Origin of the sequence: Mesorhizobium sp. M1406 (genome assembly GCF_040317555.1) — a bacterium.
Lineage (GTDB): Bacteria > Pseudomonadota > Alphaproteobacteria > Rhizobiales > Rhizobiaceae > Mesorhizobium.
On record NZ_JAMYKW010000032.1, the window covers coordinates 1 to 57,671 of the forward strand.

Annotated in this window: 46 protein-coding genes and 4 pseudogenes (1 of these 50 running past the window's edge); 22 read left to right on the top strand and 28 right to left on the bottom strand. The window is 61.6% G+C overall.

Features of this window, described 5'->3' with window-relative positions; translation table 11 throughout:
- Both NKH03_RS22820 and NKH03_RS22825 read left to right on the top strand, forming a co-directional pair.
- Positions 1–229 (top strand): beta-barrel domain-containing protein (locus NKH03_RS22820; protein WP_502913545.1); only part of this gene is annotated, 229 nt, incomplete at its 5' end.
- A 637-nt stretch (positions 230–866) separates the two neighbouring features.
- Positions 867–1,346 carry a hypothetical protein gene (locus tag NKH03_RS22825; protein ID WP_352970641.1) on the top strand — a complete coding sequence of 160 codons (480 nt, stop codon included), beginning with the start codon at positions 867–869 and terminating at the stop codon, positions 1,344–1,346.
- 164 nt (positions 1,347–1,510) lie between these two features.
- On the opposite strand, the gene NKH03_RS22830 is transcribed toward NKH03_RS22825, so the two are convergent.
- The 8 genes and pseudogenes from NKH03_RS22830 to soxR form a co-directional block, all read right to left on the bottom strand.
- Positions 1,511–2,725: an NAD-dependent formate dehydrogenase gene (locus NKH03_RS22830; protein WP_352970642.1), complete on the bottom strand. Its 1,215-nt coding sequence runs from the start codon at positions 2,723–2,725 to the stop codon at positions 1,511–1,513.
- Between the two features lie 746 nt (positions 2,726–3,471).
- The gene (locus tag NKH03_RS22835) at positions 3,472–4,392 is read right to left on the bottom strand and encodes a complex I NDUFA9 subunit family protein (RefSeq protein ID WP_352970644.1); all 921 of its coding nucleotides are present in this window, start codon (positions 4,390–4,392) and stop codon (positions 3,472–3,474) included.
- A gap of 67 nt (positions 4,393–4,459) precedes the next feature.
- Positions 4,460–4,786 (bottom strand): antibiotic biosynthesis monooxygenase family protein, encoded by a 327-nt coding sequence (locus tag NKH03_RS22840; protein WP_352970646.1) that lies wholly within the window; start codon positions 4,784–4,786, stop codon positions 4,460–4,462.
- Positions 4,787–4,794: 8 nt separating this feature from the next.
- Positions 4,795–5,184, bottom strand: a complete 390-nt coding sequence (locus NKH03_RS22845) for a 4a-hydroxytetrahydrobiopterin dehydratase (RefSeq protein ID WP_352970647.1) — start codon at positions 5,182–5,184, stop codon at positions 4,795–4,797.
- A 52-nt stretch (positions 5,185–5,236) separates the two neighbouring features.
- Positions 5,237–5,311 (bottom strand): annotated as a pseudogene (locus NKH03_RS22850) (NADH-quinone oxidoreductase subunit D-related protein); the annotation flags it as partial.
- A 42-nt stretch (positions 5,312–5,353) separates the two neighbouring features.
- Positions 5,354–6,997: a chaperonin GroEL gene (gene groL / locus NKH03_RS22855; protein WP_352970649.1), complete on the bottom strand. Its 1,644-nt coding sequence runs from the start codon at positions 6,995–6,997 to the stop codon at positions 5,354–5,356.
- Positions 6,998–7,047: 50 nt separating this feature from the next.
- Positions 7,048–7,362: a co-chaperone GroES gene (groES, locus tag NKH03_RS22860; RefSeq protein WP_352970652.1), complete on the bottom strand. Its 315-nt coding sequence runs from the start codon at positions 7,360–7,362 to the stop codon at positions 7,048–7,050.
- Positions 7,363–7,643: 281 nt separating this feature from the next.
- Positions 7,644–8,078 carry a redox-sensitive transcriptional activator SoxR gene (soxR, locus tag NKH03_RS22865; protein ID WP_352871544.1) on the bottom strand — a complete coding sequence of 145 codons (435 nt, stop codon included), beginning with the start codon at positions 8,076–8,078 and terminating at the stop codon, positions 7,644–7,646.
- A gap of 85 nt (positions 8,079–8,163) precedes the next feature.
- On the opposite strand from soxR, the gene NKH03_RS22870 reads away from it, so the two are divergent.
- The 4 genes and pseudogenes from NKH03_RS22870 (at position 8,164) to NKH03_RS22885 (ending at position 13,911) form a co-directional block, all read left to right on the top strand.
- Entirely contained in the window at positions 8,164–8,886 is a 723-nt protein-coding gene (locus NKH03_RS22870) for an SDR family NAD(P)-dependent oxidoreductase (protein WP_352970654.1), read from the top strand.
- Entirely contained in the window at positions 8,883–9,977 is a 1,095-nt protein-coding gene (locus NKH03_RS22875; protein WP_352970656.1) for an S-adenosylmethionine:tRNA ribosyltransferase-isomerase, read from the top strand. The genes NKH03_RS22870 and NKH03_RS22875 overlap by 4 nt, the downstream gene beginning before the upstream one ends.
- A 300-nt stretch (positions 9,978–10,277) precedes the next feature.
- Entirely contained in the window at positions 10,278–11,372 is a 1,095-nt protein-coding gene (locus tag NKH03_RS22880) for a branched-chain amino acid ABC transporter substrate-binding protein (protein WP_352970658.1), read from the top strand.
- Between the two features lie 80 nt (positions 11,373–11,452).
- Positions 11,453–13,911 (top strand): annotated as a pseudogene (locus tag NKH03_RS22885) (adenylate/guanylate cyclase domain-containing protein).
- A gap of 401 nt (positions 13,912–14,312) precedes the next feature.
- Here the strand turns inward: NKH03_RS22885 and NKH03_RS22890 are convergent.
- From NKH03_RS22890 to NKH03_RS22915, 6 genes and pseudogenes are all read right to left on the bottom strand, one after another.
- Positions 14,313–14,540 (bottom strand): annotated as a pseudogene (locus NKH03_RS22890) (SOS response-associated peptidase family protein); the annotation flags it as partial.
- A gap of 267 nt (positions 14,541–14,807) precedes the next feature.
- On the bottom strand, positions 14,808–15,878 hold the full coding sequence (locus tag NKH03_RS22895) for a tartrate dehydrogenase (RefSeq protein WP_352970659.1): 1,071 nt from the start codon (positions 15,876–15,878) through the stop codon (positions 14,808–14,810).
- Between the two features lie 475 nt (positions 15,879–16,353).
- Positions 16,354–17,244, bottom strand: a complete 891-nt coding sequence (locus NKH03_RS22900) for a carbohydrate ABC transporter permease (protein ID WP_352882846.1) — start codon at positions 17,242–17,244, stop codon at positions 16,354–16,356.
- A gap of 1 nt (position 17,245) precedes the next feature.
- Entirely contained in the window at positions 17,246–18,097 is an 852-nt protein-coding gene (locus tag NKH03_RS22905) for a carbohydrate ABC transporter permease (protein WP_352871604.1), read from the bottom strand.
- A gap of 195 nt (positions 18,098–18,292) precedes the next feature.
- Positions 18,293–19,618 carry an ABC transporter substrate-binding protein gene (locus NKH03_RS22910; protein WP_352871554.1) on the bottom strand — a complete coding sequence of 442 codons (1,326 nt, stop codon included), beginning with the start codon at positions 19,616–19,618 and terminating at the stop codon, positions 18,293–18,295.
- Between the two features lie 35 nt (positions 19,619–19,653).
- Positions 19,654–20,736: an ABC transporter ATP-binding protein gene (locus tag NKH03_RS22915; RefSeq protein ID WP_352970661.1), complete on the bottom strand. Its 1,083-nt coding sequence runs from the start codon at positions 20,734–20,736 to the stop codon at positions 19,654–19,656.
- 629 nt (positions 20,737–21,365) lie between these two features.
- Between NKH03_RS22915 and NKH03_RS22920 the strand changes: the two genes are divergently transcribed.
- The 8 genes from NKH03_RS22920 (at position 21,366) to NKH03_RS22955 (ending at position 30,827) form a co-directional block, all read left to right on the top strand.
- Positions 21,366–22,994 (top strand): ABC transporter ATP-binding protein, encoded by a 1,629-nt coding sequence (locus NKH03_RS22920; RefSeq protein ID WP_502913547.1) that lies wholly within the window; start codon positions 21,366–21,368, stop codon positions 22,992–22,994.
- A 265-nt stretch (positions 22,995–23,259) separates the two neighbouring features.
- A complete protein-coding gene (locus NKH03_RS22925; RefSeq protein ID WP_023758780.1) occupies positions 23,260–23,751 on the top strand; it encodes a MarR family winged helix-turn-helix transcriptional regulator in 492 nt (163 codons plus the stop codon).
- Positions 23,748–24,467, top strand: a complete 720-nt coding sequence (locus NKH03_RS22930; RefSeq protein WP_352970665.1) for an SDR family NAD(P)-dependent oxidoreductase — start codon at positions 23,748–23,750, stop codon at positions 24,465–24,467. The genes NKH03_RS22925 and NKH03_RS22930 overlap by 4 nt, the downstream gene beginning before the upstream one ends.
- A 2-nt stretch (positions 24,468–24,469) precedes the next feature.
- Positions 24,470–25,801, top strand: a complete 1,332-nt coding sequence (locus tag NKH03_RS22935) for an NAD(P)/FAD-dependent oxidoreductase (protein ID WP_352970667.1) — start codon at positions 24,470–24,472, stop codon at positions 25,799–25,801.
- Between the two features lie 122 nt (positions 25,802–25,923).
- Entirely contained in the window at positions 25,924–27,537 is a 1,614-nt protein-coding gene (locus NKH03_RS22940; protein ID WP_502913546.1) for a peptide ABC transporter substrate-binding protein, read from the top strand.
- 107 nt (positions 27,538–27,644) lie between these two features.
- A complete protein-coding gene (locus NKH03_RS22945; protein ID WP_352871566.1) occupies positions 27,645–28,595 on the top strand; it encodes an ABC transporter permease in 951 nt (316 codons plus the stop codon).
- A 10-nt stretch (positions 28,596–28,605) separates the two neighbouring features.
- Positions 28,606–29,493, top strand: coding sequence for an ABC transporter permease (locus NKH03_RS22950; RefSeq protein WP_352970671.1), 888 nt, complete (start codon positions 28,606–28,608; stop codon positions 29,491–29,493).
- A gap of 11 nt (positions 29,494–29,504) precedes the next feature.
- On the top strand, positions 29,505–30,827 hold the full coding sequence (locus NKH03_RS22955) for an NAD(P)/FAD-dependent oxidoreductase (RefSeq protein WP_352970673.1): 1,323 nt from the start codon (positions 29,505–29,507) through the stop codon (positions 30,825–30,827).
- A 491-nt stretch (positions 30,828–31,318) separates the two neighbouring features.
- Here the strand turns inward: NKH03_RS22955 and NKH03_RS22960 are convergent, their stop codons facing one another.
- The 12 genes from NKH03_RS22960 to NKH03_RS23015 all read right to left on the bottom strand — a co-directional run bounded on the left by NKH03_RS22960 (position 31,319) and on the right by NKH03_RS23015 (position 40,503).
- The gene (locus NKH03_RS22960; RefSeq protein ID WP_352970675.1) at positions 31,319–32,206 is read right to left on the bottom strand and encodes a D-glutamate cyclase family protein; all 888 of its coding nucleotides are present in this window, start codon (positions 32,204–32,206) and stop codon (positions 31,319–31,321) included.
- A 168-nt stretch (positions 32,207–32,374) separates the two neighbouring features.
- Positions 32,375–33,190 (bottom strand): type III secretion system export apparatus subunit SctT, encoded by an 816-nt coding sequence (gene sctT, locus NKH03_RS22965; protein ID WP_352970676.1) that lies wholly within the window; start codon positions 33,188–33,190, stop codon positions 32,375–32,377.
- 9 nt (positions 33,191–33,199) lie between these two features.
- Positions 33,200–33,469, bottom strand: coding sequence for an EscS/YscS/HrcS family type III secretion system export apparatus protein (locus NKH03_RS22970; RefSeq protein WP_352970677.1), 270 nt, complete (start codon positions 33,467–33,469; stop codon positions 33,200–33,202).
- A 16-nt stretch (positions 33,470–33,485) separates the two neighbouring features.
- Positions 33,486–34,139, bottom strand: a complete 654-nt coding sequence (gene sctR, locus NKH03_RS22975) for a type III secretion system export apparatus subunit SctR (RefSeq protein ID WP_352882838.1) — start codon at positions 34,137–34,139, stop codon at positions 33,486–33,488.
- Positions 34,132–35,238 carry a type III secretion system cytoplasmic ring protein SctQ gene (sctQ, locus tag NKH03_RS22980; protein ID WP_352970680.1) on the bottom strand — a complete coding sequence of 369 codons (1,107 nt, stop codon included), beginning with the start codon at positions 35,236–35,238 and terminating at the stop codon, positions 34,132–34,134. The genes sctR and sctQ overlap by 8 nt, the downstream gene beginning before the upstream one ends.
- 43 nt (positions 35,239–35,281) lie before the next feature.
- Positions 35,282–35,770, bottom strand: coding sequence for a hypothetical protein (locus NKH03_RS22985; protein WP_352970682.1), 489 nt, complete (start codon positions 35,768–35,770; stop codon positions 35,282–35,284).
- Positions 35,757–37,115, bottom strand: coding sequence for a FliI/YscN family ATPase (locus NKH03_RS22990; RefSeq protein ID WP_352970684.1), 1,359 nt, complete (start codon positions 37,113–37,115; stop codon positions 35,757–35,759). The genes NKH03_RS22985 and NKH03_RS22990 overlap by 14 nt, the downstream gene beginning before the upstream one ends.
- On the bottom strand, positions 37,112–37,729 hold the full coding sequence (gene sctL / locus NKH03_RS22995) for a type III secretion system stator protein SctL (protein ID WP_352882832.1): 618 nt from the start codon (positions 37,727–37,729) through the stop codon (positions 37,112–37,114). Before sctL ends, NKH03_RS22990 begins: the two co-directional genes overlap by 4 nt.
- A 5-nt stretch (positions 37,730–37,734) precedes the next feature.
- Positions 37,735–38,355: a SctK family type III secretion system sorting platform protein gene (locus NKH03_RS23000; RefSeq protein ID WP_352970686.1), complete on the bottom strand. Its 621-nt coding sequence runs from the start codon at positions 38,353–38,355 to the stop codon at positions 37,735–37,737.
- Positions 38,352–39,287, bottom strand: coding sequence for a type III secretion system inner membrane ring lipoprotein SctJ (sctJ, locus tag NKH03_RS23005; protein ID WP_352970689.1), 936 nt, complete (start codon positions 39,285–39,287; stop codon positions 38,352–38,354). Before sctJ ends, NKH03_RS23000 begins: the two co-directional genes overlap by 4 nt.
- Complete coding sequence (locus tag NKH03_RS23010) at positions 39,203–39,835, bottom strand: hypothetical protein (protein WP_352871584.1); 633 nt, start codon at positions 39,833–39,835, stop codon at positions 39,203–39,205. Before NKH03_RS23010 ends, sctJ begins: the two co-directional genes overlap by 85 nt.
- Before the next feature lie 20 nt (positions 39,836–39,855).
- Complete coding sequence (locus tag NKH03_RS23015) at positions 39,856–40,503, bottom strand: type III secretion protein (protein WP_352970691.1); 648 nt, start codon at positions 40,501–40,503, stop codon at positions 39,856–39,858.
- Between the two features lie 351 nt (positions 40,504–40,854).
- Between NKH03_RS23015 and NKH03_RS23020 the strand changes: the two are divergent.
- Positions 40,855–41,166 (top strand): annotated as a pseudogene (locus NKH03_RS23020) (L,D-transpeptidase); the annotation flags it as partial.
- Positions 41,167–41,169: 3 nt separating this feature from the next.
- Positions 41,170–42,102 (top strand): LysR family transcriptional regulator, encoded by a 933-nt coding sequence (locus NKH03_RS23025; RefSeq protein ID WP_352871586.1) that lies wholly within the window; start codon positions 41,170–41,172, stop codon positions 42,100–42,102.
- A 17-nt stretch (positions 42,103–42,119) separates the two neighbouring features.
- On the opposite strand, the gene NKH03_RS23030 is transcribed toward NKH03_RS23025, so the two are convergent.
- Together NKH03_RS23030 and NKH03_RS23035 are read right to left on the bottom strand one after the other, a co-directional pair.
- Entirely contained in the window at positions 42,120–51,959 is a 9,840-nt protein-coding gene (locus NKH03_RS23030; protein ID WP_352970693.1) for a LysM peptidoglycan-binding domain-containing protein, read from the bottom strand.
- A gap of 76 nt (positions 51,960–52,035) precedes the next feature.
- Positions 52,036–52,896, bottom strand: a complete 861-nt coding sequence (locus NKH03_RS23035) for a MurR/RpiR family transcriptional regulator (protein WP_352970695.1) — start codon at positions 52,894–52,896, stop codon at positions 52,036–52,038.
- Between the two features lie 211 nt (positions 52,897–53,107).
- Between NKH03_RS23035 and NKH03_RS23040 the strand changes: the two genes are divergently transcribed.
- The 6 genes from NKH03_RS23040 to NKH03_RS23065 all read left to right on the top strand — a co-directional run.
- Complete coding sequence (locus NKH03_RS23040; RefSeq protein WP_352871591.1) at positions 53,108–53,293, top strand: hypothetical protein; 186 nt, start codon at positions 53,108–53,110, stop codon at positions 53,291–53,293.
- A 122-nt stretch (positions 53,294–53,415) separates the two neighbouring features.
- Positions 53,416–54,420, top strand: a complete 1,005-nt coding sequence (locus NKH03_RS23045; RefSeq protein ID WP_352970696.1) for a SctD/MshK family protein — start codon at positions 53,416–53,418, stop codon at positions 54,418–54,420.
- Positions 54,417–54,857 (top strand): hypothetical protein, encoded by a 441-nt coding sequence (locus tag NKH03_RS23050; protein ID WP_352970699.1) that lies wholly within the window; start codon positions 54,417–54,419, stop codon positions 54,855–54,857. The genes NKH03_RS23045 and NKH03_RS23050 overlap by 4 nt, the downstream gene beginning before the upstream one ends.
- A gap of 17 nt (positions 54,858–54,874) precedes the next feature.
- A complete protein-coding gene (locus tag NKH03_RS23055) occupies positions 54,875–55,186 on the top strand; it encodes a tetratricopeptide repeat protein (RefSeq protein WP_352871596.1) in 312 nt (103 codons plus the stop codon).
- Complete coding sequence (gene sctV / locus NKH03_RS23060) at positions 55,183–57,348, top strand: type III secretion system export apparatus subunit SctV (protein ID WP_352970700.1); 2,166 nt, start codon at positions 55,183–55,185, stop codon at positions 57,346–57,348. Before NKH03_RS23055 ends, sctV begins: the two co-directional genes overlap by 4 nt.
- Positions 57,349–57,552: 204 nt before the next feature.
- Positions 57,553–57,671 carry the start of an EscU/YscU/HrcU family type III secretion system export apparatus switch protein gene (locus NKH03_RS23065; RefSeq protein WP_352970702.1) on the top strand. 907 nt of this gene lie beyond the right edge of the window, so only the first 119 of its 1,026 coding nucleotides appear in the window; the start codon lies at positions 57,553–57,555; its stop codon lies off the right edge, out of view.

Sequence of the window (57,671 nt, forward strand, 5' to 3'; positions counted from 1 at the left end):
ATATGTCAGCCGGATCGCAGCCGATCTGGCGACGGACGAAAAAAACGGCATTTCGTATTACCTGGTGCGTCTATCGGTTCCGCATGCGGAACTGACGAAGCTCAAGGACCTGACGCTCGTGCCCGGCATGCCGGCCGAAGCGATGGTCCAGACGGGCGAGCATACGGCGCTTTCCTATTTTGTGAAGCCGCTGTCGGACCAAATCAGTCGGGCATTCCACGAGGAATGAAAGTAATCCACAGAAATATATTGTTGGTATTTCTGTTGGTTGTTCGCAGGCTACGTGGGTAGTAACATCCTGAAAGTACTGGCATACTTTCCTCACTTGGATTCCGCCTCTGGGCACCAAATGTTTCTCAATAAAATCAATTGATTAAACGTTGCCGCGCTAGTTAATCCGTCTTCGCTATCGTTGTCTCCTATGCCTTTATACCGTTTCCATACCGTCAAGGGGTCGATTCAGCCATAGCTGCGGCGGTCAACAGAGTTGGCTGCATAGCGCCGCGGAGACCTCTTTCGGGCTGTCGGCGAGACGTGGATCGACCCACATGACTTCCCTCCGTAACGTCCCGAGGCCCCAGCGATTTGCAACCGCCGCAAGCGGAAGTGCCATCCCGGAGGCCCGCGGTGACCCTTCCCTAGGCATCGACCTCAGTGGCCTCTCTCGAGGGCCTGAGCCGCGGACTAAATGCCGTGCGCCTATGACGCCATGGGCGGCTGCAACATTCGACGTCATATTTCTCCCCGCTAGCAGGCGGGGGCTGTTGATCCGAGGCACCGCGATCCTGATGCAGCCGACATCGGATCTGAAACACATGGGGTCGAGCCGCCCCCGGTAGTCGGCGCAATGCTTCGACAGTTTGCCAATGTTCCGCGAGATCCTTGCAGCTATCGGCGTCCCAGGAAAGATCTCCTGTCGATCACAGCCGAGGCCCTGCCTGCTCCTCGTCAGGATCATGCCACGGCACAATGAGATAGTTTTAGAGATCGTCCGGCGACGGCAGGCTTCCTCGCCGCCTGTCACGCTCAATGAACTGCACGAAATGGCAAAGCTCCTGGCGCTGCCTTTGCTCGACGGTCTCGATCTGCCGCAGCTTGACGCCTATCAGGCCTGGCTCACGACCGAGCGCGAGGAGGCGCTGCAGCTCCGTCTCAGTGTGCTGGAGCGCATTACCCTCCACCCCGAGACCAGCGACCGCGACGCAGTCAAATGGCTGCGCCAGTGGCAACGCGCGGACCCAACCTCGCAACAGGCTGCCGGCATCCTGGTTCCAACACTCAGGCGGCTCGGCCTTTGGTCGTCCTCAACTTCGAAAGGCGCAGCGACGTGTCAGTGGCCAGCTTGATGATGTTGTCGAACCGGCCAGCATCATCGTCCAATTTTTCTTGAGTTCGGCCTTGGTCTTTTCGTCAACCTTGGAAGCAGGACCAATGTTGATCTGCCTGTTGATCTGCCCCCCACGTCACCCTTGTCTTCTTCCCGTCCGAGTCGAGCGTAGCGGAAATCGATCTAGCTCGGATCACTCCTGGCCTTGAAGCGTGCTGCCTCTTCCGAACCGCGGGTGGCGTCGCCGGCGCTGTAGGAATGCGCGCCAGCGCCGGCGAGCTTGCCGCCATCGACGATCAGATATTCCTCACGGATCGGCCGGCCTTCGAACCAGCATTCGAGAATTTCGCGGGTGCCCGCGGCGTAGCGCGCCTGGGCGGAGAGCGACGATCCTGAAATGTGCGGCGTCATGCCGTGATGCGGCATCGATCGCCACGGATGATCCTTGGGAGCCGGCTGCGGGAACCAGACGTCGCCGGCATAGCCAGCGAGTTGGCCACTCTCCAGCGCGCGGGCGATGGCGTCACGATTGCAGATCTTGCCGCGCGCCGTGTTTACCAGATAGGCGCCGCGTTTCATCCTGGCGATCATCGTCTCGTCAAAGAGGTTTTCCGTCTCCGGATGCAGAGGCGCATTGATCGTCACCACGTCGCAGACGCCGACCATGGATGCGGGGTCCTTGTGGAAGGTGACGCCAAGCTCTTTCTCGACCGCCTCAGGCAGGCGGTGGCGATCGGTGTAGTGCAACTTGACGTCGAACGGCTTCAGCCGGCGCAACACCGCGCTGCCGATCCGGCCGGCACCGACGGTTCCGATCTGCATTCCCTCGATATCGTAGGAGCGTGCGACGCAGTCGGCGATATTCCAGCCGCCTTTCACGACCCACTGGTAGGACGGGATGTAGTTGCGCACGAGCCCCAGGATCATCATGACCACATGCTCGGACACGCTGATCGAATTGCAGTAGGTCACCTCGGCGACCGTGATGCCGCGGTCCATGGCGGCCTGAAGATCGACATGATCGGATCCGATGCCGGCGGTGATCGCAAGCTTCAGTCTGCTTGCCTTGGCTATTCGTTCTTCAGTCAGATATGCCGGCCAGAACGGCTGCGAGATCACGATTTCGGCGTCAGCGAGCTCGCGTTCAAAAATGCTGTCGGGACCGTCTTTGTCCGAGGTCACTACCAGGCTGTGGCCCGTGCTTTCGAGAAATTTCCTCAGGCTGAGTTCGCCCGACACGCTACCGAGCAAGACCCCTGGTTCAAAGTCGATGGCCTTCGGCGTGGGAAGTGTCTGGCCGCCGGGATAGCTGTCGAGCTTTGGCAGGCCGTCCCGCGCATATTTTGTCGGATAACCGTCGACCGGATCGTCATAGAGGACGCAAACGACCTTTGCCATTGTGTATCTCCCTTCGTCTGACAACGAAGAGGAAAACGCTCTGTTGTTAGCGCTGCCGGCCAACGATGGTCAGCATCGCGATGCTCTGTTGAATTGCTGGTGGGGAGCAGACTCATCTGCCGGCGCTTCCTCATTCGGAAAGTTGTGCGCTATTGCGTATTACATGGAAGACCCGGGCATGGTTTCAAGTGCTGCGGGCGGCAGTGGTGCAGCGTTCAATTTCCCTTGTTTCAGACCGCGCGCACGGCCTGCTGACAACAAATGCTTGATGCGGACACTTCAGAATTGCCGAGGTCGGGCACCGTGCATCACTGACAGGCTCCTACTTCGCAGGCCTCAAAGGCTTCTGCATCCCCCCAAAGATTGCAAACAACCTGTTAGTCAGCGCTTATAAAGCAGAGGAATCTCGGATCGTTTGCCGCTCAGACGGTATTGCCGGGCCAGTTCGCAACGCTCACCAGCCAGCGCTACAAGGCTAGCCTTTCCACAATGCGGGCCGTTTGTTGCCTTTTTACAGAAGATACGAAAACGCCGCTCGACCGGAAGGGAGCGGCGTTTACCAAGTGTGGTGTCCTACCCTAGACGAGGTCGTGCGCCTTGAGCAGACGATAGACCGAAGCCTCATCGACGCTCGCCGCCGCCGATATCGGCGTCATGAAGTTCGAGCGGGAATACTTCACCATGCCCTCGACCTTGCCCTTGTCGTTCCCCTTGGCGGGAGCGCACTAGCCGAAGAAGCTCTTTAATCAGTGATCCCACAATATTTCCTGGAGCATTTCCTCGACCGAGTACGGCGAAATTCCAAGGTCTCCAAATCCCGGCATCTCCGCCGATGACACGTTGTCGACCTGCATCAGTTCCACTTGATTCCGAGTGACGGGCGGGCTCGGGAGCATTTCGGCGAACCAAGCCAGCGCGTGCCAAGCGGCAAATGGGATTGGAATCAGTTTGGGCTTAAGACCGGCTTCGTGCGCAACGGCTCTGAGAAATTCCTTGTAGGAGTAGACGCGAGGGCCGCCGCACTCATACGTGATCGCATGCGTTTCCGTCCCCTGCAGCACTCTTGCGGTCGCCTCTGCCACATCGCCCACATAGGCCGGCTGCAATCTCGTCAGGCCGCGACCGAACATTGGATAGATTGGAAGCCGGCGGAGAAGTTTGAGGATAATGGTGAGAAACGCGTCATCCGGTCCGAACATCACGGCCGGGCGGATGATAGTGGCGTCAGCAAATGCCGCACGTACCGCCAGTTCGCCTTCGCCGCGCTTTCGGATGTAGAGCGACGGCGAGGCAACATCGGAGCCGATTCCTGAAACGTGAGCGAGCCGTTCGACGCCAGCTCGGTGTGCTTGAGCTGCAACCCGCCGGGCCGATTCGACATGCACGGAATGAAAGGTCTCCTGTCCCTGTTCGACATAAAGACTGACCGCATTTACAACACCGTAAGCACCGGCAAGTGCATCGGCGACCGCCCGCTCATCGTGGATATTGGCTTCGACCGCTTGAAGTTGCGGATCATCAGAACCAAACAGCTTCTTGGCCCGTTCCGGATGTCTTGATGCAATCCGAACGAAAAACTCACCATCGCGGAGCTGCCGAACAACGCGGCGGCCGAGAAATCCGGTTCCACCGAACACGGTGACGACGCGATGGTTCATGGCAGCCATGGCTTAGACTTTGTCAGCTCATGTCGGCCGTCTCGACCCGGCGATTCAGGTCATGTGGGCGGCACGCCTACTGACCACTATCTATCACTTGGGCTACCTCGTACAGATTGGGATCGATCTCGTCCGTCAACTGATCGAAATGACCCCACTCCTTGCGGAATTCCGGCGACTGATGAGCCGATCGCAGCAGATCGCGATTCTGCCATTGGACGTAGTTGACGATGCGCCGCCCGTCGAGGCTGCGATGCAGGCTGATTGAGATGAAGCCAGGCTGGCGCGCCATAAAGCGCGCTCGCTCGGTCATGACGGACAATGCCTCGGCCTGCTTGTCCGGTTCAGAATCGACGATGGTGATTTGGGTGACGCGCTGATTGTCGGGTCGGATGTGTGGCATAAACGACCTCACTTGATTGGCAATGGATTTGCCCCGTCACTGCTGGCGGTCGAGGGGCCCGAGCGATCGAGCACCCAATCGATCTTGCTCGCCATGATGAAATCGTTCTCGTGCAGTCCTTTGATCTTCTTGGTGCTCAGGGAAACCGTCACATAACCCCAGCCGAAGCTGATGTCGGGGTGATGGCCTTCGGTTTCGGCGAGCTCACCGATGTCCTGAACAAGGGCGAGCGCGTCCCGGAAATTGCGGCATCGAAAGCTCCGCTGGATGCGGTGGGCATCGTCACCAAGCTCCCAATCTGGAGCCTGTGCCTGGAAGCGTTGGGCTTCATCACGCGTGAGCGGCGGGACGCCGCCGCGACAAGGCGTACATGTTTTCTCGGCAAGAGTGTCGGTCATGCTCTTGTCTCCAAGACCATTTTTTAGCAGCAGAAACGACAGCGACGAGCGCCTATCGATCGATCTCCCCGAACACGATGTCGAGCGAACCGATGATCGCCGAGATATCGGCTTGCATGTGCCCGCGTCGCTGGCCTTCCGTCGTCCTGGCTATAGTTTCAGGCGCCGCTCAGTAGTCCATTCCACCCATTCCGCCCATACCTCCTGCCCCACCCACAGCGGGCGCATCCTTCTGCGGAATGTCCGCGATCATTGCTTCAGCGGTGATCAGGAGCGCGGCAATCGAGCCGGCATCCTGCAGGGCCGTCCGAACGACCTTGGCGGGGTCGACGATACCGGTCTTGATCATGTCGACGTAGAGTTCGGTCTGAGCATCGAAGCCCTGATTGTGATCCTTGCTGTCCATGAGTTTCCCAACGACGATCGAGCCTTCGACGCCGGAATTCTCGGCGATCTGGCGGATCGGCGCCTCGAGCGCCCGCAGCACGATCGAAATGCCGGCATTCACATCGGCATTGGCGCCGGTCAGCCCGTTGAGGGCCGACCTAGCGCGTAGGAGTGCTACACCGCCGCCGGGAACGATGCCTTCTTCCACTGCGGCGCGCGTGGCGTTCAGCGCATCGTCGATACGGTCCTTCTTTTCCTTGACCTCGGACTCGGTGGCGCCGCCGACGCGAATGACGGCAACGCCGCCGGCGAGTTTCGCCAGCCGCTCCTGCAGCTTTTCCTTGTCGTAGTCGGAGGTGGTTTCCTCGATCTGCCCCTTGATCTGGGAGATGCGCGCCTGGATGGTGGCCTTCTCGCCGGCACCGTCGATGATCGTGGTGGTGTCCTTCTCGATGAGGACGCGCTTGGCGCGGCCGAGCATGTCAATGGTGACGTTTTCGAGCTTGATGCCGAGGTCTTCGGAAATCATCTGGCCGGCGGTGAGCACCGCGATATCTTCCAGCATGGCCTTGCGGCGGTCGCCGAATCCCGGCGCCTTGACGGCCGCGACCTTCAGGCCGCCGCGCAGCTTGTTGACCACCAGGGTCGCCAGCGCTTCGCCTTCGACGTCCTCGGAGATGATCAGCAGCGGCTTGCCACTTTGTACGACCGCCTCGAGGATAGGCAGCAGCGCCTGCAAATTGCCGAGCTTCTTTTCGTGGATGAGGACATAAGGGTCCTCCAACTCCGCGCGCATCTTTTCGGCATTGGTGACGAAATAGGGCGAAAGATAGCCACGGTCGAATTGCATGCCTTCGACGACGTCGAGCTCGGTGTCGGCGGTCTTGGCTTCCTCGACGGTGATGACGCCGTCATTGCCGACCTTGTCCATCGCCTTGGCGATCATGGCGCCGACCGACGCGTCGCCATTGGCGGCGATCGTACCAACCTGGGCGATCTCGTCCGAAGATTTGACTTTCCTGGCCCGGGCTTGAATGTCCTTCACCACGGCAGCCACAGCAAGATCGATGCCGCGCTTGAGATCCATCGGGTTCATGCCGGCGGCAACGAATTTGGCGCCCTCGCGCAGGATGGAAGCGGCCAGCACCGTGGCGGTGGTGGTGCCGTCACCGGCCAGATCGTTGGTCTTCGAGGCCACTTCGCGCACCATCTGCGCGCCCATGTTCTCGAACTTGTCGGCAAGCTCGATTTCCTTGGCGACGGCGACGCCGTCCTTGGTGATGCGCGGCGCGCCATAGGCCTTGTCGATGATGACGTTGCGACCCTTGGGGCCGAGCGTCACCTTGACGGCATTGTTGAGGATCTCGACACCGCGCAGCATGCGGTCGCGGGCATCGGTAGCGAATTTGATTTCCTTGGCAGACATGATTTTACGTCCAGTTCAGTCTGGAAATTAGCAGAGCGCAAATCGCCCGGTCAGGCGGCTTTCTTGGCCGCTTTGGTCTTCTCGACGATGCCCATAATGTCACTCTCCTTCATGATCAGAAGGTCCTCGCCGTCGATCTTGACCTCGGTGCCCGACCATTTGCCGAACAGGATGAAGTCGCCGGCCTTGACGTCGAGCGGAACAAGCGCGCCATTTTCATCGCGTGCGCCAGGTCCAACGGCGATCACTTCGCCTTCCTGAGGCTTTTCCTTGGCGGTGTCGGGAATGATGATTCCGCCCTTGGATTTGGTATCGCTTTCCGCCCGCCGAATGACGACGCGGTCGTGGAGTGGTCGGAATTTCATTGGGGTTCTTTCTGCCGCCGCAAACAGAGCGACTGCAACGCTTAACATAGCCCCTTTGGCACTCGAATGATAGGAGCGCCAAATTTTCTAGGCTTGCCTGGCGACGCGTCGGCGCGTTCAACGGCGCATATTGCTATTCACTCGATTGCAAGGCCGTCGAGCGGTGGAGAAAGTCAGCGACGAACAATACCGCCGCTGAACCTTACCGGGGCCGCAGCGTCTCGCACTTGGCGAAGTCTTGCGCTGCCGAGTTCTGCAATAGTGACAGGCACGCTGCCAACTCACCCCAGCCAATACCTCGGCCCCGGCCCCTTGCGTCCTGCCATATCGGCAGGGTTCGCAAGGCTACACCGGTCGATCGACAGGCAGCCGCAACCGATGCACTCGGTAAGCCCCGACCTCAGGCGCTGCAACTCGGCGATGCGCTGGTCGATGTGCTTGGTCCACTGGCCCGATAACCGCGACCAATCCCGACGCGACGGCACGCGATCGGCTGGCAACTTGGCCAGCTCGGCGCCGATCTCCTCAAGCGTCAGCCCAATTCGCTGCGCGAAGACGATGAAGGCGATCCGGCGCAGCACGGATCGCGGGTAGCGCCTGTGTCCCGAGCCGGCCCGCTCGGACGCGATCAGCCCGCGCTCCTCGTAGAAGCGCAGGGCCGATGATGCGACGCCGCTGCGCCGCGCCACGTCGGTGATGGTCAGCATGGAATCCATGCATGAACGAAAGCACAATTCCCGCTTGACTTCAAGTTAACTTGAACTTGTAGCAAGGGGCATACGGATTAAAGGAGCATTGGCAATGCAGACGAATATCGAACTTCAGGGACTTCGCGTGGCGGTCACGGGCGGCACCTCCGGGCTCGGAGTGGCGCTTGTGCGGCAGCTGGCCGCGCAGGGTGCGTGCGTGGCCTTCGTCGCTCGCGCCGCCGCGAATGTCGCACGCATCGCTGACGAGACGGGCGCGCACGGCATTGTCGGCGACGTCGGCAAGAAGGAGGACATCTACCTGATCGCGTTGCAGGTCACTGCCGGGCTCGGCGGGCTCGATGTCCTGATCAACAATGCCTCGAGCCTCGGCCCTGTCCCTCTGGCGCTCCTTGCCGATACCGAGTGCGAGGAGCTGGAAACGGCGCTCGCGGTCAATCTCGTCGGCGCGTTCCGGCTGACGAAAGCTCTGTTCGGTGCGCTTGCCGCGTCCGCGCGCGAGGGCCGCGGCGTGCTGGTCATCAACATTTCCAGCGACGCCGCGGTGAACGCCTATCCCGGCTGGGGAGCATACGGCGCGAGCAAGGCCGCTCTTGCCCATCTGACGGCGATTTGGGACGAGGAGGCGAAAGCAGACGGCATCCGGCTCCTCGCGCTTGACCCCGGCGATATGGACACCCCACTGCACGCGCTCGCGATCCCTGATGCTGATCCGGCGACCTTGAAGCGCCCCGAGCAGGCAGCTGCCGAGATCATCGAAAAGATGCTCGACGCGTTGCCGGTCCGCTCTACGCTTCTCGCCGGAGCACATGGATGATTGCCGCCGATCGTCCCGATCGGTGCTCCGCCAGGCTGTTCGTCGTCGAGGCGGACGGCACGATGCGCGACCTACGGCGCGCTGGACTCGCGACGCTGTTCAACCCCGGCGATCTGGTCGTCGCCAATGACGCCGCGACCTTGACTGCCAGCTTGCACGGCACGCATGTTCCAAGCGGTGAGGCGATCGAGATCCGCCTGGCGGGCTGGCTGTCACTTCCCGATCCAACCCGTTTCGTGGCGATTGCCTTCGGTTCGGGCGATCACCGCACGCGCACGGAAGACCGGCTGCCTCCACCTCCGCTGTCACCAGGCGATCGCCTCCGGCTCGGCTCGCTTGACGCTGTCGTCGAGCGCCTTCTCGACCATCCACGCCTTCTCGAGTTGCACTTCCCAGGCAACCGCGCAGCGGTGCTTGCAGGACTGGCGCAGCACGGCCAGCCGATCCAATACGCGCATGTTCCCGAGCCGTTGGCACTGTGGGATGTTTGGACGAAGATTGCCGCCGGGCCGGTCGCGTTCGAGGCGCCGTCGGCAGGCTTCGCGCTCGACTGGCGCACGCTCCAAGCCTGGCGTCGGCACGACGTTGGCTTTGCAACACTCACGCATGCTGCGGGCGTCTCTTCCACCGGCGATCCCGCGCTCGACTCGCGCCTTCCCTTCGACGAGCCATACCGCATCCCTGGGCGCACCGCGGCGCAGGTCGCGCGGGCGAAGCTGCGCGGCAGCCGCATCATTGCGATCGGCACGAGCGTAGTGCGCGCACTTGAGGCAGCCGCCAATCCCGGCGGCAATGTGCGTGCCGGAAATGGCATTGCGACAGGGCGCATCGCGCGGGGCACGCGGCTTCGCGTGGTCGATGCGATTCTCACAGGCGTCCACCAGCCCGGCGAAAGCCATTTCGAACTCCTGCGCGCCTTTGCCGATGATGCTCTGCTCGCCAAGGCCTCCGCAGCCTTCACCGCGTATCGATACCGCGCGCATGAATTCGGCGATTCCATGCTGCTCAATCGCCAACCGCTGCTTCTATCGCGCGAACGGAACCGTGCCGAGGTGCTCGAGACGAAGCCTCTACTCGAGGCGTGGCTATGATGTCGGCAGGTTCGGTGGCATTTCGGGCGCTCGGCGCGCGAGAAGGTCGGAGCTATGTTGCAGCGGATGAAGATTCGGAATTTGACCCAATCACGACGCTCCCTCCGGTCAGCGGCAACGTCCGGATTTGGCGCGCGATTCCGACCTCAGCGAACGAAGTTATGACAAGCCATTCCAGTTTATGATCGCTCCGCCAAAAATTGGGTGTGCGCTGCAATAGCAGCCGAGATAGTCGCGCTTGCCGAAGGGGCTGTCGGCTCTGACGGGATTGGCGTAAGCTATAGTTAAGGGGGTGCACACATGCACCGCATCATCGCCATAGCGATCGTCGCGCTCGCGGCCGCGTTCAGCTCCGCGCGGGCGGAGGTGCTGATCGGCGTCTCGGCTGCGATGACGGGACGGCTCGCCTGGATCGGCGAGCAGGGACAGCGCGGCGCGGAGATGGCAGTGGCCGACGTCAACACGGCGGGCGGCGTGCTCGGCCAGAAGGTGAGGCTCATTTCCGTCGACGACTTCTGCGATCCCGAGCAAGCTGTGGCGGCCGCCAAGAAGCTGGTGGCTGACGGGGTCGTGCTCGTCGTCGGGCATTATTGCTCCGGGGCCTCGATCCCCGCATCAAAAGTGTACGAGGAGGCGGGCGTCGTTGAGATATCTCCAGGCTCGACCAATCCGCAGCTGACCGAACAGGGCCGCGCCAATGTCTTTCGCACCATTGGCCGCGACGACGCGCAAGGTATCGTCGCCGGCAACTACCTTGCCGATCGCTGGGGCAACAAGAAGATTGCGATTCTCCACGACAACTCGACCTATGGGAAGGGTCTCGCCGACGAGACCAGGAAGCAGCTAAACAAGCGGGGCGTGACTGAGGCCGTTTACGACGCATACATTCCCGGGAAGGACGACTATTCGGCCGAGGTCGCTGCGTTGCAGACCGCCGGCGTCTCCGCCTTATATGTGGGTGGGTATCATGCCGAGGTTGCGCTGATTGCTCGCGCTGCACATGACAATGGCTACACGGTTCAGCTCATATCCGGAGATGCTTTGGCGACCGAGGAATTTGCCCTGATCGCCGGCCCCGCGGCGGAGGGGACCCTCTTCACGTTCCCGGCGGACCCGAGGCGAAGCCCCGAAGCGGCCGCGGTCGTTGAGCAGTTCCGTGCGGAGAATTTCGAACCCGCGGGCTACACGCTGTTGAGCTACTGCGCGGTCCAGGTTTGGGCCCAGGCAGTCTCGAAGGCAGGTTCGCTGGAGCACAAGGCCGTCATTGCGGCACTGCACGAACAGGAATTCGACACCGTCATCGGCCGGCTCGATTTCGACGACAAGGGCGACCTCACGAAGCAGAGCTGGGTTTGGTACGTCTGGCGCGGCGGAGAGTACGTGCCGGTTGAATAGGATTCGCTGATCGCCGGCGTGCCGGCTGAGATGTCTAGTCGATGCAGACCAGAGTGGCCGAACTGTCGCGACTCACCGAGATGCTTGAACGCCTCGGCATACGCGGCCGGCTGTTGCTCGCCTTTTTCGGGATCAGCGCCCTTGCGGTGCTGGCAACCGCTGCGGCGCTTTATGCCTTCCTCCAGGTTGGCGACGTCGTCGACCGAATTACCACGGATCGAGTGCCGTCGGCGCTCGCCTCCCTCCAGCTTTCGCGCCAAGCCGAACGGGTCGCTGCTGCCGCGCCATCGGTGCTGGCAGCGACAAGCAGGGCTCAGCACAGCGAGGTCTCGGCTGCCGTGGCGCTCGAGATGTCCCGCCTCGAGGCCCTGCGCACGGACCTCCGTGATGCCACGTTGGGCACAGTGCCTTTGGCCGAGATCGAGGAAGCCGTGATTGTTCTGAGGCGCAACCTGAAGGAGCTCGACTCTCTTGTTGTCGCCCGGCTCGACGTGGTCGCCCGCAAGGAGGAGCTCCTGAATCGCCTCGCCGCGACGACGACCGGAAGCCAGCGCCTTGTCGCCACCAGCATCCTAGTGATGGATTCCAGGCTTCCGCAATGGCGGGCGGTCGCGGCCGACACGTCGCTGTCGCCCGATCGACGCGCAGCGGCGATGACCGACTTGGTCCAGGCGATTGCGGCCTACATCCCCCAGCAGAAGGCGCAGTTGGAGATCTCGGCGGTCAACGACGCGCTGGTGAAGGTCGCGAACGCGCCGACGCCGGGCGACCTGGCGTTGATCCTTTTTCCGCTACGCCGTTCGCTCACTGCTCTTGAAAAGGTTTCCACGGAGATCGACGAAAAGCTGCGGACCCGCTTCCGGCAGCGTGTCGACGAATTCAAGGGTTTGACCGACGGCGAGGACAGCATCCCCAAGGCGCGGGAGGACGAGTTTGCTGTCCTGGCACAGGGCGAAAGGCTTCTGGTCGAGAACAATCGACTGTCGCGCAATCTCACCGCTGGCGTCGATCGCCTGGTCGCCACCGCAGACCAGGAGATCGCTGCGTCCGGTCGCGAAGCCGCGCTCGTCCAGCGCTACGGCACCGCGGTTGTGCTCGGCTCCGCCTTCCTCAGCCTCCTGAGTTCGGTTCTGGTTGTCTGGCTCTATGTCGACCGCAGCCTCCTCGCCCGACTGGGGGCCGTGAGCCAGGGCATGCTCGCGATTGCGGGGGGCAACCTTCGTGCGCCGCTGCCAGCCGCGGGCAGCGACGAAATCGGGCGCATGGCCGAAGCGCTGAGACTCTTCCGGGATACTGCTGTCGAGGTCGAGGAAAAGAACCTGCGCGAAATAGCGGAAGCTCGCCAGCGGCTCATCGATGCCATCGAAAGCATCTCCGAAGGATTCGCTCTGTACGACCGGGAGGACCGGCTCGCCCTCAGCAACAGCCGCTACCGCGAATTGCTCTACACCGGTCTGGAGACCGAACTGACGCTCGGCACGACATTCGAGCAAATCATTCGCCGATCCGCTGAGCGCGGCTACATCAAGGACGCCGAGGGGCGGGTCGAGGAGTGGGTCGCCGAGCGCCTCTCGCGGCACCGCAACCCTGGCGAACCTTGGGTGCAGCGGCGAGGCGACGGGCGATGGGTCATGATCAGCGAGCGGCGGATCAGCGCCGGCGGCACGGTCGCCGTCTATTCGGACATCACTGAGCTGAAGCAAAGGGAGGAGAACCTAGCCGAGAAATCCGTGGTTCTGGAGGCGCTTTCCAGCAAGCTGGCGAAGTATCTGGCGCCCCAAGTGTATCGCTCGATATTCACCGGCCGCCAGGAGGTCAGGATCGCCAGCCAGCGGAAGAAACTGACAATATGCTTCTCCGATATCGCCGGCTTTACGGAGACCACTGACAAAATGGAATCCGAGGATCTCACCCAACTCCTCAATCACTATCTGACGGAAATGTCGAAAATAGCTTCGGATCACGGCGCGACGATCGACAAATATGTCGGCGACGCGATCCTGATGTTTTTCGGCGATCCCGAGACTCGCGGCGTCAAGGAGGACGCGCTGGCTTGTGCGCAGATGGCACTTGCAATGCAAAAGCGGATTAGCGAGCTTGCCGAAGTCTGGCGGGACATGGGGATCGAAACACCGCTGCGCTGTCGCATCGGCATCCATACCGACTACTGCACCGTCGGTAACTTCGGCAGCGAGGACCGGATGGACTACACGATAATCGGCGGCGCCGTGAATCTCGCCTCGCGCCTGGAGCAGGAGGCGCCGCCGGGGGCCATCCTCATTTCCTACGAGACGTTTGCGCAAGTGAAGGACTCAATCGACTGTGAAGAGCTGGGGCACGTCCAGGTCAAGGGGCCTATCCCGTGGCCACCTACCGCGTCATCGATCTGAAGGCCAATCTGGCGGCCGCTCGTCGTGCCGTTCGAACCGAGCTGCCGCACTTCAGGCTGGAACTTGAACCGGAGCTTATGTCCCCTGACGAGCGTGACGATGCCGCCACTGCACTTCGAGACGCGCTGGATCGGCTTTGTCACAAGTAGGGCTTGGTCCACAACGACCCTCCTAATGGACGCAAGGAGTGGGATGTGGGACGCCGCTCATGCGATGCAGAGCACCAGATGCATGAAGGCTTTCGGTCGCTCCGAGTCCCAATCGGGTAAAAGCGCGCCGCTTAATTGCGAAGTTCTGCCAGGAACGAGGACTTAAGCACCAAACGCGGCAGGTGCAGGCGATATGGCCGAACGGAGAATACCTTTCGGCTCCATTGTTTCAGTGATGCCGCGTCTGCAAAGGCGTTCCTTGATCACTTCGAGGGGCAGATATTCTATCCGAAACGGGATCGAGAGAATGGAAAGGTTCGGGGCGTCTGGCGCCGCACCGGCGAATACACGCCGGTTCTCGATCTCGGTCCCCTCAGCGTGCCGGAGATTACGCAGCTAAATCACGAACTTTCGGGGCGAACTTTCTCCACCGAAAGCGATCCGGATGGAAGCGGGCGCAAGAGCTCGGCGTCAGGCTTTGTTAAATTGATCCAGGCAGCCCAATTCTCCGGCTGAAGGACGACCACCTGTCGGTTGTGATATGGCGCGACATCCCGCCCGGGATCGGTCGTCAGCATGGTGAAGGTGGGCGGCTTGTTGCCGACAGCTTCACCCCCAGCGACGGCCATGATGCCAGTTCGATCGCGTCGCCTCGCTGCGGGGGATACGAAATCACTGTCGCCGCGAGGTCCGCAATGAGAGGGGTGTCGTGGGAGCATCGCATGCTATGGCTTTCGCAGGCCCGGCAACAAACTTTGGGTGCTCAGCGAATTGCGTTGTCGCTTGTGCGAATGAGCTTCAGGCCTGACCGATGCCAGATTTTTCTGTTCTGGGTAATTCCTGTTGCCAACGCATCATCCGGCCCGCCCCATTGTTAAAAATCTGCCAAAGTAGTGCTAGTTGGAGCGAAGTGCCTCGATCACGGCGGCCGTGACCGCCGCCGTGCTCGCAGCACCACCAAGATCCGGGCTAAGAAACTCTCCACGGTCGGTGACGATCTCGATCGCCACCATAAGGCGACGTGCTGCAGCCACCTCCCCGAGATGGTCGAGCATCAGGCTTGCCGTCCAGAACGATCCAATAGGATTTGCAATGCCCCTGCCGGCGATATCGAAGGCCGAACCGTGGATGGGTTCGAACATGGACGGATGCCTGCGAGACGGATCGATGTTCGACGTCGCGCCAACGCCAAGAGAACCGCCAAGCGCAGCAGCCAGATCGGAAAGGATGTCGGCATGGAGGTTGGTCGCTAAAACCGTGTCGATAATGTCGGGCTTGTTGACCATTCGCTGGGTCATGGCGTCGACTAGCATCCAATCGACAGTCAGACTGGGGTAGTCGCGAACCACCTCGCGAACGACTTCGTCCCAGAGCACCATGCCATGGCGCTGTGCATTCGACTTTGTCACCACTGTCAGCAACTTTCGGGTCCGTGACGAGGCAAGGTCGCAGGCAAACCGGGCGATTCGTTCGATGCCGGTGCGGGTAAAGACAGCGACATCCATGCCAACCTCGATCGGCAGGCCGCGATGGACGCGACCGCCGACGCCAGCATATTCGCCCTCGCTGTTTTCGCGGACGATCACCCAGTCTATCTGCTTGCCGAGTTCGGGCCGCAGCGGACCGGTCAGTCCAGGCAGGAGGCGCGTCGGCCGCACATTGGCGTACTGGTCGAACCCTTGGCAGATGGCCAGGCGCAGACCCCAAAGCGTGATATCGTCCGGGAGATTAGGGTCGCCGACCGAGCCGAAATAGATCGCATCGAAGGCCTTAATCTGGTCAAGGCCATCGCGCGGCATCATGCGGCCGTTGCCGCGATAGTAATCAGAACCCCAGTCGAAGCGCTTGAAATCGAAGGCAAGACCTGGTTCGGCAACAGTCAAGGCTTCTAGCACCTTCACCCCGGCCTCGACGACCTCCGGTCCAATACCGTCACCACCGATGACAGCGATCATATGCGAGGACATTCCCAGGCTCCTTTTCGATGACAGCGACGATAGCGCCGGTCATTCCTTCGGTATCGGCGGTGCCCCTGAATATATCGCCTATCGCCGTTCGCGTTTGGGGCCGCGTGGGCGCGCAAATCTTGCTCGGTCATGCCGTCCCTGGTCATTCCGTGGCGGTGACCTCGACCGGACTCCCCGTCTGGCTGGTCCCGATTGGCTTCGAAAACCCGCAGTAATGGGATTCAATCCCGGCATCGCTTGAAGACGGTGTCCAATTTTCAAAAAAGGCTGGAAGGTCACGCAAGGCGGTTCCATCTTACCCATTTGGCGTCAGTCAGGACAAATCGTCCCATTCAGCCTGAATCACAAACAAGCCAAAAGCCGATTCCTAAATCTCGACAGGACTTAGCACGAGGCCGAGGTAGGTTCGTTGAAAAGGATACCAAGCCTGCGGTGTTTCTACGGGGCGGCTTCGGAAGGCGACCGTAGCAAAGCCTCACTCCTTCACTGCCCCTGTCATCGAGGAGACGTAGTGTTCGACAAAGAATGAATAAAGCACCACCACCGGCAGAGAGCCGATCAGTGCGCCTGCCATCAGCGCTCCCCATTCATAGACGTCCGAGCGCACGAGTTCGGTAAGCACGCCGACCGGGACGGTTTTGTTTTCGGACGACTGGATGAAGGTCAAGGCGTAGATGAACTCGTTCCACGACAGGGTGAATGCGAAGATGCCCGCGGAAATCAGGCCCGGCACCGACAGCGGCAGCACGATCTTGGTGAGGATCTGCCAGCGGCTCGCTCCGTCGATCAGCGCGCATTCTTCCAGTTCGAACGGGATCGAGCGGAAGTAACCCATCAACAGCCATGTGCAGAACGGGATGAGGAAGGTCGGGTAGGTAAGGATCAGAGCGAACGGCGTGTCGTAAAGGCCGAGGTTGAACACCATTACCGACAATGGAATGAACAGGATTGAGGGCGGCACGAGATAGGCCAGGAAGACCGCCAGACCAACTTGGCGCGCCCCGGAAAACCTCAAGCGTTCGATCGCATAGGCCGCAAACACCGAAGCAAGCAGCGACAGGAACGTGGCGGCAGTTGAGATGATGATCGTGTTGAGCAGCCAGCCGGGGTAGGACGTCTCGAAGAGAAGATAGCGTATATGCTCCAATGTCGGATGCACGACCCAGAACGGGTTGAAATTCGCATAATCCGTCATCTCGAGATTGGGTTTCACCGCCGTGATCGTCATCCAGTAGAACGGGAACAACAGCACAATGACGAATACCAGCAGCGGCAGATAGACGGTCACTACGCGCCGGGGCAGGCTCTGAAGATAACCCATGCCGCCCTCGTCTGTGTCCGGACGGTTGCTTTCGATCGCGGCCATGTCAGTCTCCGCCGCCCTGCTGCCATTTGCGGCGCTGCAGGCCGAAATAGCTGAACAGGATCGCCGCAAGCAGGAATGGGATCATGGCCACCGCGATCGCGGCGCCCTCGCCAAGCTGGCCTCCGGAGATGCCTCGCTGGAACGACAGCGTCGCCATCAAATGGGTGGCGTTAACCGGCCCGCCGCGGGTCAGCACATAAATCAGCTGGAAATCGGTGAAGGTGAAGAGCACCGAAAACGTCATGGTGATGGCGATGATGGGTGTAAGCAACGGCAACGTCACGTGGCGGAACAATTGCCAACGGTTGGCACCGTCAAGCGTCGCGGCCTCGTAGAGCGACTGCGGAATCGTCTGCAGGCCTGCAAGCAGTGTGATCGCCACGAACGGAATGCCGCGCCAAACATTGGCGGCGATGACCGACGCCCGCGCGTTCGTCGGATCGCCGAGGAAATTGATGCGATGGTCGATAAGGCCCATCTGCTGCAGGGCCCATGACAGGATCGAGAACTGCGCATCGTAGATCCACCAGAAGGCGATGGCCGACAGCACCGTCGGCACTACCCATGGCAGCAAGACGATCGCGCGGAAGAACGATTTGAAGGGCAGGTTTTGATTGAGAATGAGCGCCAACCAGAGGCCAAGCGCGAATTTCAGGATCGAGGCGCTGATCGTGTAGAGCAAGGTGTTGAAGACGGAGAGCCAGAAGACGGCGTCGCTCCAAAGATACTCGTAGTTCTCGAGGCCGATGAAGATGCCGGGGCGGCCGATGCGGGCATCGGTGAAGCCAAGCCAGACGCCGAGGCCGAGCGGATAGGTCAGGAAGACAAGCAGCAGTGCCGCCGCCGGCAGCATGAAGCCGAAGCCAAGCGCGTTCCGGCTTTCGGCCCAGCGCGATAGAATCCTCGACTGGTTCGAAGAACGCGGCTGAATGGCAGCTGACGGCACGGCCATGGGGTCGGCTCCTGTTGAGGTCTTATTGATCGGCCGGAACAGCCTTGACGCAGTCCGAAGCCAGCCGGACAGCCCTGCCGCCCGGCTGAGCCCGGCTCAAACGCGATAGTAGCGGTTTGCGCGCTTCTCGGCCTCTTCCATCGCCTCTTGCGGCGTCGCCTGGCCGGTCACGGCCTTGGCGAACATATCGACTAGCACATAGTCGGCCATGGTTGCCGCCGAGGCATAGCCTAGCGGCCCGGCATAGCCGTTAGGTCGAAGCGTCGCCGAGGCTTTCGCGTAGGCAGCGTTGTTGGGGTCGGCCGTCCATACAGGATTGTTATCGAACGCTTTGAGCGTCTGGCAGCAATAGCCCGCCGAGGAAGTGATCCAGTCCGACATTTGCGGGTCCTCGAACATGAACTGCAGATAGGCTTTAGCCGCATTCGGGTAAGGCGTGTAGTCAAAGATGACGGCGGTGGTCACCTGGAACAGCTCGACGGATTTCCCGATGGGTCCGATCGGTAAGTTGGTCGTGCGCGTGTCCTTGGCGATTTCGGTCAGTTTCGGATCCTTGTCCTTGTTGATCTTGGCCGTGTTGTAGGCGGAAATGCCATTGGCGATCACGCTCAATTCGCCGGCCAAGTAGGCTCGGTTGTTGTTGACGTCGAGCCAGCTCTCGGTGCCGGGAATGAAAGTCTTGTAGAGCTGCTGGGCGTATTCGATCGCCTTCAGGGTCTCGGGGCTGTTGATCGTCACCTTGCCGCTCTCGTCGACCATCTGGCCGCCGTGGCTCCAAAGCAGCCAGTGCGCGTAGTTGTTGCCGTCGCCGACGCCATGGCCGTGCGTGAAACCGGCCGGATGTCCCTTCGCTTGCAGCGCTTTGCAAAGCTCGAGGAAGCCTTTCGTGTCTTTCGGGAATTCCGAGAAGCCAGCTTCCTTGACCCAGCTCTCGCGATAGACGATTGCATTGCCGATGGTGGCCAGCGGCAGGCCGATGAATTTTCCTTCCCGGGTCGCGTACTGCTTTGGCCCGTCATGCCAGCCGCCGTACTTCGACCCGAGATATTCGCCCAGCTCGGTCACGTCGTGCAGCTTGTCGGGATATTGGTGTGGATCGTCGAACCAGACGAACATCAGGTCGGGGCCGGACCCGACATTGGCGGCGACTGCTGCCTTGGGGCGAATGTCCTCCCAGCTTTCCTTGTCGACGCGGACCTGGACACCGGTCGCTTCGGTGAATCGCTTGGTGTTGGCCAGCCATTGATCTTCGTCGCCCTGGACGAAGGGTGACCAGCGCAGCAGCCTAAGCTTGGCGCCGTCCTCGGGTTTGTATTTCGGTCCCTCCTGGGCATAGGCGGGCGAGCTGATGAACCGGCTTCCCAAGGCGCCCGCCGCCGCGGCGGCGGTGGTGCGGATTACGTCGCGTCTGGTGAACCTCATGCTTGTCTCCTCCTGTCGATTCCTCGTAGTGGTCCTTATTGCCTGCTGCGCGTTTCCAATCGTTGCCCGGTCTCGCCGCTGAAAAGGTGAATGAGTCCCGGCTCGGCGGCGAGCTGGATGGTTTCGCCAGGCGTGAAAGAATGGCGCTCTCGAAAATTGGCGACGATCTCGTCACCCCCGGAAGTGCGGCCGATGAGCTGCACCTCCGACCCGGTCGGTTCAACCACCACGACGGTGACGGGAATGCCTTGGTCCGACAGCCGCAAATGCTCGGGCCGTATTCCCAGAACCACTGGCCCGCTGCTGCCGATGGGAAGTGGCGCGGCGAGCGGCACCGAAATGCCGCCGGCGCCGCGAAAGGACGGCGGGCCGTCGGTTGCGATTTCGCCCTTGAGCAGGTTCATTGCGGGCGAGCCGATAAAGCTGGCGACGAAGAGGTTGTTCGGCCTGTCGTAGAGTTCCAGCGGCGGTCCGATCTGCTCGACGACGCCGTCATGCATGACGACAATCTTGTCGGCCATGGTCATGGCCTCGATCTGGTCGTGCGTGACATAGACCGTCGTGGTCTTCAGGCGCTGATGCAGTTCCTTGATCTCGGCGCGCATCTGCACCCTGAGTTTGGCGTCGAGATTGGACAGCGGCTCGTCGAAGAGGAAAACCTGCGGATCGCGCACGATCGCCCGGCCCATGGCGACGCGCTGGCGCTGGCCACCGGAAAGCTGGCGAGGATAGCGCGACAGCAGCGGCATAAGCCCGAGGATTTCGGCCGCCCGGCGAACGCCGGCATCGCTTTCTGTCTTGGAGACACCTTTGAGCATCAGCGAGAACGCCATGTTCTCGGCGACTGTCATGTGCGGGTAGAGCGCATAATTCTGGAAGACCATAGCGACGTCGCGTTCCTTGGGCGCAACGTTGTTGACGACACGTTCGCCAATCGCGATCTGGCCGCGCGAAATCTTTTCCAGGCCGGCAATCATTCTGAGAAGAGTCGATTTCCCGCAGCCCGAGGGCCCGACCAGAGTGACGAATTCGCCGTCTTTTATATCGACGCTAACGCCGTGGAGAATCTCGACAGCCCCGAATGATTTGTAGACTTCGCCAATTGCGACAGACGCCATCGATTTCCTCCCGAATGCTTCCTGCGACGTCGTCGAAGGAAACCGCTTCGTGTCTGGTCCGCGACAGCCCCAGGCTCCCCTCCCCTGCTCACGCGATGGAACGGTAGCGCTACCAAACCGGGCTGTAAAGCGTTTACTCCAACCGCAGGTGCACGGGACTTTCGCCGTGGTGCCCGACCGCCGGCCGCGCCTGTACCCCTTGGCGCCGGTCTCGTCTTTAGGGGCATCTATTCCGGCCGCGGCGTCGCTATATCGCTGTCACTTGGCCAGGAAATCGGTCGCTGGTCAGCGGTCGGCGCACGGACGAGCAGATGCCGCTGCCGGTTACGAACATGAAGCCAGTTCCGTTCCATCCGATCGCAGTGCAGGTCGCCAACCGCATGCATGCCTGGAACCGCATCCAGGATCGCCGTTCTTGATAAATCATAGGCCGACGATACTGATTTCGCGCACTGGTGGTTGGCATGGTCCAGTTAGGGACCGCTTACCACGCGACTTCAGGCGCCAATGGTTCGTCGGCTAGTCGACGAATGAAATAGTCGTCGGGGCTTGCGCTGATGGCAGGACGTGCGGCTAGTATGCTGTCAGATCATTGGACTTTGAAGGGCCAAGCAATGCCGCCGAGCGAAATGACCACCCACGAGCCGAGCGAGCAAACTGTTCTCTCTGTTCGAAATCTGACCGTCCGCCTGCCAAACAACATGGAGCGGCAGAACGCCGTCGAAAACATTTCCTTCGACATGCGGAAGGGTGAGATGCTCTGCATCGTCGGCGAATCCGGCTCCGGCAAGTCCGTCACCGCAAACGCGATCATGGGCCTGCTGCCGTCTTCGGTGCGGATCGCGCAGGGAAGCATCCGCTTCAAGGGTCACGATCTCGCCAGCGCCGGGGAAGACGTGATGCGCAGTCTGCGTGGCCGTTCGGTCTCCATCATCTTCCAGGATCCGCTTTCCGCGCTCAATCCGCTGATGACTGTCGGCCAACAGGTGGCGGAGGTCATGGAAGCACACCGGTCCGGCACCTCGGCGACCCGCGCCAAGGCGGTTGTCGACCTGCTTGGCGAAGTCGGCCTGCCGGAACCGGCGGTCTTGCGCCACCAGTATCCGTTCCAGCTCTCTGGCGGGCAACGCCAGCGCGTCATGATCGCCATGGCGCTGGCGCTCAAGCCTGATCTTTTGATCGCCGACGAGCCGACCACCGCTCTCGACGTCACCACCCAGGCGCAGATACTTGCCCTGATCCGGCGGCTGCAGCGCGAAAAGAACATGAGCGTCATGTTCATCACGCACGATTTTGGCGTCGTCGCGGAAATCGCCGATCGCGTCATCGTCATGGAGAAAGGCGCGATGGTCGAACAAGGCGCCGCCGCCGCCGTTCTGGGCAATCCAAGCCATCCCTACACCAGGCGGCTGATCGCCGCCGTCCCGCATATGATCGAGAGCGAAACGAAGGCGCGTGAGGATACTCCGATCGTGCTGGAGGTGCAGAAACTCGACAAGACATATCGGCCGGGCATCGGCTTCTTCTCGAGGTCCCGCATCGTGCCCGCCGTCAAGCAGGTCAGCTTCGAGGTTCGCCAGGGCAGAACGCTCGGCATCGTCGGCGAGTCCGGCTCGGGGAAATCGTCGCTGGGCCGCGTCCTGCTGAAACTCCTGGACAGCGACGGAGGCAGCATCCTGTTCGACGGCAAGGATATCGCGGCGCTTTCGGACTCCGAGTTCCGACCGATGCGGCCGCACATCCAGATGATCTTCCAGGATCCGTTCGCCTCGCTCAATCCGCGCCAGACGATCGCCAAGATCCTCACCGTCGGCCCGATGGCGCACGGCCTGTCCGCTCCGGAAGCGCGCGCGAAGGCGCTGCACCTGCTGCGTCTGGTCGGCCTCGACGAGGGTGCCTATGACCGCTTTCCGCACGAATTCTCTGGCGGCCAGCGTCAACGGATCGGCATCGCACGGGCTCTGATGATGGACCCCAAGGTCCTGGTCGCCGACGAAGCAGTCTCAGCTCTCGATGTCTCCATCCAGGCGCAGATCCTCGATCTGCTGGCGAGCATCCAGGAAGAAATGAAGATCGCCATGATCTTCATCACTCACGACCTGCGGGTGGCAAGCCGGATCTGCGACGAAATTCTGGTGATGAACCGCGGCGAAGTCGTGGAGTGTGGCCCGCCGTCGCAGATATTCCGGTCGCCACATCACCCCTATACGAGGCAACTGATCTCCGCCATTCCCGGCAAGGAATGGATCCCGGCTTGAGCCGCGGCCACCCTGAAGCTCTCCTCCCCTGAACAATAAATGACCGTCCCGACAAAGGCGCGGCCGCATGTCTGCTCCTTGATCAGGCTGCCGATGCGTGCCGCGCCGGTCTCCTGCTGAGTAGAATAGTTGCGTTTGTCCACTAAAAGTAGTTGCATTTATCCACTACTCGCTCAATCATATCCTGGAAGACCCTCGACAACCCCGGATGGGGCTGCGGCGATCTCGATGAAGGCTGTCCACGACAGCCTCTGGAGAGTGTTCGATGCCGGTGAAGAAGAACAAAGGTCCGCCTTATCCTGTCGAGACGGTCGGGCTGGATGTCCTCGAAGACACGTTGAGCTTCTATATCCGCAGCATCAACATAGCGCTTTCTCGCGATCTCGATGACCGCCTGGAAGGTCTCGATGTTGCCCGGGGAACGGGCAAGATCACCACCCTGCTCCTTGTCGACAGCCATCCAGGAATACGGCCATCCGTCATCGCGCAGCTCATTATGCGCGATCGCTCCGCCATGGGCAGGCTGGTCGACCAGATGATCGATCACGAACTGATCACGCGTCAGGCTGCGCCGGACGACGGACGCGCACAGGAGCTCCACATCACCCAAAAGGGGGCAGACCTCGCCCGCAAGGTGCGCAAGATCGCCACCAAGCAATCCAGCGATTTCTTCGCCGATGTGCCTGAGAAAGACCAGAAGCGTCTGCTGGACATATTGCGGCGTGTCTATCGCCGCACCGCGGGACTCGACCAATGAGGAAACCCGCGGGAATCCGAGCCGGCCAGCGTGTGGCACTCGTGTCCGGTGCCAGCCGCGGCATCGGTGCGGCTTGCGCCCGGCACCTGTTCGAGACGGGCTGGACATTGTCGCTGGGCATGCGCGAATCGGTGCAGCCCGACTGGGCCGATAGCGAACGCGTCCGCCTGTTCCCGTACGATGCCGCGGAAGCCGGCAGTGAACAGACGTGGGTCGACGGCACCATTGATGCCTTCAACCGGATCGACGCGGTTGTCGCCAGCGCCGGCATCATGATTCCGAAGTCGGTCATCGACATCGACGACGCGGATCTCGATCTGATGTTCGAGATCAACGTCAAGGCTCCGCGCCGTCTGGTGCGCGCGTCATGGGCGTCGCTTGCGGCGAGCCCCGCGGGCCGGGTGATCATACTGGCCTCGTTGTCTGGCAAGCGGGTCAAGTCCGTGACCGCGGGCTCCTACTCGATCTCCAAATTTGCCGCAGTCGCGCTGTCCCACGGCATCCGGCAGGCGGGGTGGGACCTCGGAATTCGGGCCACGGCCGTCTGTCCCGGTTTCGTCGCCACCGACATGGCCCGCGGCATCACCGATCGCTCCGATGCGCTGATGACCGATCCGGACGACCTCGCACGGATCATCGGCTTGCTTCTCGATCTGCCCGATCATGCGAGCGTCGCGGAATTTTCCATCAATTGCCAGCTCGAGGAGTCCTACTGAGCATGCCCGGACCGTTCGTCGTCCCCGTCCATGGAGATACCGAGCTGCCAAAGGAGGTCGACTGTATCGTCGTCGGCGGCGGCATCATCGGCACCGCGACGGCACTTGAACTGGCCGAGACAGGCTTGCGGGTCGCCCTGTGCGAGAAGGGCGGGATCGGACAGGAACAGTCCAGCCGCAACTGGGGCTGGGTTCGCATTTCCCGGCGGGATCCACGCGAGGTTCCGCTGATGGCGGAGGCCTTGCGCATATGGGCGAGGCTCTCCGAACGGACCGGACGAGACACCGGCTATGCCCGGGCCGGAATTGTGTTCACATGCGCGGACGACAAGGAATACGAACAGCACGAGCGCTGGGGACGCCATCTCGAAGGCTATCAGTTCGAGTCGCGAATGATCGGCGCGGGTGAACTGCGTGACCTCCTCCCCGGCTCCAATCTCGACGTCAAAGGGGCGCTCTACACGCCCGCCGACGGTCGCGCCGAGCCCCAGAAGGCCGCGCCTGCAATTGCCGAAGCCGCACGCGACCGCGGCGCCGCCATACTGACGGAATGCGCCGTGCGCGGCGTGGAGACGACGAACGGCGCCGTCTCGGGCGTCGTGACCGAACGCGGCTTCATTGCCTGCAAGGCGGTCGTCCTTGCCGGAGGGGTCTGGTCGAACCTGTTTTGCGGAACGCTTGGTCTCAACCTGCCGCAGTTGAAGGTCATGAACACGGTTCTTCGCACGACGCCGGTCGAGAACGGGCCGGACCAGGCCGTGTGGGCAAACAACTTCGCCATACGCAAGCGCCAGGACGGTGGCTACACCGTCGCCTCCAGCATGAGCAATGTCGTCGACATCGTGCCGAACTCCTTTCGCTATGCGCGCGATTTTCTTCCGGCCTGGAAGACAGAGTGGCGATCGCTGCAATTCCGCCTGGGCGGTCGTTTCCTAGACGAGGCAAGGATGCCGACCCGCTGGGCGATGGATGAGGCGAGCCCCTTCGAATACTGCCGCGTGCTCGATCCAAAGCCTTCCAAGAAAAGCTCGGAGCGCGTCCTTGCAAATGCCCGCATAGCATTTCCGGTTCTGGAAAAGGCACAGGTGGCGCAGCGCTGGGCCGGCTATATCGACGTCACGCCCGACGCCATTCCCGTCATTTCGGCCGTCGACAGCGTTCCCGGCTTCCATGTGGCGACCGGTTTCTCGGGCCATGGTTTCGGCATCGGCCCCGCGGCAGGCAGGCTGATGGCCGATATCGTCACCGGACGGCCGCCGATCGTCGATCCCAAGGACTTCCGGTGGTCGCGGTTCTCGGACGGATCGAAGATCGCGCCGATCACTGGATTATAAGCGCTCCGACAAGAGAGCGTGACACAGCGAAAGTGGAACACTATGAAAAGGAGCCTCCAATGTCAGACAAGAGCAGCAGCAGCAGCATAATCTTTCGACCGACGCGTCGTCAGGCGCTTGGAATGGCAATCGCCGGTGCCGCCGGCCTCACCATGCCCAACCTGACGGGAGCAGGCAGGGCCCTTGCGGCAACCCCGCCGAGCGAACCCAAGGGACAGGTGATCGTCGGGTTTTCCCAGGAGCCCACCGTCTTCAACCCGCATTTGCCCCATATCGAGGTCGACGAGGGCATTCACTTCAGCGTCTTCGATCCGCTGTTTGGTGTCGATCCCAAGGGCAATTTCTTCCCCGCGCTCGCCAAGGAGGTGCCTACCGTCGAAAACGGCGGCATCTCGGCCGACGGGCTCGAGTGGCACGTCAAGCTGCGCGACGACGTGAAGTGGCATGACGGACAGCCGTTCACCGCCGAGGACGTTAAGTTCACGCTCGAACTGCTGGTCGACCCGAAGTTTCGCAGCTGGCGACGCGCCGGCCACGAACTTGTCCAGGACCTGACTGTCGTCTCGCCAACCGAGATCAAGTGGAAGATGAAGGAGCCTTACGCGCCCTACCCGTCGATCCTGGCCGCGACCTTCATCGTTCCCAAACATGTGCTCGGTGCGGCGGAGGACAAGAACACCGCGCCGTTCAACAATGCCCCGATCGGCACTGGCCCGTTCAAATGGGTGGAACGCATGGCCGGCGACCATATCGAACTGGCCGCCAACACCGACTACTTCGCCGACGGCCCCTACCTGAAGAGCCTGATCTACAAGTACATTCCGGATCTGACCGTTCTCTACACCCAGTTCAAGACCGGTGATATCGACGTCATCGGACTACAGTGGATCACAGCCGACCACTATGAGGAAGCCAAGGAATTGGGCGGAACGTCGGTCGCCGTCATTCCCGCCGCCACGGTCGAGTCGCTCAGCTTCAACATGGAGCGCCCGCAGTTCAAGGAACTCGCCGTTCGCCAGGCGCTGTATCATGCGCTGGACAAGAAAACGATCATCGACGCCCTCTACTACGGGCTGCCGGCCCCGACCGAAACCTACATGCCGCAGCAGTCCTTCTACTACAATCCGGATTTGCCGAAGCAGGAATACGACGTGGACAAGGCAAAGAAACTGCTGGACGACGCGGGGTGGGTCCCCGGAGCGGACGGCATCCGCGTCAAGGACGGTGTCCGCCTCTCGTTCAAGAACTCGACCACGGCGGGCAATCACATCCGCGAACAGGCGCAGCAGTTCATCCAGCAATCGTATCGCGACATCGGCGTCGAGGTGATGATCTCCAACCTGCCGCCAGCCGCGATGTGGGGCGACTACTGGATGAAGTCGGAATTCGATTCCGTCGTCGTCGGCATTAACTTCCTGACGGGCTCCGATCCCGACACGTCGGACTATCTCAGCTCGAAGTCGATTCCGGCCAAGGGTGGCGCCGGCCAGAACACCTGGCAGTATGCCAGCCCGGAGGTAGACAAGCTGCTCGGATCTGGCGGTGTCGAATTCGTGCCGGAGAAACGCAAGCAAGCCTACCTGAAGATCCAGGAGACCGTACGCAACGACCTGCCATTCCTGCCGATGTTCCAATACGCGACGGTGCGCGGACACAAGTCCGGTGTCGAAGGCGTCGAGCCGAACATCAATGTACGCATCGACTCCTGGGACGTGGCCACCTGGCACTGGGCATAGCCCGCGCAAACGAGGCCGGGCCGGTGATGACCGGCTCGGCCTGCATAGCCGACAAGGCGCCTCTGGCGCGACTGTATCCGACGGACACCAAAACGGAGACAACCGGCATGCTTCGCTATCTGCTGGGACGCTTCTGGCAAAGTCTCGTCCTGCTCCTGCTGGTCTCGGTGATCGGCTTTGCCGTCCTAAACCTGGCTCCGGGCGGACCGCTCTCGCAATTCACTCTCACGCCAGGAATGACGCAGGCCGATCTTGACCGGATCGCCACGCAAATGGGACTCAATCGCCCTCTTCCCATCCAGTACCTCGACTGGCTGAGCCACCTGCTTCGCGGTGACTGGGGTCATTCCTACCGGGACGGCAGGCCCGTGCTTGATATCATCTGGGAGCACCTTGTCGCGACATTGCTGCTGATGGGCGTATCGACCGCGATCGCCATCTTTGTAGGCACGTGGATAGGTGTCCTGGGCGCGCTTAGACGATACTCGATCTTCGACTACGCAGCGACGGTCGGCGCGATGGTGGCATTGTCGATCCCGACCTTCTGGTTCGGGTTGATCGCGATCTACATATTCTCGCTGCGGCTCAGATGGCTGCCGGCCGGCAACATGTACACGATCGGCAATGGCTCGCTCGGCGACTATGCGATCCATCTCATCATGCCGAGCATCGTTCTTGCGCTGGTCAATGTCGCCGTGTGGAGCCGCTACATGCGCACCGCCACGCTCGACGTCATCAGTCAGGATTTTGTCCGAACGGCCCGGGCCAAGGGGCTGAGTTCCCGGCGCGTATTGATCCGCCACATCCTCGGAAACGCCCTGCTGCCGATGATCACCCTGCTGGGGCTGCAACTGCCAACAATACTGGGTGGGGCGCTGGTGACGGAAACAGTCTTTACCTGGCCCGGCATGGGACGGCTGTTCCTCGATAGCCTCGGTTACAGCGACTACCCCGTCGTGATGGGTCTGCTGATGATGTCCGCGGTTCTTGTCCTGGTCGGCAATCTGGCCGCGGACCTCACCGTCGCATTCGTCGATCCGCGCATTCGATTGAGCTGAGGACGAAGAGATGACCCAGTCGGATTTCCTCATCCCCACCCACGCCAGGCACCGCTGGTGGCAAAGCCGCTCCGTGCGCCGATTTGCCCGTCACCGACTGGCGATGTTCGGCCTGGTGATGATCGTCGTTCTGGTGCTGGCCTGCGTCCTCGGCCCCTTGCTGCTGCCCTTTGACGATCTCTACATCGATCTGCGTGGCCGGTTCTCGCCGCCGTTCACGGGCTATCATTTCTTCGGCACCGATCCGCTCGGCCGCGACATCGCGGCGCGCCTCTTCATGGCCGGACGCATTTCGCTCCTGGTCGGCTTCGCTGCGATGGTCATCAGCACGGTCTTTGGAACCGTGCTCGGGATCGCTGCCGGCTTCTTCGGCGGCCGCATCGGCACGGTGCTGATGCGTTTCGTCGACGCGATGCTGTCCTTTCCCAACATCTTCCTACTGCTGGCGATGGCGGCCTTCATCAAGCCGAGCCCGATCATGATCACTCTGATCATCGCGGCAACGAGCTGGATGGAAATCGCGCGCATCGTCGAGGCGGAAGTGCATTCGCTGCGCGAACGCGACTTCGTGGTCGCCGCCCGCATGCTCGGGCTCAGCAACAGTCACATCATGTTTCGCGAACTGCTGCCCAATGCGATCGGCCCGATCATCGTCGCGGCCACGCTTACCGTTGCCCGTGCCATCCTTCTGGAAGCCTATGTCAGCTTCCTCGGCTACGGCATCCAGCCTCCGCTGCCGAGTTGGGGCAACATGCTGAACGGCGCCCAGCAGTATCTCGACAGCGCGCCGTGGTTGGCAATCGTTCCCGGTGCCGCCATCACCCTGGCAGTCACCAGTTTCAACTTCATCGGCGACGGGTTGCGCGATGCGCTCGACGCACGAAGCGACATGCTGTGAAGCCGCCCGGAATGGCAAGGTTTTCGCCGTTTGAAGTCTCGCTCTGGTATGCGACCGCGGCGCCACCGCCAGAGACCGGAGCGCTCCAAGAACGCAGGCGGGCGGACGTCTGCATCGTCGGCGGCGGCTACACCGGGTTGACCACCGCACTCGATCTCGCCCGCGACGGCATAGATGTGGTTCTGCTCGAAGCCCAGGAGATCGGCTTCGGCGGCTCGGGCCGCAATGCCGGCCACTGTACGCCAACCTTCACCCACTACAGCCTGCCCGAACTGCGCGCCATGCTGGGCGAGCCGTGGGCCGAAAGGCTGATCGCCCGGCAGACAGGGGCCAACAGACAAGTCGCAGGGATGATCGAGCGTTACGGCATCGATTGCGAATGGCAGCAGAATGGCTACGTCATGGGCGCGCTGACGCCAGGCGCCATCGCCAAGCTCGAGGTAAAGGCGCAGCAGTATAATGCCGTCGGCGCCAAGACGCGGGTGCTCGACAGACTGGCGACCGAGGAGATGACCGGCAGCCCGCGATATTATGGCGGCTGGTTTCATTCCGAGGCTGGTCACCTCAATCCATTGGGATACGCAAGAGGCCTGGCCGGTGCCGTCATGCAGGAAGGTGGCGCAATCCACACGGGATCGCCGGTCCGCGACGTCGTGCGGCAGGATGGTGCCTGGGCAGTGCACGCCGGCGAAGGAACCGTTGTCGCCGATAAGGTCATCTTTGCGACTGGCGCCTACACCGTCGACGGATGGCCCGGCCTCGACCAGACTTACAAGATCCAGAGTGTGTTCGTCGCCGCTAGCCAGCCGCTGACGGCCAGCGAACGCCAAACCATTCTGCCGCGCAACACGACGATGCATGACGGCCGCGGCGACATCTTTGTCTACAAGTACAATGCCGAGGGACGCATCGTCGCCTCGATGTTCCCGATGGGCCGTCGCGGAAGGGACATGGCGTTCACACACCGCCTCATGTCTGATCGGCTGCGCTGGCTCCATCCGCAGCTCAGCAGCGAGTTGAGATGGGAATATTTCTGGTTCGGCGAATTGGATATGCAGCAGCGCACCATCCCACGATTCTATGAGCTCGCGCCGGGCGTCGTCGCCCTGACAGGACTGTCCGGTCGCGGCGTGCCGACCGGAAGCATGCTCGGCGGCATACTCGGCGAATGGGCGAAGGGCGTCCCTGAAAAAGAACTGTCGCTGAAGCTCGAACCACTCCGGCGGGCACCCTTCTTCATGTCGTTCGCTCCCGCGGCGATGTTACGGTACTATCGCGTCTCGGACTGGCTGCGGGCAAAGGCTAGCGGGTCTCAAATCCCACCCCACGCCTAGCCAGGGTCGAATGGAAGATTTCGCGACGCGCACCGCCGACAGGCGGCTGGTCCCCTGCCCAGGACAGAGCGGAATCCGGCCGCCGTTCCAGTCCCTCGGCACGCCGCTCTGGTTTCGGACGCCACCGCGCCCTGAGACGACAGGCGCCATTTGGTTCGAGATCAATTGGCCGATCGCCCACAGATTGAGCCAACAACTTCAGATTGCTTTGAAATCCTGCCCAGACGAGCAGACTGCCGAACGTATCGGACTTACGCAATCGAAGACTTCAGTTGATGATGCAGAATCGGTAGTGAACGAGATGCCGAAAATCGTTGTCTTTTGTGCGGAAAAATACGCCGTAGCGCTCCGGACTACGCTGACGCCTACCGACTATCGAGACCAATCAGCGATTTTTCCACCTTGTGGCGTTCGATGGCGCGTCCAAACCGTCTCGAAAAGTGCCGTCACCCGCTCCAATTGCGGTCGCTCTTCGTTGCAAATATTAATAGTCATTGTGGGTCCAGAGCATCGTCGCGAGTCCAAAACCCGTCCATTTGCACGCCCGTATGCGCCAAGCTGGCTCCGAGACGCGCGCCGGCTTGTGCATCTACGTCGGTGATCAGCATATGGCCCGGCGACACCGTGATCGAGATCGCGAGTTCGGCACGCGCAAGAGCGTCTTGAGCGGTCAGGCTGCTGGCCCAGAATACAGGGACCTCCCCGTCCCTGATTTCGACCGCATCGCCCCAGTCGGGAGCCATCAAATCGCGTATCCCGATGGTCGCCGGCTCCCCGACATGGATAGGGGAGCCGTGCGCATGCGGAAAACCTGCCGTCAGGGCGCGAATCTTATCGACGTCGCAATGTCTTATCGGGCGCATGGAGACGACCATTTCGCCACCAAACGGTCCGACCTGGAACGTCTCGATCCTGGTTCTAAACTTGGGGGAAGTCCTTCCGAAGCCGATGCGACGGAGCTTCACTCCCTTTTTGGCAAGTGCCGCCTCGACGGTAAGCGAACTGCCGAGCGCAAAAGCGGCGAAATCATCCCGCCACAGGTCGATGATGTCGGTTTTCCGACGGATCATCTCCCCGAAGCAATAGATGTTATACTGGGGTGCATCGGTGCGAATATCGATATCGCCCAAGGCTGGGAGCAATGGGCTGCCGGCACGGGTGACGCCCACCAAAGGACAGGGTTTCGGATTGCGGACGCAAAACCGATGGAAATCCCCGGCAAAACTGCGGGGCACAATCACAATATTGGCCTGCAGCTTCCCGCGCGCAAGCCCTCCGGTATATCCTTCATAGGCGCCCATTCTAACCAGTTTGCGCAGCCTATCTGCATCGACCAGTCGCAAATTGTCATAGAACAATGAAGTGGTCTGGCGAGCCATGGCTTCCGGGCATATGTATGTTCAGAGACGCGTCGAGAGCGCGTAAGATCATCGACGGGTTGCCCGCTTGTCAAATTATCAGAATCTTCCCTCGTCGATAAATTGTATTTATTGGTCGACCAATGGAGGCTTCTGTTATTATTAGGATCTGCTCATGGAGCTTTGTACTCATTGACAGCTGCGGCAGCCGATTGCTTCTATCTGTCGGCCTGCTTCGTGTAGGAACCCGAGGTCCCGGTTCATATAGAAGAGCAGGAAAGCCGCGTAGAGGACAAGGACGAGGCTGAACACCAACGTCTTGACGACCAGCGACAGGGCAAAAACATTCAGGTGCGGCGAGGCGCGCGCCAGGAAAGCCAGCACAATGTCGGACAGGAGCATGCTGATGACGACCGGGAACACAAGGGTCAGCGCCATCACCAGGATGCGGGTGAGCAGATCAAGAAATATCCCGGCTGCATCCTTGCTGAACATAGGCAGGAGTTGGTCGATCGGCCAAAGGCCGTAGCTGTCGTAGAGGCTGGTCAGGGAAAGCTGCAAGCCCCCGGCCGCCAGATAGATCGTAATCATGATGACGGCCAGCAAAGTGCCGGTGGCACTCGTCTCATGGGTCATCATCGGATCGATCAGGGTCCCCATCGTGGAACCGCGCTGCAGGTCCAGGATATCGCCAGCGGCTTCCGCCGCCCAGAACGGTATGCCCATTGCCAGCCCGAGCGTCACCCCGACAACGACCTCCTTGAGAATGTACAGGACGATCATCGTTGTCGCGATATCGGTGGTCGTCAGCTTGGTCACGATCATCGGAAAAATCGGAACCGCCAGTGCGAGAGCCACGCCGTTGCGCAGAAGCCCGGATAGCGGCACACGCGAAAAGAGCGGCATCAGAAGCATGAAACCAGTCAGGCGTGCGAGCGCGAAAGCGCCGGCCAGAAGATAGAATTGCAGCTCTTTGACAGAGGCGAAGATTGGTTCGACCCGCATCCGCCCGCCTCAGCGCGTGACGACGGGGAATTCGTCCAGCGCCGTCGAGGCCTGTTCCGCGATCTGCTGGCCAAGCAGCGGACCAAAGACCATGATGACCAACAGGATCACGACGAGCTTGATCGTCTGCGGCAGCGACTGGTCCTGGATCTGCGTCAGCGCCTGGGCAAGGCCGACAAGGATGCCGACGGCAAGCGCCGCGATGATCGCCGGACTGGACGCGAGCAGCACCGTCAGAAGCGCGCTTTGGACCTTCGCCAGGATAAAGTCATTGCTCATGCGAACCTCAGCGGTGTCAGACGTAACTCAGGATGAGGCCATGCATCAGCCGCGACCAGCCATCAATGGCGACGAAAAGGAACAGTTTCAGCGGGATCGAGATGAGAACCGGCGAGACCATGATCATGCCGAGCGTCATCAGGACATTCGCAACAACGATATCGATGATGAGGAAAGGGAGATAAAGCAGGAAGCCGATCTCGAAGGCACGGGTAAGCTCGGATGCGACAAAGGCCGGAACAAGGATCGAGAGATCGTCGTCCTTGAGGTTCTGCCGCGCTTGTTCCGGCCACAGGCGAGTGGTGCCGTCAAGAAAGAACTGCCGCTCTTGCGGCTGGGTGAATTTCATGAGATGCCGCTGCAATGGTTCCCTGACCAATTGCGCCGCCCTGGCGAGGTCGTCCGTCGTCTGGAACTGAACCTGCCCTTCCTGAAGCCGGCCCGACATCTCGCTCAGCATCGGCGTGGTGACGTAGACCGTGAGCACGAGCGCTATGCCGTAAAGCACCAGATTGGGCGGCATCTGCTGGACGCCAAGCGCATTGCGGACGAGAAACAGCACCACCGAAATTTTCAGGAAGCCCGTCATCGTGACGACTGCCAGCGGCAGCAATCCGACGAAGCCGACAGCGATCAGAATCCCAAGCAGGTTGGGCGAATTCTCAAGCATTGTCGAACATACGGACGATCCGCACGCCCAGGTTTTCCCCAATCCGCACGATCTCGCCACGACCGACACGCTTGCCGTTGGCGATGATGTCGACGGCCTCCTCGGTTACATCGGTGAGTGCAACGACAGCGCCGGGCGCAAGCTGTCTTACGTCCCCAAGAGGCATCGCCATGCGGCCGATCTCGAAGGCAAGCGCGACCGGCAACTCGTCCAGAGTCGACTCTTCCAATGTCTGGCCGGCTGGCGGCGGCGTGTTCTGGTTCATGGTCCACTCCCAATTCGATCCGGCGATTGCAGTCGGCGCGGCAAGCAATTGCGGCCCATCGGCAGTCAAGGTCACCGGCGCATAAAGGCGCTCGGCAATGATGAGTGCCGCCATGCGTTCTTCCTCCGCATCCCTGAAAAGCACCACATCGCCAGGCTGCAGGCTTTGAAGCTCGCCAAGGGTGATCGTCAGCGCGCCACGCCGAAGGCAGACCGACAGCGGGAATTCGGCCGGAATCGGCGGCCTCGTTTTGCCGATCTCGTCGAGAAGGCGGCCGATCCGCACCGCCAGGCCGGCGTCCGTCGTGTTCAGCACGCAGTCTATCGTCCCGTCGTTGCCGGCCATGACAAAAGCGAGCGAGATTTGCTCCGAGACCGTATCTCTTCGTTCGACCGAGGTGAGCGCGATCCTCTCACCCAGCTTGCCCTCGATCCTTTCGAGGTCTTCTTCGAATGCGGATTCCAGCAGCAGTGCGGCGTGCATGGGCGCCAGTCGTTTCATGTCGACCAACTCGTCCGCCTTGGCGAAGGCTCGTTCGACCACAGAAAGCGGCAGGCGCAATTTAGCGACCTTGCCTGCGACGGTGAACGCAATCGTGCACAGCCGCTGATCCGCGGGGTTCGTCGCCGGCCAGACGGTAGCGATCGTCATTGCCTTCCCCGCGATGGTGATCTGCGCGGGAGCGCGACGGCGGTAAAAGGCGTTCAATGCCCCGACGTCCACGGCCGGGACGGATCCCAGCGTCAGCCGTTCGCCGACGGCCGGCAGTCCGGCAGTGCGTTTCTTCGGTTTTCCCAGCGCTTTCGTTTTTGCCGACGCCAAGGCTTGAGGCATCACACTTCCATGTCCACATCCATATCCACGATCACGGATTGGGCTATCGTTCCGCGGGCAAGTGCCGCGGACCGCGTTCCTCCTCCTCGACAAGCTCGGAAAGAGCCAGGCGACGACGCGCGCTGCGTTTGGTCAGATGCTCCAGCAGTCCATCCAGCTTCGCCACCGCCTTCACGCTCGCACGATGATCGTTGCGCGCTGCCGACAATTCCACTTTCCGACGCTCCTCGGCGACGCCGGCCATCTTCTCGTTTTCACGCAGCTGCGCGGTTTTTCTGGCGGCAATTTCGAACCGTCCCTGGAGCCGATGCAGGCTGGCGGCCTTTACCGGTTGTCCGACAAGCGAACCGAACGCTGCCTCTTCTGCGTCAACCGTGTGCTGGAGGTGCTCAGTGACCGCAGCGGCCGCCGCCTGAACCTCCCTCGCGGCCCGGTGCGAAGCGGCGTGCCTTCTGATCACGCCTTCCTTCGCGCGTTCTTCCCGGCGGCGTCTGAGGTCGCGCAATCGAGCGACCATGTCACGGTCTTTCATCGACGATTTCCCGCATGAGTTGGCGTGTCTTCTCGATGCTCTCGTGTGTGGCGGACGCCTGACGCAGAAAGGCATTGATGGCATCGATCTTCGCCACCGCCTCGTCCGCCACGGCATCGCTGCCCTTTTCGTATTCACCGACCCGCAGGAGAAGTTCGATGTCGGCGTAGCGGGCAAGCAGCTCACGCAGGTGGCTGGCGTCGGACCGATGTGCCGGCGGTACAACCGCATCCATGAGACGGCTTCGGCTGCGCAAGACGTCGATGGCCGGGAAGTGGTTCCGCTGCGCGAGTTCGTTCGACAGGAAAACGTGGCCATCGAGCAGCGCCTGAATTTCCTCGGCGACAGGATCCAGTGTGCCGTCGCCTTCCAGGAGAACGCTGTAGAGGCTGGTGATGGAACCGACGCGGCCGGGGCCTGAGCGCTCGAGCAGGCGCGGCAAGACCGCGAACAGCGAAGACGGAAAACCGCGACGCGTCGGTGTCTCGCCCGAGGCCAGGCCAATCTCGCGCTGCGCACGGGCAAACCGCGTTATGTTGTCCATCGCAAGCAGCACATGCTTGCCCTGGTCCCGAAAATATTCGGCAATGCTGGTCGCCACATAGGCGGCCTTGACGCGCTCGATGGCAGGCCGGTCGGATGTCGCAACGACGACGATTGCCCGCTGCCGCCCTTCCGGTCCAAGTTGATGTTCGAGGAACTCGCGCACTTCACGTCCGCGCTCGCCGACAAGGGCGACCACGGCAACATCGGCATCGGTGCCGCTGACAATGTCGGAAAGCAGGATCGACTTGCCGACGCCAGGTTCACCGAAGATGCCGACGCGCTGCCCACGCGCGCAGGTGAGCAGCCCGTCGAGGGCGCGGATTCCAAGCTGGATCGGCTCGGAAATCAAGCTGCGCTCGAGCGGGGATGGCGGATAGGCGTTGACCGGATAGCTGCCGGTAATGCCGTCCGGCGAAAGCGGTTTGCCATCCAGTGGCTCGCCGAGCGCGCTGATGACCCGACCAAGCAGGCCGGGTCCGACGGGCACGCGCTGGTCCTTTCCGGTCGCAACCACCTCGGTCAGGCTTGAAAGACCGGTCAGATCGCCAAGCGGAACAAGGATCGCCATTTCGTCCATGAGGCCGACGACTTCCGCCCTGGTCGTCTTGCCGGTCCTGGGATCGACCAGTTCGCATATCTCGCCGATCCGGGCCTCCTCCATGGTTGCATGGATAACCGTGCCGGTGACCCGCTTAACACGCCCCTTCCTCGGCCGGCTTGCATCGTCGCGGAGGGCGGAACGCAGGTTCGGAATGATAGACGCCAGACGGCTTTCGATATCGACAGCGGGCTGTGTCATGGAACCTCCGCCTTTGACGCAATCGCGGCAGCCATGGCTTGGAGCTGCGCGTCGATGCTCGCATCGACGACGGCAAAGTCAGTCGAAACGACGCAGGCGCCGGTTGCCAATGCGTCATCCGCGTCAATCTCGACCGTCATGCCCAGATCACCCTCGCGCAAGACCGCGTCCAGCTCATCGCGAACCCTGTCCACGGAAGCGGGATGAACGCGGACTTTCAGATATTTGGCGCGGCGAATTTCAGTCACAGCCTGACTTGCGGCCTTCGCGACAAGCGTGCTGACGTCGAATTCTCCAAGCATTCGCCTGACGACATCGAGGGCCAGGCTGATGACTTCGGCTTCCAGCCCGCCAAAATAGCGATCCACCTTGACCGCTGTCTCGCTTATCAACCGCGTGGCGTCCGCATCGCCTTGCGCCTTGCCGTCTTCATAGCCCTGCGCATATTCAGCCGCATAGGCTCGCCGGGCAGCGCCACGCAACTGCTGCGCATCGCGCCTTGCTTCATCGAGAACGGCATGACCGTCCTGCAGGGCGCGCACCTCGGCGGCGCGCAGGATCCGGGCGAAAGGGCGCCTCGGCACGGCATCGGTCGCTTTGCCCGGTTCGATCATCCCGCCTAGCCCATCGCTCGTCGAACAATCGCTGGACCGGCCTCGGCAAAGGGTTCGGCTGCCGTCTGGTCGACAAGCTCGTGCGATACCAGCTTGAGGCGCACCCGCATGCTCGTATCGCCAGGCATCGCCTGACACCAAGCGCCAAGGCAACGCAGGCCGTCGGCATAGACACGGCCGTAAATGTCCTCCAGGGGCTCCAACCGCTGTATCGGACCGGCCAGATCGCGATTGGCGACCGCGAAAGCGCAGAGATCCGCGCCAAGCGCTGCCTGCCACGCGACCGCTTCGCGTCCAACAATGACAGCGGCCAGACTGCCGGCCCAGTAGATCGCGCCGGCGCGAAGCGCAAGTCCCTCCAACTCCTCGCCAGAGGACAGAGCGATCGCTCGATCGACCTCGTCGGCCGGCTCTTCGACTGCTGAAGAGAGCCTATGACGCTCTATCAAAAGCTTTGACAATCGTTCATGCAGGCGTTGCGACTGCAGCATGCGCTCGCAGGCAGCCTCGCCGATCGTACCGTCAAGGCATTCCGCGAGCCTTGCCGCATCGACATAGGATGCGGGGTTGGACACGAATGCCTGCCACTCCGGGCTGGCGGTTTGCGTCGAGCGGGTCTCGGTCATGTCTTCTTCACAGGCATTGTCGAAGCATCGAGCGCATAGACGCCTGGCTGTCGGTACCACTGCAGGTAGGCCAGGCGGGCAGCCAGCGCGAATATGGCCGCCGCCATGCCGTAAAACAGCCCCATCGCGGCGGCAACGCTGTCCGGATGCATCCAGAGGCCGAGGAAGCTCGTGAGGCCCGCCTCGCCGCTTCCCTGTTCGGGGGCCGTCGCGGTCACCGGAATGAGGGTGACGGAGACATTGTCATAGGTCAGTCCGGCGACACCCTTGGCCACCAGCATCTTGACCTGCGGAATCAGCTCATTCATCGGAACCGATGCGCGATGGCGGATGAAGACGGAGGCGGACGACGGCACCAGCTGCTGTCTCAGCGGATCGTTTTCGGGCAAGACGAGATGAACACGCGCGGAAAGCACGCCGTCGATATCCGAGATGGTCTGCGACAGTTCCTGGCTCAGGCCATAGATCATCGTCGCCCGCTCTTCCGCCGGCGAGGATACAATCCCACCTCTCTTGAACACCTCGCCGAGCGTTTGGAATTCCTGTTTGGGCAAGCCGCTTTCGTCGAGAATCGCCATGGCCTCGGCGAAGCGGCCCTTCTCTACGGAAACCGTCATCTTGCCGTCCTTGCCGGTCTCGCGTTGCGCCGGAATCCCGTGGCGCACCAGCGTAGCCACGATCTCATTGGCCTGCCGCTGGCTGAGGTTGGAATAGAGCTCCACAGAGCACGCTTGCAGTACGAGCATACCCATGACAACGAGGGCGACGCGCCAACGGGCGCCGTATCGATTCAATAGCGTTGACCGCCACGGCAAGGTTAGCGTCGGCACGAAACACTCCGCGGCATTTACTGTTGTTTGATCAGCGTGCTGGTGGACGACGTGACGGCCGTCACGCTGCTCGTCACGACCTCGAGATTGGCGGCTGCCCACATCACCGAAATGGACCGTTCGAGAAGTTGCTCGGCATTCTTTGCCGGGGAATTCTCGGCTTCCTTGCCGGACGGCGCTGGCTTGCCGGCAGCATCCTGCGTGGCGGCTGTCTCGGCGTTCGCGGGAGCGTTCGCCTGGCCGAGTGCTTTCTGGACCTGTTGCATGATTCCGTCCAGCGACCGAACGGCCGAACCGAACAGCGCCGACGGATCCGTGAACGCCCCGCCTCCTGCCTTCTCGGCCTCGGCCAGATAGTCGAAGAGTTGGCGCTCGACGATGGGCTCGGTCCTTTCCGGTTTGGAGGATTGGCCGGCCATTGCTGGATTGGCGCCGGACGATGCCTGTGCCACCTGCTGACCAGACCGTGTGGCGACATCGCTGCGCTCAGGCGTGTTGAGCTTCGCGGCGTCGTGCTTTTCCTGCTTGGCACCGACCATTCGGTTGCCAGGCTGCGCCGCAGCGCCGGCGGTGATCTGCTGTTGCGCGCTTATGCTGGTGGTCAAGTTTGCAAGTGTAGCTTCCAGGGCTCCAATCGGCGCGATTTGCATGAACCTGCTCTCCTGTTTTCCTAGTTCTTGTTGGCGGAGGGGACATCATACGCCTCCACCTGCCTGCCGCGGAAAACGCGGACCGAAACAACCTTGCCCGGCTCCGGCTTCGTGCCCGTTGCCGCGGGAACCCCGAGCGTTTTCCTGACCAGTTCGATGTAGGAGGGCGGCCCCGATACCGAGACGACATCGTCTTGTTTCGAAACCTTTACCGGAAACCTCGGATCGATGACGCCCAGCCGCGAAAGCCGATCTTCGGCGCCGGCAGCCGTGTTGGCATCAAGCCGGATCATTTCCGTCTGGATTTCGGCTTCGGTTGCCACGTTCATGACAATGCCGTCGAAATGCCAGACCAGCCCATACCGATTGCAAATCTCTTCCAGAAACTCGTGGGCCGTTCCAACAGGCATGCCGGCACTCAGGCGCCCCTTTACAAGCTTGCTTACACGCATCGGCACCCGCATGTTGCGGCCAAGCTCGACCAGCGCGTCTGCCACTGACTGGTCGACCGTGATGTATTTGTAGGGGCCAGGAGGCCACCGCGGTTCGGCGGCATACGCGCACTGCGAGGCAAGGCCGAACGCCAGAACCATCGCCAGGCCGCAGGCGACAAAGGCAGCCCTGGCTCCCGACAACCGATCCGCATGGCAGATACCGCGTCCCGTCAATTTTGGTCCTATTGCAAGCGACCCACGAGTGTTGCCCGCGTCGCTCGCTTCATGGTTTGCCCGCCGGTCTCACTCTATCGCGCACACTGGAAAATTGGAAGTCCATTTGGACTACGCATTAACTTGCTGTGCCAAATGTTGCGAACGACAAACAAAGCGATATGGTGCGCGCTGGAATCAGGCGGGACCCATGTGTGATCCACTGTTCAACGCCTGGATGCAGAAAGGTGTCGGTGGTGGCAAACAGGGCCCTGCTCGCGAACGTGTTCGTTTCCGCCAGCATAACGGGAGGCAGTATGCTGTCCGGCCCACGTCTCAGCCGGAGACTGGCTGCGGCAGCCTTTGTTGCTGCCACGCTGGTTGCCGCCATGGCGGCGCAGGCCCCAATCAAACAACGCTTATGACCCTAGAAGCTGGACTTACGATCAGGCGAGAAATGTGCTGGTCTCCCCTTCTGCTCCTGACCAGACGTCAGACGAAGGAATGCTGCCTGGCGCCCGCGCCCTGTATATCGGAAATACGCTTTATCGCGTCCACGGCACCAACCAGCCATGGACCGTCGGACAGGCCAACTCCTCCGGATGCATCCGCATGACCAATGAAGACGTTATCGATCTATATGACCGCGTAAAGATTGGAGCTCAGATTATTGTCCGGCATTGAATCGTGATCCCTTTCAACATCAAGCAGCTCGAAACCTTTCTCCTGGTCGCCACTTTCGGAAGCTTTCGAAAGGCAGCGGAACGCCTGAACACGACGCAGCCGGCGGTATCCACCCGAATTGCCGGCCTGGAAGAAGCGCTGGGCGCCAAGCTGTTCGAACGGCACAGCAGCACCGTCAGGCTGACCGCCGAGGGACAAAGGCTGCTGCCACCTGCTCAACGGGTCCTGCGCGTAGCGGAACGGCTGCAACTCGCGGCCAACTCTCTCTCAGAGACGGCAGGGGTGCTTCGGCTCGGGGTTGCCGAATCCATCGTGCACACCTGGCTTCCGGATTTCCTGAAGGAATTGCAAGCAAACTACCCGCTCGTCGATACGGATATCGTCGTTGATGCGACGACCACCCTTCGCAACGAACTCATGTCCCACAGGCTCGATCTTGCAGTGCTGATGGGCCCGATTCTAGAGTACAGCATCGAGAACATCGAGCTGCCATCCTTTCCGCTCGTCTGGGTCTGTTCGCCGCGATTGAAATTGGCCAACCGAAGCAAGCTGACGCTGAATGATCTGATGCAGTTTCCGATCATCAGCTACGCGCGCACCACCAGACCCTACAGCGAACTTTACCGCAAGCTCACCAGCGAACTGGAAGAGACGCCGCGTATCTTTCCGGCCAATTCGCTGGCGGCCTCCATCAAGATGACTCTCAACGGTATCGGGATAGCCTCGCTCCCCGAGGAAGTCGTCCGGGACTATACCGCAAGCGGCACACTGCGCATTGTCGACTGCGAATGGCACCCGTCCGACCTGCAGTTTACCGCCTCCTATTCTTCCGAACCATCCAATGCGATAGCGGAGCGGGCGGCGAAGCTGGCTGCCTGCGTCGCGCACGCCTATGCCGCGAGAAGCGGCAAGGCGCAGCCTGCTGACGGGCGCTAGATTGGGCCGGCAGTTCCTCAGCCGACCGACGTGACCGGCAGGTAGATGCGGTCGCCTGAGAAAATCATGTCCGGACTCAGGATATGATCCATGTTGAGCACCACCGTCTCCGCCACATCCGCTGAATGGGTCCTGGCGATCAGGCGGATAGAGTCGCCGTTCTTGACGTCGACCCACTGATAGCCATTCTTCTCCAGTGTTGGATTCGTGCGGCCCTCGGAATTGCTGCTGCCCTTGGGGTGAACCTCGACATAGTCGCCGGAGACCCAGCCGCTATGCATTTCGCCGTCCGGTCCGAAACCTTCGACGGGTATCCAGGCTTCTCCCGAAGGATCGGTCGAAGGCTTCGCGGTCTGTTCGACGAATGTGCCGGGTTGCAGAACCGTCGCCACGGCCGAATGCCCGTCAGGCTGGGTCCGCAAATTCAGGCCGTCATCCGCTTGCACGACAAGTTGCGGAAAGGTCTCTGGCAGGGTTTGCGTCCCACCTGGAACATCCGAAGGATCATCGGGTCGCTGGGACGAGGGATCGCCATCCGGTTTTTTCGGATCGGGTGGAGGGGCCGTCTTCGCGCCCTCCCAAGGCTCCGCGAGCAGGGAGTCCAGCGAGAAGAGAAGCATTCCAACGCCGAAGGTGATGCCCAGGGTCCATCGATCCCATGCGGTCCATCTTTTGTCGGACTTTTCCGCCGCCGCGATATCGGCATCGGTCCGCGGTACCGAACGGCTATTCATTCGGTCCGTCCTTATGGCCGACGCCCAGAATTCCGCGCAGCCGAACGTGAACATGGTGCCGGCGACTGTTGCGATCGGCGCCGGCCAGGAATGCAGCGTATAGACGGCGCAGCCAAGCACATATCCTGGTCCAGCCAGATGTTCGGCCAGGTTTCGGATCACCGGTCTGCCTGTGAACGACTGCAGCATCGACTTCGTGCCATAGACGATGTTGCCGAGCGTAAACGTGCTGTTGACGACAAGATCCTTACCCTGGATCATCCCGGTCGCGGCACCTGGCGCCGCGGCTATGAATGTGGCTCCGCCGAGCGCGTTGAGGAATCGCCCGAACGGCTTGTGACCCGCGGTTGCGTTGGGGAAGAGCGCCTGCGCGCCGAAAACGAAGCCTCGCACGCCAAATGCCACCCCACTTGCGGTGGCGGTCCAAGTTGGCGGCAACGAAGTCCACAGCATGTAGGAGGTGGTCGACATGCCGCCAAAGGTGGCGAGCGCCTGAGCGTTTTCCCGTATCCTGGCATGGCTCAGCGCCAGATCGACGCTGCTCGCTTGCTCCGGCGTCATCGCCTTTTTATGGGTTGCCCGATAGGTCGTCAGTTGCAGCACGGAGAGGCCGTTCATGTGATCCCCGCTCATCCACTCGAACTGCTCAAGCGTGAACTTGCGGAACTGGCCGGGGCTCATTTCCTCGAACTGTTTTGGTGTCACCGCTTCGATTTGCGGCTGGGTCAGCGCTTCGGTGTGGTGGATCGTGAAGGCGCCCCATTGATCGCGGGTCAACACCGGGATCTGCTTCTCGGTCAGCCACGGCACCTGCTTGGGATCGAGCTTCGCCACGTCCACGGAACCGACCATGGTTTCGGGGATCGCCTGAACCTGGCGCTCGGTTAGGTTCTTCAGCAATCCGGCCTCGCCCACGTCCTTGAATTGCTGTGACGTGAACTTCGCGACCTGGCCGGGCTTGAACCAAGGAACCTGGCGCGCTTCCAACTTCGACACGTCGACGAACTCGACCAAGTCTCCTTTGATCGCCTGCAACTGTGGTTTCGTCAGTTGAGGCGTCAAACCGGCTTTGCCGAGATCTTGGAACTGCTGGCCGGTCATGTTCCGGATGTGGCCCTCGGTCAGCCAAGGAATCCGTTTCCCGTCGAGGCCCGCGATGTTGACCTGGCCTATCTTTGCCTTCGGGATACCCCGCAGTTGGCTCCTGGTCAGAGAAGGCAGCAAGCCGGCCTGATCCAAGTCGCGGAACTGCTGTTCCGTCAGTTCGGCCACCTGCTCACGCTTGAGCCAGGGAATCTGGTTCGGCTGGAAATCGCCCATGACGAGATCCGGCACCTGGTCAAGCGGCGTCGCCCTGACGCCATCTCGGGTGAGCACGTGGCCGCCGGAAGCACCGCGTATCCATGGCAGCACGACGGCTTCGCCGGTGTCGGGGTCGTACACCAGTATGTGCGTCTTGTCGGCCAACTCCGGTGCATCGGCCGGCGCGCGAGGCCGGTCGGAAGGCGGCACATAAACCTGTTGCGGGCCCCTCGGCTCGGTGCCCAACATTGTCGCGGTGATCACCTTGCCGCTCTCGTCCTTGAGCTGCATGGTTCGGCCCGAACCGGTTCCGGCCGTTGCGGATTGGGGTTGCGGTGCTGCCGTGGCGGGCTTGTTGTGTCCGAAGATGTTGCCGACAATTCCCGCATCGTCGAGCGCCCGCTGCAAGTCCGCGGAAGGCGGCGCATCGAGGAAAACCCAGCGCGGCTGATAACCCGGGTTCTCGTTCCGCAGCGCCACATCCTTGTTGATTTGCTCCTGCAATTTCGGCGTGAGCGGCACTTCACGCATCTGCGCGACACCGTTGATCGTCGTCCAGCGATGATAGGTCTTGACCTCGATTGCCTCGATCACGTCGTCGCTCTTTAAGACAGGCGAATCCACGTATCGCCCACCCACGCCTGAGACGGGGTGGGGCCCACCCGGGTTGGCATCGACCGGAAAATGCACTTCTCCAGGCGACCCATTGAGTTCGCGCGTATAGATCTCGCCGGCCTTCCATTTCTCGGGCTGCCGCATGTTGCGGACCTGTTGCAGCGAGTGGGTCGTCGGAGGCGCCGCCTCGATGGCCTTCCTGGCTGGCGTTGCCGCCGGCGGCACCGTTTCGCCCTCCGGCCGTCCCTGACTGCCCGGCACATGGTCCTCGGAGGCGCCGCGCACCCATGGCAGGACGTATGCCTCTCCGGTCTCCGGATCGCGGAACAGAATATGCGATTTGTGCATCAGTTCCGTTTCGTCGCCGCGCGCTGGTTGTCCGTCGGCTGGCGGCACATAGACATTCTCCGCGCTCTTTGGCAGCGGTCCATATCGGGTGGCGGTCACGGATTGACCGTGCTCGTCCCTTATCTGAATCGGGCCGTTTCGGCGGCTGCCCACTTGCGAGGAGAGGAAGGTCAGCACGCCATCGGCAACGTTCTGGCGCATGAACCCGCCATCCACGATCGACGAACCGAATTCCGTCCGGAACTGCTCGATCGCCGCGCGCTGGTCGGGCCTTGCGTTCTTTTCCAGTTCGCCGAGGAACTGCTCCAAAGAGGCCTTGCCGCCCTTCGGAATGCCTGTCGCCGAGCCGTCGCGCGAGGTTTCTACCGCGTGGGCGAGCCAGGCGGGGATCGTCAATTCCTCAGTTTGCCCGTCGGCCCGATTGAAGGTCAGTGTCGCGGTTTCGTTCTCGGCGATCGAAGACGCGATGCTGGCCGCCTTGGACTTGTATTGGATTCTCACCTCGGCGCTGAAAGTCAACGCTCCAGCAGGCAGAGGATGGGTCGACAGTGAAAGCGTGTAGCGCGTGGCCGGGGTGCCATGCGAACCGTAGAGGTTCTTATAGATGTTGCCCGCGCTCGGCATGTAGCGGGACTGCGCTGATCCGTCGGGTTGGAAGCGCGCCGGAAGCCATGACTGTACCGTCGATTTCACCTTGTAGGTCGCGGACGTGACCATCCGGTCGGGATTGAAACCCAGTACGCCAGGCAGCCTGTTGTGATCGTTGAAGATGACGTCGACCAGCATCGCTTCGGGGTTTACAATTTGAGCCTTCTCGCCGGTCAGCAAAACGATCTCTACCGTGGGCGCCTTGCCCGGTACGGCCGAAAGTCGCAACCCGCTCAGCGTCGGTTCGTCAACCAGAGAAACCGTGTTCGACGGATCGATCTGGCCGGCCTTGACGAGGTCACGGATCGAGCGGATGCCATCGCCCCGGCCGATGGCCACGATGAGTTCGGATGCCTTCGCCGGATCCTTGACCGCGAACTGGATCTTCAGGCTTGTCGAGCCGAGAGCGGACTGGATCTGGTCGAATGCCGGCGTCGACACGACGTCGCCCGGCTGAAGCGTGTCCTTGACGGGCAGTTCCGGGCGCTTCTCGAAGCCGATGCGCGGCATCTGGTCCACAGCCGCGACGTGATTGGCCACGATCGGCAGGCGTATGCCGGCCTTGGTCTCGGTCATGACACGGTCGAACGGAAGCGCGCCTTGCAGCTGGACGTGGCCGGAACTGTTTTCCGCCGGCACGCCAAAGAAGTCATGCTGGCCAGGTGCGAGCGTGACCTCTTCGCCTTGGAGCACAGGCGTGTAGGCCATCTCGATCACGGTGCCTTCGCCATCCGGCGTCATCCCGACGATGGCAGCATCGAGCGGCTTGGCGTTGTAGCCCGTCGCGTCGCTGAATATGGCCTTGCTCGCAGCCGCCGACAGATCGCTGCTGCGGACCGGGAAGGCCGTCTGGTTGGACACCGGCCATACGCCGGCCTGGAGGCTTGTGATGTTCCTGTATTCGCGTGCCCGGTAGGATACGACGCCCTGGGTGCCGAGCGCGTCCTTGAACGGCGTCAGGCTGCGTTGGCCGACGCTGTCGACGATCGACCATCCGATCATGCCGAAATCGGTCTTGGTTCCGACACCGAAGCCGACGGCCGCAATTGTCGGCGAGCCGATCCCGAATGCATCTCCGGTGTTCAGCCGGGCCCGGAAGGTGACGCCGACGCGGAAGTCCGGCAGGATGTCGCGAAGTGGCGTGCGCGGTATCTGGACGCCGTCCGGGCCATAGCGCTCGGCCATTTCGCGGCTGGAATAATAACCCTTCTCCTGCTCGTAGCGGGTCACAAGCTGTTCGACGGTCAAGCCGTCGAGATAGGCCGAGGGCGTCCTCGGATCCTTGCCGCTGGTGTAGACATACTCGCTCGTGTCGTGTCCGGGCGTGCTGGCAAAGCTGCGTGTCTCCGGGTCCCAGACGAGGCGAACCGTTCCGTCTTGTCCTGTCGGCTTGCCCGGTACGATGATGGGATCGCCATCGGCGGGATGGGCAGTACCAGGCGGGGTCGACCCCTGAGGATCGTGGCCCGGCTGCATTGTCGAACCATCGCCGCTGCCGTCATCGGCCTTGATCACGTCTCCAGGTATCACCGGATGGCTGGGGTCGTGGAAGACCTGCTTCCCGGTCGGCCTGTAAACGCCGTCGGCACCGATCTCATAGACATTCATTGGGCGCCCCGAGGAACCGGGCTCCGGCGCCGGCGGCAATTGCCGCGGTCCGTTGCCGCCAGGCGGCTGCTGGTGTGGTCCGTCGCTGACCGGTGGCGGACTGGCGTCCGGACCATTGGAGCTCGCCTGCGTGCCCGTTCCCGGCCGCAACGTACGCAGGCCGTGGATGCCGAGGCCGGTACCGGTGACCCCGGTGCCAAGACCCGTAAGCGCATTGGCAAGCTGGAGACCATTCATCTGGTCTCCGTTGACGGCAAGATCGTAGGCAGAGGTCGCCAGTAAGGGTGCGCCGACAATCACCGAGCCGACATCCATTCCCCACGCCGCCTTGTTCAGGCCGGCGGTCGATTGCATGTAGCTGCGGGTTTCGAGCGCCAGGGAAGAGCCAGACCGTGTTGCGCCTATGCTGCCGCGGAAGGCCTGGAGAGCGGTCATTTCCTTTCCCGCCATGCCAATGGTGCGCAGGCCGCTGGATGCCATGGGCAGAACCGTGGTCGCCGCGCTGGCGATGTTCATCAGTGACTCTCTATCGTCCCACTCGCCGCCATGTTCCAGATGGTTGACCTGGTTTATGACCGCTCGGGTTCCGAGATAGGCAGCCCCCGTATAGGCCAGCGGTGCCGCGATCGGCGCGGCCGGCGTGAACGACAGGATAGTGGCGATGCCGGTCCCAATGCCAACCAGCGGATCGACAACCTTGTCCCAGACCGAGACGTTGCGCGCCTTCACCACTTCAAGCGCGATCTTGCCGTCGTCTCCCGCCTTCATCTCCAGTCCTTTGGGAACGACGAGCTTGCCGTTCTCACCAAACTGGCTGTTGTTGTCCTGGAAATCGCCGAGGTCGTCGAACTTCTTGCCGGTTGCGTCGACATAGCGAGTGTTGCCGTCTCCGTCGCGCACGGCAAAGAGCGTGACCTGCTGCGTCCCGACCTCGTCGTCGACGTAGAAGATCGGTACTCTGCGCACATACGGATTGTCGCCGCCAATATCGCGGATCTCCTCCGTCACATTGTCGATCGCCTCGCGGCCATCATCGGTCGAACGATTCAGGCCGAACGTCCTGGCGACCGTGTCGTCGAGGGTCGTACCAGGTTGTTCCCGGAACTCGTTGTCGTAGCCGCTGTCGAGCAGCTGCTGGAACTTCGGCTGATAGATGCCGTCGAGCGTCTGTTGCTGATGTTCGTCCAGATAGGTCTTGTCCACCGTGCCGTTGCGGTCGGCCAAGAGCGAGGGATCGCTGAGCCGAAGCTCATGGTAATCGCTGAACCCCTGCACCACCCTGCGCAGATCCTCGGCCTGCGTTATCTCAGCCCTTGTCGCATCAAGCTTGAGCTTGGAGACCGCCAGTTCGGGGTCGACCCAGCGGCCACCATGATCGTCATCGTGTGTGTCCAGGTCGATCCAGATTGCCTTGCCGCCCTGGGTCAGCGCATCGATCCCTATCTGGTTGTATTTCTGGGCAACCTCCGGCGCCACCTTGATCGTCTGTCCGCCGACATCGATTTCGACCGGCTGCACGCCATCGGGCAGCGTCCCTTGGGGCGCATCGACCGCCCCAGGCCCGTGTTGCGTCAGCGCATTGTTGAAGTTGGTCTGCAGGCTCGTCAGCTTCGTTTTCAGGTCGGTGATGCTGTTGCCGAGCTGCTTGTCTAGGACATCGTTCAGATTCTTTGCCGCTTGCGCCTCGCCGGCCTTCGCGGTTTCCAGGCCGTTGGCGGTGCACACCTTCTCCGTCGAACCGCTCAGAAGCTGTTGCCAGTCCTTGTTGAGCTGGCGGTCCCGGTATTCGTCCCTGACGTTCTTGTCGTTCAGACTGTAGGTGAGCTGCTGCTCTGTCGTTCCTTTGTCGAAATGGTTGACGACCCAGAGCTGGCCATCACGGACTTCGAGCGTCGAGGTCTTGTAGTGACCCAGGTAGTCGCCGCTATACCGGTTGTATTCCTCGTTCGGGTCGAACTTCTGTTCGCCAAGATACTGGACAAGCAGCTTTTGCTCGAGATCCGTCTGCTGCGCGCCGACCTGTGCGGCAGTGGTATGAGCGTCGAAGTAGTTCTGGTAGGCCTGCGCCAGTTCGAGCTGACTGCCTGCTGTCGTCTGCAGCGCCTTCAGGTCCTTGTATTCCTTCGAGTCCGTGGGGACGCCGTCCAGTTCGGCCTTCCCCACCAGGAAATCGATGGTGAGCTTGTCGCCCTTGCTCAGATGCAGGCCGACCTCGGAAAACAGCTTGTCGACGGCTGCATGCTCGGCGACACCCTGAGCGTGTTCCGTATACCGGTTCGGGCCGTTGACAGGGCCGACGGCTGTTGCATTGGGATCACCCAGCGGCGTCAGCGTGCTCTGCCCGGCGATGGCATCTTTGAGGACGCGTCCGGCATTCTCATATTCGCCGCGGGCATCCCTTGCGTTCTGCAGCAAGGTGTTGGCCTTGGTCAGCCGCTCCCGCGCATCGGCGAGCGTGCCCTTCGGTTTCTGCGCAGTCCATTGCAGGCCGTGAGGCGCCAATGCCTTGTTTATGATGGTCTGCGCGCCATCGACCGCATCCTTGTAGGCGGGATCGAGCATATCGACGTTGAACTGCTCCTGCTGCTGGCCGGCCAGGGCTCGCGTCTCGGTGATGCGCGACAGGGCGATGTTCTCGTCAATGATGGCCTGGGCGACCTGGGGATCGACCCAGGTCCAGACGCCGTCGATCTTCATCGGCGTCCACTTCCCTCCGGAAGGTGCGTTGCCCTGTGGCGGATCGCCGAACGGATCGACAACCCTGTTTTGCCCATCCAGCTTGGGCTTGGCGGCCGTGCCCAGACCGTATTTGTCGATCAGAGCCTGTTTGTCCTGTCCGGCTTTCTCCGCAGCGTCGATGAGGCTGGGCAAGGTCTCACCGGCCAACAGCCCTTCGACAAAGGTCTTCACGACCTGGCCTTCCTTTGCCTCCTCGGAATTGCTGCTGTTGGGGTTCACCGCCAATAGCGTCCTGGCCAGGGAGGCCTGCGTGCTTCCTGCCTCGATCTTCAGGTCGATGCCGGTGGTGTTGTTGTGCAGCGTCAGACTGCCGTCGGGCCTGGTGGTAAGCGTATAGCCGTTGAAGCTGACCTCCACGGTCGTGCGCGTCCCGTTTTCGATGGTGATTTTTTCGCCCGGATGGATGGTGTCCGGGTCGCGGGACGAGCTGAAAAGTTCCGGATTCGTCCGCCTGAGATCATCCAGTGTCACGCCATGTTGCCGCGCGACCAGGGTCAGGTTGTCGTCGGGTTTGACCTCGTACTCGACGGGTTTGCCGCCGTTGATCTTCTCGGTGGTGGTCGTCGTCACGCGGCCGTCCTTGTCGGTGACGATCTTGGTCTCGGTCCCTGTTTTCGGATCGACGATGGTGGTCGTGGTTTCGCCGGTCTTGGTGTTGCGTACACTGTTGCGGGTCTTGCCGTTGCCATCGACGGACTGCGACGTTTCCTTGCCGTCCGCCGTGGTCACGACGGTGCGTTCGTCGTGCTGATAGTCGTGCGAGTAGACGGTCTTGTTGCCGCTGTGCGGATCGACGATTTCGACCGACTGCACGTCGCCGTTGCCGCTTGCCGCTGCCTGCGTCTTGACCTGATAGCCGGCGGCCTGCAGTTCGGCGATCACCTGCTCGCTGGTGCGGCCGTTGTCCCGCGCGATCTGCTCGATGCTTTTGCCGTCCGCCAGACCGTCCTTGATATTCTGCGTGCTTGTCCCGCCGGGATCCTGCGCGGCCGCCAATATGGTCTTGCGGCCGTCTGGACCGGTGACCGTGGTCACGGGAAGCGACGGGCCGGCGCCCGGCGTCACCGTTTCCACCGAAGCACCGTTGGGCAGCGACGTCCGCTCGGTGACGGTGCCCGAACCGAGGTCGTCTTCGTAACGTGTCGTTATGGCGCCGGTGTCGGCATTGTAGCTGCTGGTTTCCTTGCGCCCGAGCCCATCCCGGACCGGCGTGGTGGTCGCGGTTCCGTTGGGTTGCTCGACGCTCGTATAGTAGCTGTCGTGCTGGTAGTCGTAATATTGCGTGACGGTGCGGCCGCTGGCATCCGTGATTTTCGTCGTCTGCACATCGCTATTCGGATCGGTGGTCGACACGGTCATGCCGCCAGACCGGAGCGCGGCGATGACCTGGTCGCGCGTCATGCCGCGGGCAGACGCGATCTGGTCGATGCTCTTGCCGCCGGTGACGTCGTTAACGATGTTGCGGGCAGTCGTCGCTTCCGCGGCGTTGTCGTCGGGCTTGCTTCCGTCAAGTTTGACCGGCGCCAGCGTGGGTGCCGCGAGATCAGTCCGCACATAGAGCGCCGGCGTCACCGTCGTGCCGTTGCCGGGCGTGCCGGTGCCAGCGTTCACGAGGTTGATGCCCGGCGCCGCCGGAGCCGCGACAGGCGGCGGCTGAAGGGAACTCAGCTGCGTGTTCACCTGCGCCAGTTCCTGACGGGCCTGCGCCGACCAGTCGCGCTCGCCCATCCTGTTGGCGAGCCTGATCTGCTCCCGGAGTTTCGCCGCCTGCGCCTCCAGCCGCGCTATCTGCTCGGTGTTTGCCGTTGCATTGACCTTCTGCGGCTGGACCGGCGGCTTGTTGAGCGTTATCGGGCGAACCATCTGGACGACCTCCGGAAATCACTGTTGCCGGCAGCCTGGCCGCCGGCACGCCCGCCTGACCGCACCCTTTCGGATGCTATCGAGGGGGCTTCCAATAAATGCCGAAAGCGGCAAGCTGCTCTTCCGACTGTTTTACCCGTTCGACGGCATCCGTTTCGGACCGCGCTGCCGTCAGCGCCGCCAGAAGCTCGACGGCGGCGAAGGCCGGCGCCATGCTTCGGAAGAACGACTGCGAATTCGACGTGACGATGATTGTCTCCCGCGCGATCCGCGTCAGCGGAGACACGCTGCTGTCGGTGATTGCAATCACGCCGACGCCTTGCCGGGCCGCCTGGCGCGCCACGTCGATGGTCGTGCGTTCATAAGGCGCCATGCCCACAGCCAGAAGCACGTCGCCACGTCCCGCGTGCTGGAGTGCATCCAGGCCCTGTCCGGCCATCTCGCCGACAAGCGTCACCTTGCGATCACCGCCAGCCAGAAACGACATGACGTGAACGAAGTGGCTGGCGACCGGATAAGCCGAACGTGAGCCGAGACCGAAAAGATCGCGCGATCTTGCAAGCAGGTCGGCGGCGGCAACGATCTGTATGGCGTTGGTGTATTCACCAAGACTTGAAATCTGGGCCGCTAGCGTGTCGGCAACGACGCCGACGGTCGAATATCCCGGATCGCCACGCTGTTCGATCCCCTGTCGCGCCGGCTCTCCTGCGATCGTCTCCCGCAGCGCGCGCGCATAAAGACCGCGCATATCCTCGTAACCTTCAAGGCCAAGCCATCGCGCCAGCCGCATCATCGTGCTGTGCGAAACGCCAGCCTGGTGCGCCTGCTCGCGCATCGACATCAGCGCGACCTCCTTGGGATGATCCAGCACGAAACGCGCGGCGACCCGCAACTGCGGCGGCATATTGTCAAACCGTTCGACCAATAACTCGGCCAAAGGACCTTTTTCCATCCTGAAGTACCCCATTCACCCGCTTGGCAGATTACTCCTCACGCGTTGGCAATGCAACAGTTGGAACTTGAGCGGGTTGCATATTCCAAATGGACTTTCAATTTCGGTCATGCTGCCTTAGAGTGCCTCGGCAACCTGCCGGATCGCAGCGGTGTGAGTCCGGAGTTTGTAACTTGAATAGTCCCTCAAGGAGACAATGATGGCTGCTACCCCTCCCATTACCTCCGGCTCTGCCGGGTCGCCGGAACAGAACCTGGACAAGATGATCAAGCAACAGGAGCGCATGTTCGGGCTGGAGATCACGAAAGAGATCGCGAAATCCCAACATGACATGCTGATGAGCACCGCGAAAACGCTCGGCCAGTCGGCTGAAAAGGCCTAAGGCAGCGGATTTTCGAACCCATACGCCGCCGAAAGCAACCGGCGGCGTACTGCACGGCAGAAACCTTTCAACGCCGTCGTCTGGCTGCATTTGAAATTGTCATCGGCGGGAGATCAAGTTGCATGACCGCTAGGCCTATCGGCAGATATCTGGATGCGGCACCGGCGCGCCGGTTCCGATCGATTATCGCTCCCTCCACGGCAGCACGGCATTCCATCGCGCTTAGCGTAATCCACGGATTTCACGCCGGCGCCGAAATCGATCTGGTCGAGCCGGTCTATACGGTCGGCTCCAGCACGGAGTCGGACATTGTCCTCAGGGATGCAGGCATCGCGCCGATCCATGCAAGGCTGCGGCGTCAGGGCAGCCAGTTTGAAATCGAAGCCGTTGGCGGTGATGTGGCGCTTGCCACGGGAGAGACCATCCACGAGGGACATGGCAGCCGCTGCAGGCTGCCGCTCATCATAAATGTGGGTGATGCCAGTATCCGGCTGGTCAACCCGCTGCGCGGATCGAACCGCTGGACTGTTTCCAATCGTCCTCTCCTGGTTGCGGGCAGCGTTCTCCTTGCCGTCTTCGCCATCTCCGTCGCTGCGAACGGGTTCTCTTTCGCCAAGCCAGACATTGGCGAGGAGAAGCTAGCCTCTCAGGACGGCGAACCGATCAGAATGGCCTTCGCCGGCGCGGCAGGGCAAGAAGTGCTGGACGATTCATCGCCGCCGCAAATTCAGAATGCCGCCGCAGCGGCAAGCCAGCTCAAGCAGCATCTCGAGCAGTCGGGCATAAGCGCATTGACCGTTCAGCAATCAACGGGACGCCTCTTGGTCTCGGGGATGATCCCGAATGACAAGAGCGGTGTCTGGACGGAAACGCAATCCTGGTTCGACCAGGCGTTCGGCGCCCACATTGCGCTGGTCTCCAACGTCATGATCGGCAATGCGGAGCAGGCTCCGCGCCTGACGCTGCAGGCAATCTGGTATGGCGAGCGGCCCTACGTCATCGCAGCCGACGGTGCACGCTACCACGAAGGTGCATTCACGGATGACGGCTGGACCATAAAGCATATCGGCGAGACGGAACTTCTCCTGACCAAGGGCGGCGCCACGGTCGCGCTGAAATATCCGTGAGCCGCCGGCTTGAAGGGCCGCGGTTCGACACGGCAAGGGGCGACACACCCGGCCGCGAGGTTCGCCAGGCCGAAAGCGTACGCGGTCAATCGATCAACCGGCGGCGGATGAATGGCGTCGACAAAGCCGCAAACCGTGCACAGGGCACGAAGTCGGCCGCTGGTACGGAAAAGACACAAACAGCGGAATTCCAGCCCTCTCCGGGTCAAGCCGGGGAATCGCTCGATGAGATCCTCATCAACTTCGTCATGCCCAGTATTCCCGAGCCAGCCATCCTGCGTCGTTCTGTGCCAATTCTTCAGCATTTCGTAGCGGACCTGGTCCCTGACCTCGAGGGCGGCGAGCAACTCAAGGCACTCGCCAGAACGCTGGTGGAGGATGAAATCGAGCGTCATCGCGATCTGCTTGGTCGCATGCAGGAAGGAATCGAAATCTGACCGACCCGCATGAGACGGTGCATCTGCTGCATGTCCTGGGCTATCTCTACGGGTGTCACGGGCAGGCAAAGCGGGGCGCGGCGTACCTGCTTATCGCCGCACAGCTCTCGCCGGGAAATGCCGGCGTGCTCAGGACATTGGCGCACCTGCTCACACTTGATGGCGAGGCGGAAAAGGCGCTTGCCACGATCGCCAGGCTGGAGACCTTGGAAGGAATGGACCATCCGGCGCTTGCCTTGCTGAAGAGCCGCGCCTTGCTGGCGGCCGGGCGCAAGACCGAGGCGCGCAGTGCCTTGCTGAGCTTCCTGTCGCAACGAGGTGTTGAATGACCATGTCGGAGCGGCTTCTGCAATTCCTGGCGAGGCTGTCACGCCGCAGCGACCTCGTCATCGCCGTCCTGCTGCTGGTCGCCGTGGTGATGATGCTCATCCCATTGCCGACATTCCTCGTCGATATTCTCATCACCGCAAATATCGCCATCAGCGTGCTTATCCTGCTGGCTTCGTTTTACGTCTCTCATCCGCTCCAGTTCTCGTCGCTGCCGTCGGTCATCCTCATCGCCACCCTGTTCCGGCTGGCCATCACAATCACGACAACGCGACTGATCCTGCTCCAGGCCGACGCGGGCGACATCATTACCGCCTTCGGTACCTTCGTCGTCGGCGGCAGTATTGCGGTGGGCCTGGTCATCTTCCTGATCATCACCGTCGCACAGTTCATCGTGGTTGCACGCGGTGCCGAACGCGTCGCCGAGGTGGCCGCGCGCTTCACGCTCGATGCCCTGCCGGGCAAGCAGATGAGTATCGATGCCGAGTTGCGCAACGGCGACATCGATCAGGCGGAGGCACGCCGCCTGCGCCAGCAGCTGGAGCGCGAGAGCCAGCTGTTCGGCGCGATGGATGGCGCGATGAAATTCGTCAAGGGCGATGTCATCGCCGGGATCGTGATCATTCTGGTCAACCTTGTCGGTGGTTTCGCCGTTGGGACACTGCAGCACGATATGTCCCTGGGGGACGCGGCTTCCACCTACTCGCTGCTCACCGTGGGCGACGGGCTGGTGGCTCAGATACCGGCACTGCTCGTCGCCGTGGCCGCCGGTACGATGGTGACGCGCGTCGGCAGCGCCGACGGAACGGGAGACCTTGGCCAGCAAATAACCAGCCAGCTGCTGCGGGACTCCCGAGCGCTCGCGCTTGCCGCGGTGATCATGGTTGGCCTTGCCATGGTGCCAGGCTTCCCTGCCGTCGTGTTCCTGATTCTTGGCGCCTGCTTCGGAGCGGGCGCCTACGCAATCAATCGCCGCACTGCCCAGGAATCCGGGCCCAAAGACATCGGCCAGATCGCCACGCCCGAACCAGGAAATTCCGCCTCGCTTTCAGCAATCCCCACCGGAACACTGCCTCCTTCCTATCGCGTCGTGGTCCGCTTCGGAACCGAGCTAGGACGCTCAATCCCGGAGCCCGAGTTTGCCACGCTCGCCGACGGCGTGCGCCGCGAACTGTTCGGCGATCTCGGTGTCGACGTTCCGGCTATCGGCACGCAGGTCGACGAGATGCTTTCACCGCGAGGCATCCGCATCGATCTGGAAGGAGCGCCCATCCTGGATGCCGAAATTCCAGCCGACCGCGTTCTTGTCGAAGCGGACGCGACGCATCTCGATCTGCTTGAAGTGACCTACGAAAGAGCTCCTCCGGTTGCCGGTCAGCGCAAATTCGCGTGGGTCGATGACAGCAACATATCGGTGCTGAAGGAAGCCGGCTTCGCCTTCTCCACGCCAGCCGAAACAGCGGCCAAATGGACCGAAAATTCGCTTCGGCTCTATGCCGGCCATTTCGTCGGGATTCAGGAGACACGCAGGCTGCTGTCGGACATGGAGCCGGATTACGCGGACCTGATCAAACAGGCACAGGAGATCGTGCCGCTGCAGAAGATCGCAGAAGTGCTTCGCCGGCTCGTCGATGAAAACGTGCCGATCCGCAATCTGCGCCTGATCCTCGAGGCCCTGATCGAATGGGGCCAGCGCGAACAGGACGTCGTCCTGCTGACGGAATATGTCCGCACATCCCTGAAGCGCCAGATCAGCTTCCGCTCCGCCGGCCGCACCAACATCATCGCCGCCTATGTCCTGCAGCGGTCGGCCGAGGATATCCTGCGAAACGCGGTGCAAAGCACTTCGACCGGGACATTCCTGAATCTTTCCGACGATGATGCGCAGGCCCTGGTCACCGAAATCGAGCGGGCGCTGACGCAGAACTCCACCGACGTCTCACCGGTGGTCCTCGCCGCGATGGATGTGCGGCGTCATATGCGGAGCCTGCTCATACACAATGCCATCGAGCTTCCGGTTCTGTCCTTCCAGGAACTCGCGCAAGAATTCAACGTCCAGCCGCTGGCCACGATCGCGGGCCGCTCGGGCAAGGCCGGGGCGAGCAGTGTCTCCCGGTCGTTGCCATCGGCTCAGCCGAAGGCCGGGCAAGAGGCAACCTCATGACGCCAGCCGGACGGACGGGGACATTTAGGCCTTCGCCTGCACAGCGCCGGTCTTGCTCGTCTGGCAACCGCTCAGCGCCAGCGTGATGACGATTGGCCAGAATACGACATGCAACCGCATATCCACCTCTCCCTATTCAAGCCCGCCCTACCTTACACAGGCCAGCGGCCTACTGGAACCACGACAGTGCGATGAGATTGCAACATGACCGAAGAAGCTGAGGAAAAGAAATTACCAGCGTCCGACAAGAAGCTTCGTGACGCCCGCCGCAAAGGCCAGGTTTCGCAAAGCCGCGACCTGGTCTCCGGCTTCACGCTTTTCGC

What these genes read in the sequence shown, in the direction of transcription:
- NKH03_RS22830 (WP_352970642.1), bottom strand. Translation starts at nt 2,725, where the DNA reads ATGGCAAAGGTCGTTTGCGTCCTCTATGACGATCCGGTCGACGGTTAT.
- sctR (WP_352882838.1), bottom strand. Translation starts at nt 34,139, where the DNA reads ATGCTTGAGAATTCGCCCAACCTGCTTGGGATTCTGATCGCTGTCGGC.
- NKH03_RS22880 (WP_352970658.1), top strand. Translation starts at nt 10,278, where the DNA reads ATGCACCGCATCATCGCCATAGCGATCGTCGCGCTCGCGGCCGCGTTC.
- NKH03_RS22840 (WP_352970646.1), bottom strand. Translation starts at nt 4,786, where the DNA reads ATGCCACACATCCGACCCGACAATCAGCGCGTCACCCAAATCACCATC.
- NKH03_RS23040 (WP_352871591.1), top strand. Translation starts at nt 53,108, where the DNA reads ATGATGGCTGCTACCCCTCCCATTACCTCCGGCTCTGCCGGGTCGCCG.
- NKH03_RS22900 (WP_352882846.1), bottom strand. Translation starts at nt 17,244, where the DNA reads ATGGCCGCGATCGAAAGCAACCGTCCGGACACAGACGAGGGCGGCATG.
- groES (WP_352970652.1), bottom strand. Translation starts at nt 7,362, where the DNA reads ATGAAATTCCGACCACTCCACGACCGCGTCGTCATTCGGCGGGCGGAA.
- NKH03_RS22985 (WP_352970682.1), bottom strand. Translation starts at nt 35,770, where the DNA reads ATGAAAGACCGTGACATGGTCGCTCGATTGCGCGACCTCAGACGCCGC.
- sctQ (WP_352970680.1), bottom strand. Translation starts at nt 35,238, where the DNA reads ATGCCTCAAGCCTTGGCGTCGGCAAAAACGAAAGCGCTGGGAAAACCG.
- NKH03_RS22925 (WP_023758780.1), top strand. Translation starts at nt 23,260, where the DNA reads ATGCCGGTGAAGAAGAACAAAGGTCCGCCTTATCCTGTCGAGACGGTC.
- sctV (WP_352970700.1), top strand. Translation starts at nt 55,183, where the DNA reads ATGACCATGTCGGAGCGGCTTCTGCAATTCCTGGCGAGGCTGTCACGC.
- NKH03_RS22895 (WP_352970659.1), bottom strand. Translation starts at nt 15,878, where the DNA reads ATGTCCTCGCATATGATCGCTGTCATCGGTGGTGACGGTATTGGACCG.
- groL (WP_352970649.1), bottom strand. Translation starts at nt 6,997, where the DNA reads ATGTCTGCCAAGGAAATCAAATTCGCTACCGATGCCCGCGACCGCATG.
- sctT (WP_352970676.1), bottom strand. Translation starts at nt 33,190, where the DNA reads ATGCGGGTCGAACCAATCTTCGCCTCTGTCAAAGAGCTGCAATTCTAT.
- NKH03_RS23000 (WP_352970686.1), bottom strand. Translation starts at nt 38,355, where the DNA reads ATGACCGAGACCCGCTCGACGCAAACCGCCAGCCCGGAGTGGCAGGCA.
- NKH03_RS22875 (WP_352970656.1), top strand. Translation starts at nt 8,883, where the DNA reads ATGATTGCCGCCGATCGTCCCGATCGGTGCTCCGCCAGGCTGTTCGTC.
- NKH03_RS22940 (WP_502913546.1), top strand. Translation starts at nt 25,924, where the DNA reads ATGGCAATCGCCGGTGCCGCCGGCCTCACCATGCCCAACCTGACGGGA.
- NKH03_RS22945 (WP_352871566.1), top strand. Translation starts at nt 27,645, where the DNA reads ATGCTTCGCTATCTGCTGGGACGCTTCTGGCAAAGTCTCGTCCTGCTC.
- NKH03_RS22845 (WP_352970647.1), bottom strand. Translation starts at nt 5,184, where the DNA reads ATGACCGACACTCTTGCCGAGAAAACATGTACGCCTTGTCGCGGCGGC.
- soxR (WP_352871544.1), bottom strand. Translation starts at nt 8,078, where the DNA reads ATGGATTCCATGCTGACCATCACCGACGTGGCGCGGCGCAGCGGCGTC.
- NKH03_RS22930 (WP_352970665.1), top strand. Translation starts at nt 23,748, where the DNA reads ATGAGGAAACCCGCGGGAATCCGAGCCGGCCAGCGTGTGGCACTCGTG.
- NKH03_RS23030 (WP_352970693.1), bottom strand. Translation starts at nt 51,959, where the DNA reads ATGGTTCGCCCGATAACGCTCAACAAGCCGCCGGTCCAGCCGCAGAAG.
- NKH03_RS22905 (WP_352871604.1), bottom strand. Translation starts at nt 18,097, where the DNA reads ATGCTGCCGGCGGCGGCACTGCTGCTTGTCTTCCTGACCTATCCGCTC.
- NKH03_RS22935 (WP_352970667.1), top strand. Translation starts at nt 24,470, where the DNA reads ATGCCCGGACCGTTCGTCGTCCCCGTCCATGGAGATACCGAGCTGCCA.
- NKH03_RS22920 (WP_502913547.1), top strand. Translation starts at nt 21,366, where the DNA reads ATGACCACCCACGAGCCGAGCGAGCAAACTGTTCTCTCTGTTCGAAAT.
- NKH03_RS23010 (WP_352871584.1), bottom strand. Translation starts at nt 39,835, where the DNA reads ATGCAAATCGCGCCGATTGGAGCCCTGGAAGCTACACTTGCAAACTTG.
- NKH03_RS22970 (WP_352970677.1), bottom strand. Translation starts at nt 33,469, where the DNA reads ATGAGCAATGACTTTATCCTGGCGAAGGTCCAAAGCGCGCTTCTGACG.
- NKH03_RS22990 (WP_352970684.1), bottom strand. Translation starts at nt 37,115, where the DNA reads ATGACACAGCCCGCTGTCGATATCGAAAGCCGTCTGGCGTCTATCATT.
- NKH03_RS22835 (WP_352970644.1), bottom strand. Translation starts at nt 4,392, where the DNA reads ATGGCTGCCATGAACCATCGCGTCGTCACCGTGTTCGGTGGAACCGGA.
- NKH03_RS22825 (WP_352970641.1), top strand. Translation starts at nt 867, where the DNA reads ATGTTCCGCGAGATCCTTGCAGCTATCGGCGTCCCAGGAAAGATCTCC.
- NKH03_RS23045 (WP_352970696.1), top strand. Translation starts at nt 53,416, where the DNA reads ATGACCGCTAGGCCTATCGGCAGATATCTGGATGCGGCACCGGCGCGC.
- sctL (WP_352882832.1), bottom strand. Translation starts at nt 37,729, where the DNA reads ATGATCGAACCGGGCAAAGCGACCGATGCCGTGCCGAGGCGCCCTTTC.
- NKH03_RS22915 (WP_352970661.1), bottom strand. Translation starts at nt 20,736, where the DNA reads ATGGCGTCTGTCGCAATTGGCGAAGTCTACAAATCATTCGGGGCTGTC.
- NKH03_RS22960 (WP_352970675.1), bottom strand. Translation starts at nt 32,206, where the DNA reads ATGGCTCGCCAGACCACTTCATTGTTCTATGACAATTTGCGACTGGTC.
- NKH03_RS22870 (WP_352970654.1), top strand. Translation starts at nt 8,164, where the DNA reads ATGCAGACGAATATCGAACTTCAGGGACTTCGCGTGGCGGTCACGGGC.
- NKH03_RS22950 (WP_352970671.1), top strand. Translation starts at nt 28,606, where the DNA reads ATGACCCAGTCGGATTTCCTCATCCCCACCCACGCCAGGCACCGCTGG.
- NKH03_RS22910 (WP_352871554.1), bottom strand. Translation starts at nt 19,618, where the DNA reads ATGAGGTTCACCAGACGCGACGTAATCCGCACCACCGCCGCCGCGGCG.
- NKH03_RS22955 (WP_352970673.1), top strand. Translation starts at nt 29,505, where the DNA reads ATGGCAAGGTTTTCGCCGTTTGAAGTCTCGCTCTGGTATGCGACCGCG.